Annotated in this window: 50 protein-coding genes and 1 tRNA gene (1 of these 51 running past the window's edge); 25 read left to right on the plus strand and 26 right to left on the minus strand. The window is 66.7% G+C overall.

The genetic code is table 11. The features are described 5' to 3' along the window. The first annotated feature begins 42 nt into the window (after window positions 1-42). From AB0L82_RS21695 to AB0L82_RS21715, 5 genes are read left to right on the plus strand one after another with little or no spacing between them, the layout of a single operon-like run. On the plus strand, window positions 43-444 hold the full coding sequence (locus AB0L82_RS21695) for a hypothetical protein (protein WP_364638937.1): 402 nt from the start codon (window positions 43-45) through the stop codon (window positions 442-444). Further along, a complete protein-coding gene (locus AB0L82_RS21700) occupies window positions 444-1,817 on the plus strand; it encodes a hypothetical protein (RefSeq protein WP_364638939.1) in 1,374 nt (457 codons plus the stop codon). The genes AB0L82_RS21695 and AB0L82_RS21700 overlap by 1 nt, the downstream gene beginning before the upstream one ends. Beyond that, window positions 1,814-3,196, plus strand: coding sequence for a VWA domain-containing protein (locus AB0L82_RS21705; RefSeq protein ID WP_364638942.1), 1,383 nt, complete (start codon window positions 1,814-1,816; stop codon window positions 3,194-3,196). Before AB0L82_RS21700 ends, AB0L82_RS21705 begins: the two co-directional genes overlap by 4 nt. An 8-nt stretch (window positions 3,197-3,204) precedes the next feature. Then, complete coding sequence (locus AB0L82_RS21710) at window positions 3,205-4,323, plus strand: AAA family ATPase (RefSeq protein ID WP_364638944.1); 1,119 nt, start codon at window positions 3,205-3,207, stop codon at window positions 4,321-4,323. After that, complete coding sequence (locus tag AB0L82_RS21715) at window positions 4,320-7,130, plus strand: DUF5682 family protein (RefSeq protein WP_364638947.1); 2,811 nt, start codon at window positions 4,320-4,322, stop codon at window positions 7,128-7,130. The genes AB0L82_RS21710 and AB0L82_RS21715 overlap by 4 nt, the downstream gene beginning before the upstream one ends. Here AB0L82_RS21715 and AB0L82_RS21720 read toward each other — a convergent pair. The 5 genes from AB0L82_RS21720 to AB0L82_RS21740 all read right to left on the minus strand — a co-directional run bounded on the left by AB0L82_RS21720 (window position 7,113) and on the right by AB0L82_RS21740 (window position 12,327). Continuing rightward, a complete protein-coding gene (locus tag AB0L82_RS21720; protein ID WP_364638950.1) occupies window positions 7,113-7,880 on the minus strand; it encodes an MIP/aquaporin family protein in 768 nt (255 codons plus the stop codon). The genes AB0L82_RS21715 and AB0L82_RS21720 overlap by 18 nt on opposite strands. Further along, window positions 7,858-8,520: an HAD family phosphatase gene (locus AB0L82_RS21725; protein WP_364638953.1), complete on the minus strand. Its 663-nt coding sequence runs from the start codon at window positions 8,518-8,520 to the stop codon at window positions 7,858-7,860. Before AB0L82_RS21725 ends, AB0L82_RS21720 begins: the two co-directional genes overlap by 23 nt. Continuing rightward, window positions 8,517-10,082 (minus strand): mannitol dehydrogenase family protein, encoded by a 1,566-nt coding sequence (locus AB0L82_RS21730; RefSeq protein WP_364638956.1) that lies wholly within the window; start codon window positions 10,080-10,082, stop codon window positions 8,517-8,519. The genes AB0L82_RS21725 and AB0L82_RS21730 overlap by 4 nt, the downstream gene beginning before the upstream one ends. A 488-nt stretch (window positions 10,083-10,570) precedes the next feature. After that, window positions 10,571-11,374, minus strand: coding sequence for an ABC transporter permease (locus AB0L82_RS21735; protein WP_364638959.1), 804 nt, complete (start codon window positions 11,372-11,374; stop codon window positions 10,571-10,573). Continuing rightward, window positions 11,371-12,327 (minus strand): ATP-binding cassette domain-containing protein, encoded by a 957-nt coding sequence (locus AB0L82_RS21740; RefSeq protein WP_364638962.1) that lies wholly within the window; start codon window positions 12,325-12,327, stop codon window positions 11,371-11,373. The genes AB0L82_RS21735 and AB0L82_RS21740 overlap by 4 nt, the downstream gene beginning before the upstream one ends. 81 nt (window positions 12,328-12,408) lie before the next feature. Here AB0L82_RS21740 and AB0L82_RS21745 point away from each other — a divergent pair, with 81 nt between their 5' ends. Beyond that, the gene (locus AB0L82_RS21745) at window positions 12,409-13,125 is read left to right on the plus strand and encodes a TetR/AcrR family transcriptional regulator (RefSeq protein WP_364638965.1); all 717 of its coding nucleotides are present in this window, start codon (window positions 12,409-12,411) and stop codon (window positions 13,123-13,125) included. A gap of 55 nt (window positions 13,126-13,180) precedes the next feature. Here the strand turns inward: AB0L82_RS21745 and AB0L82_RS21750 are convergent. Next, window positions 13,181-13,253, minus strand: a tRNA-Ala gene (locus AB0L82_RS21750). A gap of 126 nt (window positions 13,254-13,379) precedes the next feature. Between AB0L82_RS21750 and AB0L82_RS21755 the strand changes: the two genes are divergently transcribed. After that, the gene (locus AB0L82_RS21755; protein WP_364638968.1) at window positions 13,380-15,533 is read left to right on the plus strand and encodes a DUF222 domain-containing protein; all 2,154 of its coding nucleotides are present in this window, start codon (window positions 13,380-13,382) and stop codon (window positions 15,531-15,533) included. A 238-nt stretch (window positions 15,534-15,771) separates the two neighbouring features. On the opposite strand, the gene AB0L82_RS21760 is transcribed toward AB0L82_RS21755, so the two are convergent. The 3 genes from AB0L82_RS21760 to pgm form a co-directional block, all read right to left on the minus strand. Continuing rightward, window positions 15,772-16,512, minus strand: coding sequence for a thioredoxin domain-containing protein (locus tag AB0L82_RS21760; RefSeq protein WP_364638971.1), 741 nt, complete (start codon window positions 16,510-16,512; stop codon window positions 15,772-15,774). 81 nt (window positions 16,513-16,593) lie between these two features. After that, the gene (locus AB0L82_RS21765) at window positions 16,594-17,802 is read right to left on the minus strand and encodes an MFS transporter (RefSeq protein ID WP_364640408.1); all 1,209 of its coding nucleotides are present in this window, start codon (window positions 17,800-17,802) and stop codon (window positions 16,594-16,596) included. Beyond that, a complete protein-coding gene (gene pgm, locus AB0L82_RS21770; RefSeq protein ID WP_364638974.1) occupies window positions 17,792-19,432 on the minus strand; it encodes a phosphoglucomutase (alpha-D-glucose-1,6-bisphosphate-dependent) in 1,641 nt (546 codons plus the stop codon). The genes AB0L82_RS21765 and pgm overlap by 11 nt, the downstream gene beginning before the upstream one ends. A gap of 545 nt (window positions 19,433-19,977) precedes the next feature. Here pgm and AB0L82_RS21775 point away from each other — a divergent pair. Beyond that, complete coding sequence (locus tag AB0L82_RS21775) at window positions 19,978-21,150, plus strand: lipase family protein (protein ID WP_364638977.1); 1,173 nt, start codon at window positions 19,978-19,980, stop codon at window positions 21,148-21,150. A gap of 129 nt (window positions 21,151-21,279) precedes the next feature. Here the strand turns inward: AB0L82_RS21775 and AB0L82_RS21780 are convergent, their stop codons facing one another. Next, window positions 21,280-22,785 (minus strand): MFS transporter, encoded by a 1,506-nt coding sequence (locus AB0L82_RS21780; protein ID WP_364638980.1) that lies wholly within the window; start codon window positions 22,783-22,785, stop codon window positions 21,280-21,282. A 117-nt stretch (window positions 22,786-22,902) separates the two neighbouring features. On the opposite strand from AB0L82_RS21780, the gene AB0L82_RS21785 reads away from it, so the two are divergent. The 7 genes from AB0L82_RS21785 (at window position 22,903) to AB0L82_RS21815 (ending at window position 29,397) form a co-directional block, all read left to right on the plus strand. After that, window positions 22,903-23,577: a helix-turn-helix domain-containing protein gene (locus AB0L82_RS21785; protein WP_364638982.1), complete on the plus strand. Its 675-nt coding sequence runs from the start codon at window positions 22,903-22,905 to the stop codon at window positions 23,575-23,577. Between the two features lie 33 nt (window positions 23,578-23,610). Next, the gene (locus AB0L82_RS21790) at window positions 23,611-24,909 is read left to right on the plus strand and encodes a D-arabinono-1,4-lactone oxidase (protein ID WP_364638985.1); all 1,299 of its coding nucleotides are present in this window, start codon (window positions 23,611-23,613) and stop codon (window positions 24,907-24,909) included. A 108-nt stretch (window positions 24,910-25,017) separates the two neighbouring features. Next, complete coding sequence (locus AB0L82_RS21795) at window positions 25,018-25,212, plus strand: hypothetical protein (protein WP_364638988.1); 195 nt, start codon at window positions 25,018-25,020, stop codon at window positions 25,210-25,212. An 11-nt stretch (window positions 25,213-25,223) separates the two neighbouring features. Next, complete coding sequence (locus AB0L82_RS21800) at window positions 25,224-25,553, plus strand: hypothetical protein (RefSeq protein WP_364638991.1); 330 nt, start codon at window positions 25,224-25,226, stop codon at window positions 25,551-25,553. A gap of 97 nt (window positions 25,554-25,650) precedes the next feature. Then, window positions 25,651-27,210, plus strand: coding sequence for a BCCT family transporter (locus AB0L82_RS21805; protein WP_364638993.1), 1,560 nt, complete (start codon window positions 25,651-25,653; stop codon window positions 27,208-27,210). Between the two features lie 132 nt (window positions 27,211-27,342). Further along, window positions 27,343-27,756: a large conductance mechanosensitive channel protein MscL gene (gene mscL / locus AB0L82_RS21810; RefSeq protein WP_364638996.1), complete on the plus strand. Its 414-nt coding sequence runs from the start codon at window positions 27,343-27,345 to the stop codon at window positions 27,754-27,756. Window positions 27,757-27,846: 90 nt separating this feature from the next. Further along, window positions 27,847-29,397 (plus strand): MFS transporter, encoded by a 1,551-nt coding sequence (locus tag AB0L82_RS21815; protein ID WP_364638999.1) that lies wholly within the window; start codon window positions 27,847-27,849, stop codon window positions 29,395-29,397. 88 nt (window positions 29,398-29,485) lie between these two features. On the opposite strand, the gene AB0L82_RS21820 is transcribed toward AB0L82_RS21815, so the two are convergent. The 3 genes from AB0L82_RS21820 to AB0L82_RS21830 form a co-directional block, all read right to left on the minus strand. Next, window positions 29,486-30,169, minus strand: coding sequence for a GAF domain-containing protein (locus AB0L82_RS21820; RefSeq protein ID WP_364639002.1), 684 nt, complete (start codon window positions 30,167-30,169; stop codon window positions 29,486-29,488). Between the two features lie 161 nt (window positions 30,170-30,330). Next, entirely contained in the window at window positions 30,331-31,023 is a 693-nt protein-coding gene (locus AB0L82_RS21825; protein ID WP_364639005.1) for a CDGSH iron-sulfur domain-containing protein, read from the minus strand. Window positions 31,024-31,028: 5 nt separating this feature from the next. After that, entirely contained in the window at window positions 31,029-32,369 is a 1,341-nt protein-coding gene (locus AB0L82_RS21830) for a DUF3533 domain-containing protein (protein ID WP_364639008.1), read from the minus strand. Window positions 32,370-32,483: 114 nt separating this feature from the next. On the opposite strand from AB0L82_RS21830, the gene AB0L82_RS21835 reads away from it, so the two are divergent. Then, window positions 32,484-33,077 carry a TetR/AcrR family transcriptional regulator gene (locus tag AB0L82_RS21835; RefSeq protein WP_364639010.1) on the plus strand — a complete coding sequence of 198 codons (594 nt, stop codon included), beginning with the start codon at window positions 32,484-32,486 and terminating at the stop codon, window positions 33,075-33,077. Between the two features lie 107 nt (window positions 33,078-33,184). Next, window positions 33,185-33,820 (plus strand): TetR/AcrR family transcriptional regulator, encoded by a 636-nt coding sequence (locus AB0L82_RS21840; protein ID WP_364639013.1) that lies wholly within the window; start codon window positions 33,185-33,187, stop codon window positions 33,818-33,820. A gap of 16 nt (window positions 33,821-33,836) precedes the next feature. Here the strand turns inward: AB0L82_RS21840 and AB0L82_RS21845 are convergent, their stop codons facing one another. Next, window positions 33,837-35,978 (minus strand): prolyl oligopeptidase family serine peptidase, encoded by a 2,142-nt coding sequence (locus AB0L82_RS21845; RefSeq protein WP_364639016.1) that lies wholly within the window; start codon window positions 35,976-35,978, stop codon window positions 33,837-33,839. Window positions 35,979-36,176: 198 nt separating this feature from the next. Here AB0L82_RS21845 and AB0L82_RS21850 point away from each other — a divergent pair, with 198 nt between their 5' ends. After that, a complete protein-coding gene (locus AB0L82_RS21850) occupies window positions 36,177-38,774 on the plus strand; it encodes a DUF4132 domain-containing protein (RefSeq protein ID WP_364639019.1) in 2,598 nt (865 codons plus the stop codon). Here AB0L82_RS21850 and AB0L82_RS21855 read toward each other — a convergent pair. The 4 genes from AB0L82_RS21855 to AB0L82_RS21870 all read right to left on the minus strand — a co-directional run bounded on the left by AB0L82_RS21855 (window position 38,750) and on the right by AB0L82_RS21870 (window position 42,045). Beyond that, the gene (locus AB0L82_RS21855; RefSeq protein WP_364639022.1) at window positions 38,750-40,207 is read right to left on the minus strand and encodes an FAD-binding protein; all 1,458 of its coding nucleotides are present in this window, start codon (window positions 40,205-40,207) and stop codon (window positions 38,750-38,752) included. The genes AB0L82_RS21850 and AB0L82_RS21855 overlap by 25 nt on opposite strands. After that, window positions 40,204-40,692 (minus strand): VOC family protein, encoded by a 489-nt coding sequence (locus AB0L82_RS21860; RefSeq protein WP_364639025.1) that lies wholly within the window; start codon window positions 40,690-40,692, stop codon window positions 40,204-40,206. The genes AB0L82_RS21855 and AB0L82_RS21860 overlap by 4 nt, the downstream gene beginning before the upstream one ends. A gap of 115 nt (window positions 40,693-40,807) precedes the next feature. Then, window positions 40,808-41,476 (minus strand): VC0807 family protein, encoded by a 669-nt coding sequence (locus AB0L82_RS21865; protein ID WP_364639027.1) that lies wholly within the window; start codon window positions 41,474-41,476, stop codon window positions 40,808-40,810. A 128-nt stretch (window positions 41,477-41,604) separates the two neighbouring features. After that, entirely contained in the window at window positions 41,605-42,045 is a 441-nt protein-coding gene (locus tag AB0L82_RS21870) for a MarR family winged helix-turn-helix transcriptional regulator (RefSeq protein WP_364639030.1), read from the minus strand. Window positions 42,046-42,096: 51 nt separating this feature from the next. Between AB0L82_RS21870 and AB0L82_RS21875 the strand changes: the two genes are divergently transcribed. Further along, on the plus strand, window positions 42,097-43,188 hold the full coding sequence (locus AB0L82_RS21875; RefSeq protein ID WP_364639033.1) for a substrate-binding domain-containing protein: 1,092 nt from the start codon (window positions 42,097-42,099) through the stop codon (window positions 43,186-43,188). 12 nt (window positions 43,189-43,200) lie between these two features. Here AB0L82_RS21875 and AB0L82_RS21880 read toward each other — a convergent pair whose 3' ends face one another. Next, entirely contained in the window at window positions 43,201-44,916 is a 1,716-nt protein-coding gene (locus AB0L82_RS21880) for a cytosine permease (RefSeq protein WP_364639036.1), read from the minus strand. A 232-nt stretch (window positions 44,917-45,148) separates the two neighbouring features. Here AB0L82_RS21880 and AB0L82_RS21885 point away from each other — a divergent pair, with 232 nt between their 5' ends. Together AB0L82_RS21885 and fmdA are read left to right on the plus strand one after the other, a co-directional pair. After that, on the plus strand, window positions 45,149-45,427 hold the full coding sequence (locus tag AB0L82_RS21885) for a zinc ribbon domain-containing protein (protein ID WP_364639039.1): 279 nt from the start codon (window positions 45,149-45,151) through the stop codon (window positions 45,425-45,427). An 18-nt stretch (window positions 45,428-45,445) separates the two neighbouring features. Continuing rightward, window positions 45,446-46,699, plus strand: coding sequence for a formamidase (gene fmdA, locus AB0L82_RS21890; RefSeq protein ID WP_364639042.1), 1,254 nt, complete (start codon window positions 45,446-45,448; stop codon window positions 46,697-46,699). Here fmdA and AB0L82_RS21895 read toward each other — a convergent pair. Then, the gene (locus AB0L82_RS21895; protein WP_364639045.1) at window positions 46,684-48,036 is read right to left on the minus strand and encodes an MFS transporter; all 1,353 of its coding nucleotides are present in this window, start codon (window positions 48,034-48,036) and stop codon (window positions 46,684-46,686) included. The genes fmdA and AB0L82_RS21895 overlap by 16 nt on opposite strands. 201 nt (window positions 48,037-48,237) lie before the next feature. On the opposite strand from AB0L82_RS21895, the gene AB0L82_RS21900 reads away from it, so the two are divergent. Further along, window positions 48,238-48,651 (plus strand): nuclear transport factor 2 family protein, encoded by a 414-nt coding sequence (locus AB0L82_RS21900; protein WP_364639048.1) that lies wholly within the window; start codon window positions 48,238-48,240, stop codon window positions 48,649-48,651. A gap of 13 nt (window positions 48,652-48,664) precedes the next feature. Here the strand turns inward: AB0L82_RS21900 and AB0L82_RS21905 are convergent, their stop codons facing one another. Next, window positions 48,665-49,189, minus strand: a complete 525-nt coding sequence (locus tag AB0L82_RS21905; RefSeq protein ID WP_364639051.1) for a PadR family transcriptional regulator — start codon at window positions 49,187-49,189, stop codon at window positions 48,665-48,667. 96 nt (window positions 49,190-49,285) lie between these two features. Here AB0L82_RS21905 and AB0L82_RS21910 point away from each other — a divergent pair, with 96 nt between their 5' ends. Both AB0L82_RS21910 and AB0L82_RS21915 read left to right on the plus strand, forming a co-directional pair. Beyond that, on the plus strand, window positions 49,286-49,840 hold the full coding sequence (locus AB0L82_RS21910) for a hypothetical protein (RefSeq protein WP_364639054.1): 555 nt from the start codon (window positions 49,286-49,288) through the stop codon (window positions 49,838-49,840). Further along, on the plus strand, window positions 49,837-51,162 hold the full coding sequence (locus AB0L82_RS21915) for a carotenoid oxygenase family protein (protein WP_364639057.1): 1,326 nt from the start codon (window positions 49,837-49,839) through the stop codon (window positions 51,160-51,162). The genes AB0L82_RS21910 and AB0L82_RS21915 overlap by 4 nt, the downstream gene beginning before the upstream one ends. On the opposite strand, the gene AB0L82_RS21920 is transcribed toward AB0L82_RS21915, so the two are convergent. Continuing rightward, window positions 51,159-51,419: a hypothetical protein gene (locus AB0L82_RS21920; RefSeq protein ID WP_364639060.1), complete on the minus strand. Its 261-nt coding sequence runs from the start codon at window positions 51,417-51,419 to the stop codon at window positions 51,159-51,161. The two genes, AB0L82_RS21915 and AB0L82_RS21920, sit on opposite strands and share 4 nt — an antisense overlap. Before the next feature lie 225 nt (window positions 51,420-51,644). Between AB0L82_RS21920 and AB0L82_RS21925 the strand changes: the two genes are divergently transcribed. Then, on the plus strand, window positions 51,645-52,448 hold the full coding sequence (locus AB0L82_RS21925; protein WP_364639063.1) for an SDR family NAD(P)-dependent oxidoreductase: 804 nt from the start codon (window positions 51,645-51,647) through the stop codon (window positions 52,446-52,448). Between the two features lie 7 nt (window positions 52,449-52,455). Here AB0L82_RS21925 and AB0L82_RS21930 read toward each other — a convergent pair whose 3' ends face one another. The 4 genes in view from AB0L82_RS21930 to AB0L82_RS21945 are tightly spaced (at most 57 nt apart) and all read right to left on the minus strand, a layout consistent with a single transcriptional unit that may run on beyond the window. Further along, window positions 52,456-53,415, minus strand: a complete 960-nt coding sequence (locus tag AB0L82_RS21930) for an ATP-dependent DNA ligase (RefSeq protein WP_364639066.1) — start codon at window positions 53,413-53,415, stop codon at window positions 52,456-52,458. A gap of 57 nt (window positions 53,416-53,472) precedes the next feature. Continuing rightward, window positions 53,473-54,294, minus strand: a complete 822-nt coding sequence (locus AB0L82_RS21935) for a YceI family protein (protein ID WP_364639069.1) — start codon at window positions 54,292-54,294, stop codon at window positions 53,473-53,475. Then, window positions 54,291-56,870, minus strand: a complete 2,580-nt coding sequence (locus AB0L82_RS21940; RefSeq protein ID WP_364639072.1) for an MFS transporter — start codon at window positions 56,868-56,870, stop codon at window positions 54,291-54,293. Before AB0L82_RS21940 ends, AB0L82_RS21935 begins: the two co-directional genes overlap by 4 nt. 11 nt (window positions 56,871-56,881) lie before the next feature. Then, window positions 56,882-57,282, minus strand: the 3' portion of a protein-coding gene (locus tag AB0L82_RS21945; protein ID WP_364639075.1) for a MarR family winged helix-turn-helix transcriptional regulator. It continues 91 nt past the right edge of the window; 401 of the gene's 492 nt are visible here — the last part of the coding sequence; its start codon lies beyond the right edge, outside the window — the gene reads right to left on this strand; it ends in the stop codon at window positions 56,882-56,884.

The raw sequence follows: 57,282 nt of genomic DNA on the forward strand, positions 1-57,282 counted from the left end.
TTGCCCGCTGTGGCGGCGCGGAAACTGAATAAGGTGCCGTTCGTGGAATTGGCCGACGGACGGCTGCAGGGAGTGGTGTCGAGCGGGTCCGACATCTCCCGGGTGTATGTGGCTTCGGTGACGGCGGGAACGCATGGGCTCAGTTGCAGCACCAATAACAACCGGCCGTGTGGCGGGTTGAATCAGGGGTGGGCCTGCAAGCATCTGGACTCGCTCATCGATGAGGCCGTATTGCAGTACGGACAGGAGCGGGTGGCCCGATTCCTTCGGGTCGACGTACCCGAGGGGGCGCGGATCTCGTCCTGCCTCAATGGATCTCGTGACCCGGCCCCGGCCGCCGCGGTGTTCAGCCGGTTCCTGCGGCATCTGACCTATCTGGAATTGCCGGGTAGCGCGACGCCGATTCCGGAGTTGCAGTGGTTTCCGGCGGGGGTGGGTCGCTGATGCAGGCCGTACAACTGGACGCGCTGGCGTCCGAGCCCGCCGGGGTCACCGCCGCGCTGGAGGTGGTGGGCGGTTTCGATACCGCACTGGTCAATGGACTCGCACGGGTTTCCGAACCGCAGAGCGCCGCATTGGGGGCGCTGGCCGGGGCCGTCGCGGGATCGCCACTGGCCGAGGCCGTCGCGGCGGCGGTGGCCAAGGTGAGCACCGGAGCGATCGGAACCGATGAACTGTCGGCGCTGGCGGGCGCTCGTGCCGCACTGCTGGGCGCGGTGCATGACGCACTTGTCGCGCAGGCGGATACGGCGCTGGGCCGCAGTCGATTCGAGTGGGTCAGCGCGGCGGAAGCCGTCGCCCCGAGCCAGCTCGCCATCGGATCACGCGCCTGGCTGGGCGAACTGGCCATCTCCGGATGGCGCGGTGTCGACCACGATTTGGTGGCGGCCGCGGATCAAACCGTGGAAGCGCTGCTCGGTGAACCCGCGCTGCGACGGCTGGCGGTACTGCTCGACGGATTCACCGCCGAGCTGAGCGCCTCCGCGCCCATCGCGAGCATGGATCGGGTGCCCGCGCGACGCTGGGCCGACCTGTGGGCGCGGGCCCTGCTGCTGTCCTGGCGCGGCACGGAATCCACTGCCGTCGAATCGATTTCGGGACGGCTACTGCCCCTGGGCGCGGATGTGCACGAGCACGGGACCGCGGTGCAGGCACAGGTGTACGGCGTGCTGGAGACGGAGGGGACAGCACGGCAGGTGCGGGTATCGGTGGCGGCCGCCAAGGTGGACACCATTGTGGGACCGGCGATTTGGCAGCTGCTCGGCGGGCATCGACAGCTGTTGACGGCACTGGCCGAACATCGGGCGCTGGAGCTCACCGCTATGCCGCTGGCGGCGACCGGCGATCTGCTGTGGGATGACGATCGGGCGCGGGCTGGGGAGGCCGCCGATCCGTTCGTCACCGCCACCGTGCAATTGCCGCAGGCGCAGGCTCCGGCCGTCGCGCCATTGGATCGCGATCCGGTCCACATCGCGGTACCGGTTCTGTTCGAGGGGTACCGGTTCCGCGATGGCGCACTGGAAGTGGGCGAGGCGCGGATACGGGTGGAGCTGGACGCATTGCCGTCCGCCGGTCCGCTCACATCGGCGGGAGTCGGCGGCTCCAGCTCGATGATCGGCTTGCTGCGCTGGGATGCGAGCGGGTGGTCGGTGCGACCGCTGGCCATCCAGCGCAAGGTGAAGACCGCGCTCACCGCGTTCCACAACGGTGATTGGGCGCTCGGCCCCACCGATCCGAAAGTCGCCAAGGCACAGGCGAAGTCGGGCGATGCCGTCGCCGTATTGCGCGAACGCGCGGGACGGTTGCTGCGGAAATGACCAATCATGAAACGCGCAGGCAGATCCTGTACTGGCGGCTGCTGGCCGGTGTCTTCAGTGGCGATCAACAGCCGACCCTCGAGCAGGCGAGCGCCGGGATCGTCGACGATCTCGGATTGCCGCTCGCGGTGCTGGATCCGGGTATCTCCATAGACAATGTGGTGCAACGGTATCCGGCGATGCGGGCGGAGTTCGAGGGACTCGATTTCACCGAGGCGGAGCAAGTCCCGCCGGTGGAAGCAGCCTCGGGCGATACGACCGAAGACTCCGCGCCCGAGGCAGCACTGGACGAGGCGATCCAGCCCGAGGATTCCGCACCGGAGGCGCTCCAGACCATCGGCGCGGCCGATGTCCGCACTGCCGCACTGGTTTCCAAACTGCTGCTCAATGTCTTCGCCACCGGTTCCGGCCAGGTCAGCGCGACTCAGCTCGCGGGCTGGCAATCCGACGCCAACTGGCTGCGCCGCTGCCTGGGCGAGGAGGCGAGCAGCGTGCAGGGCGTGCTCACCGGCCTGGAAGGCGAACTTGTATCTCGCATGCGGCTGCGCGAGGTGCTGGCCGATCCGCACCTGGCCGCCCAGCTCACCCCGAGCATGTCGCTCATCGAACAGCTGTTGCGGGATAAGCACAATCTGTCCGGTGTGGCGCTGGCCAATGCCAAACGCCTCATCCGCCGCTATATCGACGAGGTCGCCGAGGTTCTGCGCACTCAGGTGCAACAGACCAGCGTCGGCACCGTCGACCGCTCGGTGCCGCCCAAGCGCATTCTGCGCAATCTCGATGTGGACCGCACCATTTGGAAGAATCTGCCCAACTGGAATCCGCAGGACGAGCGCCTGTACGTCGACCGGCTGTACTACCGGCAGACCGCCAAACGCACCGTCCCCGCCCGCATGATCGTGGTGGTGGATCAGTCCGGATCCATGGTCGATTCGATGGTGAACTGCACCATCCTGGCGTCCATCTTCGCGGGCCTGCCCAAGGTTGATGTGCACCTCATCGCCTATGACACCCGGGCCCTGGATCTCACCCCGTGGGTGCACGATCCGTTCGAGGTGCTGCTGCGCACCAATCTCGGCGGCGGCAATGACGGCCCGATCGCCATGGCCATGGCGCAACCCAAGATCAGCGATCCGAAAAATACCGTGCTGGTGTGGATTTCGGACTTCTATGAGTTCGATCGCTCACAGCCGCTGTTCGAGGCCATGGAGGCCGTGCACCGGTCCGGGGTCAAACTCATTCCGGTCGGCTCGGTGAACAGCTCCGGACATCAGAGCGTCAATCCGTGGTTCCGGGAGCGCTTCAAAGCCCTTGGCACCCCGGTGATTTCGGGACGCATCCAGAAACTCGTGCACGAACTCAAGAACTTTCTCGACTAGGAGACACCATGAACGACGTTTTGCGCGCCCCCGCCGAGATCAAGTACGCCGAGGAACTCGATTGGCTGGAGTCCATCGACGACAATCCCAAGCCCTTCTCGTGGCGGCTGAGCCCGAAGATGGTGCGGCTGTTCATCTTCGGCTCCGAACGGGCCGATGGACTGGACCGCGAAGTGGCGCAGAAGTGGTTCGGTGATCGCAGCTTCGTCGAGCGCAGCATCGTCACCCTGGCCTCGGACCGCGGACTGCTGCTCATCGGCGATCCGGGCACCGGTAAGAGCTGGCTGGCCGAATTGCTGGCCGCGGCCATCAGCCGCAATTCCACGCTGGTGGTGCAGGGCACGGCGGGCACCACCGAGGATCACATCAAGTACTCGTGGAATATCTCCATGGTCATCGCCAAGGGGCAATCGCGGGAATCGATGATCCCATCCCCGATCATGACCGCCATGGAGCAGGGCGTGATCGGGCGCTTCGAGGAGCTCACCCGTTCCACCAGCGATGTGCAGGACGCGCTCATCTCCATCCTGTCGGAGAAGTACGTCTCGATTCCCGAACTCGATGACGACAATGTGGTTTTCGCACAGCCCGGCTTCTCCATCATCGCCACCGCGAACAGCCGCGACCGGGGTGTGAACGATCTTTCCTCGGCGCTCAAGCGGCGTTTCAACTTCGTGCGGATTCCGGTTGTCTCCAATAAGAAGAGCGAGGCGGAGATCGTGCGCTTCCGCACGGCGGAGCTGCTGCGCCGTCATTCCCTGGAACTGGAACTGCCGCCCACGCTGCTGGACATCCTGCTGGAGAGCTTCGCCGATCTGCGCGCCGCCGCGGCCGCCGCCACCAGCGATGACGACAAACTGGAGTCGGCACTGTCCACCGCCGAGCAGATCGGCGTGCTCGAGGACGCCATCCTGCACAGCCAGTTCTTCGGCGCGAAGGAATTGAGCGCGGAGACCCTCGCCGGTTCGCTGGTCGGCTCGCTGGCCCGGCGCACGCCCGAGGATCTGGCGATTCTCAACAAGTATCTGCACGGTGTGGTCGAACCGCGCATCAAGACCAACAAGGGCAAGGCTCCCTGGGGCGAATTCCTGGAGGGCGGCCGGGCCGCGATCGCGAGGCTCTCATGACCGTCTCCGATATTCGTTCCGCACCGAATACCTTTGCCGCGCTGCGGGATCAGCTGACGGACGCGGCCGTCGCGTTCGCGGGTGCGCCCGGAGCGGCCGGGGACATCCTGGCGGGCATAGTCGACGATGTCGACCGGGCGCTGTCGGAGCGGCTGGAGATCTTCCCGGTCTGCCACCACTCCCCCGCCTCCGGGCTGGCGATGGTGCGGCGGCTGCGCGATAAGCAGCCGAGCGTCATCTACATGGAGCTGTGCGAGGATATGCGCCCGCTCCTGGATGAGCTGCGCAATTGCCGATTGCCGGTCGCATTGCAGGCGTTCGCCACCGATACCGCCGGCTTCCCAGCGGAGTGGGCTCCGCTGTCGGTGGTCGCGCCGATCACCGAATCGTCGGCCGAGTACCAGGCCATCGCGTACGCGCTCGATACGCCGGGCGTGGAACTGGTGCTGGTGGATCGGTCGACAGACCATGTCTTCCAATGGGGTTCCGACGACGAGGAAGCACCTGCCGAGCAAGCACCGGCCGATGGTGAGCGGGCCGAGGACGACGGGCTGCACGGTTCCGCCGTCGGCATCGAAATCGGTGATCTGCGACCGCGTTTCGCCGAACTGGAAGAGCATCTGCTGCATCACGGCAAGGTCCGGCACTGGTCCGAATGGTGGGACCAGTACGTCGAACAGCCGCTCGCGGATGCCGACTACGACACCTATCGACAGGTCATGGTGCTGATCGGCAGTCTGTTCCGGCGACTGCGGCGCGGCAGCACCGCGGAGGACGAGAATCGAGAACGGTACATGTGGACTCGAATGCGAGAACACTTGTCCGCCAACGATATCGATCCGGCGCGGGCGCTGTACGTCTGCGGTGCGGCGCATGCGGCCAGCCCGGTGGAGCAGTTCGGCGTGGACTCGGACGCACCGTTCGAGATCTCGCCGCGTTCGGCCACCACGTGGCATTACGGGCTGATTCCCTCCAGCCATTCCGCGATCGAAGCGCAGTTCGGGCTCGCGGGCGGTGCGGTGTCCATCGCCGCCGCCACCTGGGCGAAAGGGTTGCGGCGCGGCAAATTACAGCCCTTCGAGTTGGAGGGGCAGCCGGGGGCGAAGAAGCGCGTCAAGAAGCCGCCGCTGCCCGGCGAATCGGAAGCCGAAGTGGCGGATCAGCTTTCGGGATTCCTGTCCCGGCCGCCGGTGCTGGATCCCCTCGATGAGGCCGAACTGCTGGAATGGTCGGTGGATATCGTCCGGCTGGCCCGGCGCAATGGCTATCTGGCCAGCACCGCCGACGCCATCGCGATCTTCGAGACCTCGATCCTGCTGGCGGGCTTGCGAAATCGTGCCCGCCCGACGCCGTACGACTTCCAGGACGCGGCCGTAACCTGCATCGAGAAGGACCGGGTACCGGGCCGCCGCGATGTGCGGCGACTGTGCGAAATCCTGCTCGGCGGCGATCGCATCGGCCAGGTCGGCTATGCCGCGCTCCCGCCGCTCGCCCGCGATGTCCTCGACCGCCTCGAACCTCTCGGCCTCGACCTGTCCAAGCGCACGCTGCAACGCGCACTGCTGGACCTGAAATCGAATCCGGACCTGCGCCCGTGCTCGGATCTGCTGTGGCTGCTACGCAGACTGCTGCCGCAGGATGCGTTGCGCCCCATCATGGGTTCGCGCGGACTCGGCGAGACCTCCATCCAGGAGAGCTGGGATATCGGGCTCGGCAAACACCAGCGCTCCCTGGTCGAACTCGGCTACGAAGGCGTCTCGGTGGAACAGGTGCTGGAGCAGCGCCTGCGCCGCGCGGTCACCGCACCGGACGCGACAGCCGCCGTGGCGCTCGCCGCGGTCGAAGACGCCCTGGTCTATCTCGGCTCGGCCCGCCTCGCCGCCGAACTCGGCAACCGCGCGGTCGAACTCCTGGCCGCCGAACGCACGGTGGACGACGCTCCCATCGTGCTGCGCCGTATCCGCTTGCTGCTCAACTACTTCCGCTCCACCGAAGGCGGCCTCCCCACCTGGTGCGAACGTTTCGTAACAGCCGGTTACGCCCACTACTGCACCCTGCTCCCCACCGCCTTCACCTCGGAGGAGACGGGCCCCGCCCAGGTGGCGGCCATGCTCGGCTTCCTCTTCGGCATGGAGAACCTGGCCCTGTCCCTGGGCTGCGACCACACCCAGCTGGAACTGTCCGTCCTGCAATCCCATCCCGAATCCCCCGCCAAGATCGCCCTACTCTGGGCGGCCCGCTTCCAACTCGGCATGCTCACCATGGCCGAACTCCGCACCCGCTGCGACGCCATGCTCACCAACCCGCTGGTGCTGCCAACGGTCCCGCACTACATAAGCGGCTTCATCCAAGCCATAGACCCGGCCCCGGCCCTGAAACCCTTTGTCGTGGAACTGTTGTCGAAAGCCTTCGGCACCCTCCCCGACACGGTCCTGCTCCCGTGGCTCCCGAAACTCATCACCACGCTGAAAGACCAAACAGCCGACCTCATCCCCGGCCTCGTCCGCGAAGCGGGCCGCACCTTCCCCGGCGCACTACCCGCCGTGGACGCGTTCGTCCCGCCATGGTCAGCCGAAACGACCACGGTCGCAACAGCTTCGGTGACCGTGCCGGACGGACCGGTCACCGAACTGCTGGCGATGCACCCCGTCACCTGTGATGCTCTCGCGGAAGTCCTCGGCATCGAGGGCGACTGGCGCACGGCCGAACCGACCGGGAACAGCGAGGTAACCGATCTACTGGACCGGTTCCCCGCCACCGCCGTCGCACTGGCGGCCCAGCTCGGACAGTCACTCGCTCGACACTGATTCGAACCGTTTCCGGTCGACGGCGGGCTTCGGCACCTGATGCAGGACGGTGACGTTGTCCGCCGCGGCCGGGGTGTCCGGGTAGAACCAAACGATTATCGCGAGACCCACTGCGGCACCCAGGATTTGGGCGGTGATGTAGGCGGGGGCCGAGGTGGGGGCGATGCCCGCGAGGGTGTTGGAGAGGGTGCGGGCCAGGGTGATGGCGGGGTTGGCGAAGGCGGTGGAGCTGGTGAACCAGCAGGCCGCGCCTATGTAGGCGGTGATGGCGGTGGCGGAGAGGGTGGGGCGGGAGGCTCGGGACAGGGCCAGGATTACCGCGAGTAGGCCCGCGGTGGCGACTATTTCGCCTATCAGGTGGCCGGTGGTTACGCGGTGGTTGGTGGAGAGCTGGATCGGAGGGAGGTCGAACATGACGTTCGTGAGGATCGCGCCCGCGGTGGCTCCGAGGGTTTGGACGAGTGTGTACGCGAAGACCCGGGAGCCGGGCAATCCGCGGCCCAGACGACGACCGATGAGCCAATCCGCCACAGAGACAATCGGATTGAAGTGTGCTCCCGAGATGGGGCCGAAGACCAGGATCAGGACCCAGAGGCCGAGCATGATGGCGATGGAGCTTTCCAGGACCTGCAGGCCCAGATCGTTCGGGGACCAGCGCTGGGCGGAGATGCCGGAGCCGATGACCACCGCGACCAGGAGTGCCGTGCCGAGGAATTCGGCCGCCAAGCTACGCGTTGGCTGCCACGACATAGTCACCGACATGGTGCAGGTCGGGATAGAGGCGGTGGGCCAGGCGGCGGGATTCGTCGGTGGGGGGCACCAGATCGGGGATCAGGATGCAGCGCAGGCCGGCGGCGTGGGCGGCGCGCAGGCCGTTGGTGGAATCCTCCAGGGCCAGTGTGTCCTCGAGGTCGAACGCGAGGGTCGCGACGGCTTTCAGGTACGGCTCGGGGTGGGGTTTGCCATTGTCCACGTCCTGGCGGGTGATCACGGCGTCGAAACGGTCGATGAGACCGGTCAGCCGGAGGTGATGGTCAGCCCGCTCCCGGGACGAGGAGGTGGCGATGGCCTTCGGAATGCCTTGCTGTTCAAGGATATCCAGGAGTGCGAGGGCACCCGGTTTGGTCGTCAGCTCACCATCGTCGACGAGGCGGCGCAGGTGCGTCTCGTGCAATTCGAAGTACTCCGCCAGCGGGAAATCCGAGCCGTAGGCATCCGCGGCCAGTTCCCGGCAGCGATCCGCCGGAACCCCGATCATCGATCGGCAGAACTCCAGCGGCATGTCATAGCCGAGTTCGGCGCCCGCGCTGACCAGCGAACGCATGGCCAATCGCTCCGAATCGATGAGGAGGCCGTCCATATCGAAAACGACCGCGCGCACCGGGTTCATCGAGCACTCCCTTCGAGTACCGAGGTCAGCCTGCGCCGCACCGCGACGTCGACACCCTCGTGGGTCAGATCGGCCAGCGCGTCACCGACCTGGCGTTGCAGTCGATCCGGCTCCGGCAGCGTGCCGAAGATATCGGTGCGCTGCAGGAATCTTTGCGCGCACAGGTGCGAATCCGCGACATCGGCCAGTGGTGTCAGCGAGTTCGCGCGCGGATCGATCACCTCCATCACCGCATCGGCAGCCCGCGCGGCGGTGAACCAGCGAATCCACGCGGCGATCAACAGTGCGGCCGCGGGCGTCGGGCGGCCCGCCGCGACATTGTCCCGCAGTGCGGCAACGACTCTGGGCATCATCTTGTCCGACCCATTGCGGCCGACCCGCGTCATATCGTGGCAGATCGCCGGATTGCGGAAGCGAATCATCAACTCGTCCACGGTTCGTCGCAGTTCAGCGGGCGGCAGCGACAGCGTCGGGCCCTGCTCGCACAGCATGAATTGGCGGGCCAGCGCACCGAGTGTGGGATCCGCGGCCGCGGCCGCCACGGTGCGGTACCCCGCAAGCGCACCCAGATAGGCCAGCAGCATATGAGTTCCGTTGAGCAGGCGCAGTTTTGCCAGTTCATGGTCGGTCACATCGTTGACGAAATGCGCACCGGCCAGATCCCAGCGCGGCCGGTCACCGTCGAAATCCTCGATGGTCCAGGTCATGAACGGTTCCGCCGAGACCGGCGCCTGATCTTCGATGCCGCCCAGCCAGTTTCGCGCAGCGGCCGGATCGGCCGGGGTCGCGGGCTGCACGATCCGGTCGACGACACTGTTGGGGAACTGGACATTACGCGCGATCCAATCGGCGAGACCGCCATCACGCAGGGCCGCGAAATCGATGACGGCGGCGCGCAGCGTGCGGCCGTTCGCGCACAGGTTGTCGCAGCTGAGCACCACCGGCGGCGTACCGCCGCGGCGGCGCACCTCGGCCAGTCCGTAGACCAGCATGCCGATCGGGGTGACCGGGCGACGCGGATGGCGCAGATCGTGGCGCACCTGATCACAGTCGAGATCGAGTTGCCCGGTGACCGGGGAGACGCAGTAACCGCTCGCGGTGACGGTCAGGGTGACGATCTTGATCCCGGGATCCGCGATCCGGCTCGGCACGCCGAGGCGATCCGACGGCGCGTGCACCCCTTCCACGATGGTGCCGACCACCTCGACCCGCGCCTGCCCGTCATCGTGCAGCAGCGTCGTATAGAGATTGTCCTGAGAACGCAAGGCGTCCACCACCATCGGGCGCGCCATGGCCACCGAAACGATCCCCCAGCGCGGGTCCGATACGGCATCGATGGCATGTTGGGTCACCAGCGCCTGATGCGCGCGATGAAATGATCCACAACCCAGATGCAGGATGCCCTTCGAGAGACTGCGCGGCGCGAAACCGGGCCGCGTGACACCGCTGGGCAAACGGCCGAGCACCGCCTCGGAAAGGCGTGGAACAGGCGGGGCGGGCGGCAGATCCGTCGCGGTGAATTCGATGTACCGAGCGGGCGAGATATTGAACACGTTACGCATGCACGACTCCGTGAATCCAAAAGTAGAAGACGTTGAACAGAGGCGTCAATTCGGCGGTGAATCCGGCGCAGCGCATACGCTAACCCCGATTTCTCAATCGCTGGTTAACAACCGGCTGTTTACTGGAAGCGTCAACAATCCGCAGGTGGGAGCATCGGGCGTAAGGGATGCGTAAATTGCCAAGTCATACGCGGCGAATCCAACGAAGAAATCGGACACCGCAGCCCGCGAAATCCTCACGGTGAATCCGATCACATACCGGAATTACGCTGCCGATCAATCGATTCGGATTCTCCGGTCGATCACCACACCGCAGGGCGTCCGGATCGCCTGCGGTCGAATATTGAAAACGGAGATATACTCCGAAACACGTTCCGCGAGTGCGGAATTCACCACGGTCATCACCCCTGCACAAAGCGGCGTGACAAGCGGTGAATCCGCAACGCTGGATGTAATCGAACTCAACGATCCCTATCACTGACCGGAGGTCAGTCCTTGCGGGTGTAGCGCCGGACCCCGAGCGGCGCGAACACCGCGAGCAGGCCGATGGACCATGCCACCGTGGTGATTACGGGGTGGGCCAGTGGCCACGGGCCGGTCGGCACGGCGGCATTCCCGAACAGGTCGCGGACCGCGGTGATCGCCGCGCTGAACGGGCTCCACTCCGCGAATGTGCCCAGCCACGCGGGCATGCTGGACGTGGGGACGAAGGCATTGGAGACCATGACGAAGGCGAGAATGACCGGAGCCATCTGCTGCACCACCTCCTCGTCACCGATCGCCAGGCCGAGGAAGATGCCCACCCACGTGAGCGCGTAGCCGAAGAGTGTCAGTACCGCGAAACCCGCTAGCGTGCGCGCGATTCCGTCGTGCGCCTGCCATCCCACCAGCAGGCCGACCACGGCCATGACCGCGATCGACATGACCGACAGCAGCAGCTGGCTCAGGCTCGCGCCGAACGGTACGGCGAAACGTGCCATCGGCATCGCCCGGAACCGTTCGGTCACGCCATTGCGTGCATCGTGGGCGGCGGCGCCCGCGGCAACCACCATGCCCGTCCCTGCCACCAGAACGAAGGCCGCCGGGATGATCTGCTCCCGGTAGGAGGAGCCCGGGAGCGCGTCACGGAGCGACCCGCCGAAGACATATCCGAAGACGAGCACCAAGCCGATCGGGCCCGCGAGGTTCGCGGCGAGCAGGGCGGGATTTCGCTTGAGTGCCAAGAGATTACGGTAGAGGACATTCGTGCCGTCGACGAGAGCGTTTCTCCGTTCGGCCTGCTGCGTGCTCATGCGTACTCCTTGGTCAGGGCGAGGTATGCCTCGTCGAGCGTGGGATCGGACAGTCCGATGTCGAGGACCTCGACATCGGAGTCGGCGAGGGCGTTCAGCAGCGGGGGCAGGGTGATCGCCCCGGTTTCGACTCGACCCGTGAGCGCGGCGTCCTGCTGCTCGACCAGGCCGCTGACTCCCAGTGCCGTGAGGACGTCAATTGCGTTGCGCCGGTCCGACTCTCGGGTCAGCTGGACGGTGAGTCGCTGTCCGATTCGCGCCTTCAGGTCGCGTGGCGTGCCATCGGCGATGATCTGTCCGGCGGCGAGCACCGCCACGCGGTCGGCCAGCTGATCAGCCTCGTCGAGGTACTGGGTGGTGAGGAAAACGCTCGTACCACCTTGCGCCAGTTGACGAACCGTCGCCCAGATCTCACTGCGACTGCGCGGGTCCAGCCCGGTGGTCGGTTCGTCGAGGAACAGCAGTGCCGGTCGCCGGATCAGGCTGGACACGATGTCGAGCCGCCGGCGCATGCCGCCGGAGTAGGTGGCGACGGGGCGATCAGCGGCATCGCTCAGGCCGTACTGCTCGAGCAGTTCGTCGGCCGACGCACGGGAATCCGCGCCCGACAGTCCGTACAGCCTGCCCAGCACATTCAGGTTCTCCCTGCCGCTCAGGCGGTCGTCGAGGCTGGTGCGCTGCCCGATCACACCGATCATGGCTCGCACCCGCGCGGCCTCGGTGACGACATCGGCTCCGAACACCAGGGCCTGCCCGGCCGTGGGCGCGGCCAGCGTGGTGAGGATCCGATTCAGGGTGGTCTTGCCCGAGCCGTTGGCGCCCAGCAGCCCGAACACCGTGCCCGCCTCGATCGTCAGGTCGACGCCGTTCAAGGCGGTGACCTGACCCTCGCCCTTCCCATATGTCTTGACCAGTCCCCGCGTGTGAATCACGCCGGGCGCTTCGTGTTTCATCTCAGCTCCCCATTAGTGCGATCAATGTTCGCAGTAAACGTACATCAGATCTGCGAACAGTGCATGCAGTAAGCTGCTCACATGGATGACGACGGCGCACCGCGCCCGGTGATCTGGATGCGCGACCCATCCCCTCGCCGCGGGCCGCGGCCGACGCACACCCGCCAGGAGATCGCACAGGTGGCGATGTCCATCGCCGATGAGCAGGGGCTGGACGCGGTCTCGATCCGAGCGGTCGCCAAACAGCTCGGAGCAGGGGCGGCATCGCTCTACCGCTACATCGACTCCAAAGCGGACCTGTACGACCTAATGGTCGACGCGGCCACCGCCGAGTTCAACCTCCCGGATGCGCCCAGCGGCGACCAGCGAGCCGACCTCACCACGATCGGGACCCGCGCCAGGTCCGTCTACCAGCGCCACCCCTGGGCAATCACCCTGTCCTCCAACGCATCCTGGGGACCACACGTCCAGGCCTACATGGAGTACTTCCTAGCGGTGCTGAAACCGACAGGCCTGAACGCCCGCCAACAACTCGAACTGATCGCCCACTTCAACGCCTCCGTGGCCACCTTCGCCGCTCACGAACGTCAGCAGACCGACCAGCCCGGCAACCCCGAAGCTCTACAAGCCCGAATGATGCACCTGAAACAGATCGCCGAAAACCCGGACCTGCCCCACCTATCCACCGCCGTCGCAGCGATGCTGAACTCCACACCGGAAGACACCGACCCCGACGAGCTGTTCCGCCGATCCCTCGACCGATTGATCGACACCATCCCGGCCCAGACCGACGGCTGAGAATACGAAACGCAAAAGGCCGGATCCGATTTCGGATCCGGCCTTTTGCGATGGGTGGAGCTAAGGGGACTCGAACCCCTGACCCCCACACTGCCAGTGTGGTGCGCTACCAGCTGCGCCATAGCCCCATGTGTGGATTTGCTCGCGGGGCGTGCCCCGCTTGCTTGAACGAAGTTACACGATGCGGGTTGGGCAAACCAAATCGCCTGCACAAAGGGTGGCGGGGGCGATCTTCTGGGGGTAGGGTCGAACACATGTTCGATAGCGGAGAGGCGGAGGCTATGGGCGATGGGGAGCTGATCGAGGCACTGCGGCGGGCGCATGGGGCGGCGGCGTTCGCGCAGGCGGCGGAGATCACGGCTATTCGGGAGGTGTATCGGCGGCATCGGGCCGAGAATGCCGAACCCGGGCCGGGCGGGGTGCGGGCCGGGGAGTTCGCGGCCGCGGAGGTGGCGGTCGCGGTGCATGTGTCCGAAGGGGTGGCGGCGGCGCTCATCGATATCGGGCTGGCGCTGGATTCGCTACCGCAGACGCGGAAGGCGTTCGCGGCGGGGCGGATCGATCTATCTCGGGTGCAGGTGATCGCCGAGGCCATGCGGGGGCTCACGCGGGAAGTGCGAGAAGCGTTGGAGCCCAAGCTTATCGACGCCGCGACGCGGACCGATCCGGGGCGGCTGCGGCAGACCGCGCGGCGGTGGATCATTCGGTTGGACGGGGCGGGTGAGCAGCGGCGGCGGGAGGAACGCGAGAGCGATCGTGATGTTCGCATCCGCGCGGTGGCCGATGGGATGGCGGTGTTCGACGGGTTGCTGCCCGCCGCGGGGGCGCAGACGCTGGCCATGCGGCTGCGGGAGATGAGCTTGCAGGTCTGCGAGGACGATCCGCGCAGCATGCCGCAGCGCCGCGCCGACGCCCTGGTCGCGCTGGCCGACGGTACCGGGCGGCTGCGCTGCGGATGTACGCGCGGTAAGTATTGCCCGCAGGCGGGAGCGCCCTCGGCTCCGCGCCGGCCGCTCATTCAGGTCGGCATGTCCTCGGACACGCTGCTCGGGCTCCGCGACGATCCGGCCTACCTCTCCGGCTACGGACCCGTCGACGCCGCCCTCGCCCGCACCCTCGCCGAACACGCACGCTTCCAGGTGATTCCGGAATACTTCGCCCCGGCTGAACCGGAGAACGAACCCGAATCGCCCGCCGCGCGCAGCCGGGCAAACCACCCCGCAGGCACCAAGCGCGCCCGCACCGAACCGAAACCCAGTGCACCCCAAGCACTCCCGGATTCACCGTCCGAACCCGACACACCGACCGCCCGCCGCGCGGTCACGCCGAAAGCCCCGTGGGAACGCATCCCGGGCATGCCGGGCGGACAGTCCCATGCGCCGACACCCGATCCGCTCCGCGCGACCAGGCGGCATACCGATCCGGCCGCGCCGCAACCCGCCGCACAGCAGGACGATTTCGCGGCGATGGCATTGCGCAGAATCGCACGAGCCGACTCGGGCGTCTCCGATGAATTGCGCCGCGCCGCACAACAAGCGGTGTCGAGCCTGGCCGACGCCGCTCGCCACGATGATGGAGTGGCGGCCGCGAACTCCCCGGGAGACCTGCGGCCCGCGCTGGAGGGAGCAGTCGCACGCACAACGGAGGGCGCACGGAGCACGGTAGAACATGCGGCTTCGAGCTCGACCGAAGGGTTGCGACGCAGTGGGGCGCAGACGAATACGGCTGTCGCCGAGGTTTTGCGGTCCGCGGCGGAGCAGGCGGATACCGGATCGCCGGAAGCGCTGCGGGCGGCCGCACGCCGAGCGGCGGGTACGGGAGCGCCTGGGGCGCACCCTGCGGGTTCGAAGCGTCGGCCGACTGCCGCATCGGCGAATGCACCTGTGCTGCATCCGTTCTCGGCGGCTCCTCCGCGTGAGATCCGGGCCTTCGACGGACTGTGCCGATTCCCCGGTTGCACCATGCCCGCTGCCGAAACCCTTGTGACGCAATTCGATCCGCTGCGTCTGCGGCGCGCCCCGCAGACGAGCGCGGCTCCGCGCGCGGTGCTGTGCTCGCATCATCACCGGCTCAAAGCGCTTGCGGACAGCGGGAAACAGCCCTGGCGCGTCTACCTCGCCGATACCGACCGCATGCGCTGGATCGACCCCACCGGCGAATCCCACGAGACCATTCGCGAGGGCGCGCGATATCTCTTCCCGCACACCGATATAGACGCGCCCACCGTTGCGACCCCGCACCTGCACCTGGCTCCCGAAGGGGCCCTGGATCCCCCAATCCCCTTCCGCCCCTTCAACACCGATATCTGCTACCCCCTGGACACCCACGTCCTACTCCACCCCCAGCTAACCCGCACCACCCCCGAGAACGACATCCCCGCCACCCCGGCCCGCCCCGCACCCCGGTGAGCGCCGCCGCGCGGCACCGCCGTTCCCACCACCTACTCGCCCGCCCCTGACCACGGGACCGCGCTGCCAGCACGGTTCCCTGCCCGGGGCGCGGCTCTCCTGTGGCCCCGATGGGCCGCGCCCCACCAATTCCCTTGCACCTCAACACCCGGAGTCGCGACTGGCACCCGACTCCTCGGGGGTGCGGCCGACCCGAACGGCCGCACCCCACCCGAATGGCAGCGCCGCTTATCCGGAATTACTTGGCGGCGTTCTGGACCCAGTCGTCTGCCCTGGAGTCGATCTTCTTGCCATCGATGAAGACCGAGGGGGTGCCCGCTTTGTCGCCGGACAGGGCAGTCAGAGCCTTCATGGCGGAGTCGGCGTGGTTGCGGGCGGAATCGAGGCGGTCGCCCTTGGTGATACAGGTGAGGGCGTCGGCCGAGGCGCCCGCATCCTTGGCGATGGCTACCAGTTCCTGGTTGTTATGGTCCGAGCCGCCCTCGGAGGGCTGCTGGGTGGTGAAGAGCAGGGTATGGAATTTGGCGTAGGCGGGGCCGTCACCGGCCTGGGCGACACATTCGTTGGCCGCGATGGCGCGCGTGGAGTAATCCTTGCTGCTCGATTGGGAGTCCAGGAAATTGACCAGGCGATAGCGGACGGCGAACTTGCCCTCGTCGAGTTGCTGTGCGATTTCCTGACCGTAGATCTTTTCCATTTGCCCACAGACCGGGCACAGCGGGTCTTCATAGATGTCAATGGTTTTGGTGGCGTCCGGCTTGCCCAGCACGATCGCGCCGTCCGAATCCATGGCGACCGAGACCGCGGGATTGTGGGCCGAACCGTAGCCGTCATTGCGGATCGAATCGCTGCCGCCCTTATTCCATTGGGAGACAGCGAAGATGATCAACGCGACCACCACCACGGCCACTGCGCCGAGGGCGTAGGTGGTCTTGCTCGATACCGGCCGCGGGGTGTGTTTCGAAGACGGTGCGTTCACCCCGCACACTCTGCACCACAACCACCCGCATCGGCCAGGCGGCCCCGCGAGCGTGTCGCCGCGGCCGCGAGAACCGGGCGGTTACGCCCCGGTGGTGACGGCGGGTTCCCTGCGCCGCAGGGTTTCCGGAACCGCCAGCCACACCGCCGAAGCCGACGCCAGAATGACACCGGTGACCCCGAGCGCCACCCCGTAGGACACCTGATCGGCGAGCATGCCGATCAGATACGGTCCCAGGAACGTGCCCAGATCCGCGGACATCTGATACCCCGCCAGCACCGGCCCGCCGCGCACCCCGGGCCCGACGATATCGGCGACCGCGGCCTGCAAAGCGGGCGAGAACATTCCGGACCCGATCCCCGCGATACACGAGGCCACCAGCAGCCACGGGAAGGTCGAGGCCAGCCCCAGCCCGGCCGTGCCGAGCGCGCACACCAGCGTCCCGGCGATCAGGAACGGCTTGCGGCCCAGCTGATCCGACCATCGCCCGGACAGGAACAGCACCGCGGCATTACCGGCCGCGAACACCGTCAGCGCGACACCCGCCAGCCCCGCGTCCTTGTGCAGCACCTCCACCACGATCAACGGCACCAATGCCATTCGCACACCGAAAACCGCCGCGCCATTACCGAAATTCGCCCACAGCGCCGCCCGGTACGCGGGCCGCGCCAGCCCCTCCCGGAATGTCATGACCGCCGAACCATTGGCCGCCTCCGGCATCGCCAGCGGCGAATCCCGCAGCGCCACATACACGATCAAGCTGGCTATGAGCAGCGCGATGCAATAGATGATGAATGGCGCACGCAGCCCCAGGAACGACAGCGCACCACCCACCAGCGGCCCGCTGATCGAGCCGATCAGGAAGCTCGTCGAGTACACCCCCGACACCCGCCCGCGCTCCAGCGGCGGCGAAATCCGGATCACCAGCGCCAGCGAGGACACCGTGAACATGGTCGACCCGATACCGCCGAGCGACCGCAACACCAGCAGCTGCCAATAACTTTGGGCGAACGCGCACGCGCCGGTGGAGATCGCCACGATGATCAGGCCGGTCAGATACACCGGCCGCTCACCGAGCTTCTGCACCAGCCGCCCGCCCAGCGGCGCGAATACCAGCCGCATGAGCGCGAACGCACTGACGATGAACGACGCCGCCGCGACACCGACCCCGAAACTCCGGGCGAACTGCGGTAGCGCGGGTGCGACCAGACCGAATCCGATGGCAATGGTGAACGCGGCTCCCACCAGCACCCAGATCTCGACCGGTAGAGCCTTGGATCTATTCACCAGCTAGCGCCCGTCCCACCATCTCCTCCGCGGCCGCCTGCACCTGTGTCAGATGCTCGGGGCCTTGGAACGATTCCGCGTAGATCTTGTATTTGTCCTCGGTGCCCGAGGGCCGGGCGGCGAACCAGGCGTTCTCGGTGGTGACCTTCACCCCGCCCAGCGCCGCGCCATTGCCCCGCGCCCTGGTCTGGATGCCGGTGATCGGCTCCCCGGCTATCTCTTTCGCGGTGATCATGTCCGGCGTCAACGCCGCCAGCCGCGCCTTCTGTTCCACGGTGGCGCTCGCGTCCACCCGGTTGTAGGCCGGACTGCCGTAGCGCTTCTCGAGCTCGGTGTAGCGCGTGGACGGGCTCTGCCCGGTGACCGCGGTGATCTCCGCGGCCAGCAACGCCAGCAGAATGCCGTCCTTATCGGTGGTCCACACGGTGCCGTCCATGCGCAGGAAGGACGCGCCCGCGCTCTCCTCACCGCCGAAAGCCAGGCTGCCGCTGAACAATCCGGGCACGAACCATTTGAACCCGACCGGCACCTCGTAGACGTCGCGGCCGAGCACACCCACCACGCGATCGATCATCGACGAGGTGACCACCGTCTTACCGATCTTGGTCAGGGCGTCCCAGCCCATCCGATTGGCGATCAGATATTCGATCGCCACCGCCAGGAAGTGATTCGGATTCATCAGTCCCGCATCGGGAGTCACGATGCCGTGCCGGTCGGCGTCGGCGTCATTACCCGTGGAGATGTCGTAATCGTCGCGAATCGCCACCAGCGAGGCCATGGCATAGCGCGAGGACGGATCCATCCGGATCTTGCCGTCGCTGTCCAGGGTCATGAAGCGCCAGGTCGGATCGACGAACGGATTGACCACCTCGAGTTCGAGGTCGTACCGCTGCCCGATCTCCTCCCAGTAATCCACGCTCGCGCCGCCCATCGGATCCGCGCCGAGGCGAATCCCGGCACCCCGAATCGCGTCCAGATTCAGCACATTGGGTAGGTCCCCGATATACCGATCGAGATAGTCGTAGCGTTCGACATTGTGTGCCAGGGCATGCGCGAGACTGGTGCGCCGCACATCGGCCAGCCCGCCGCGCAGCAGCTCATTGGCGCGCGCGGCAATCGCGTCGGTGGCGACCGTATCGGCCGGTCCACCGTGCGGCGGATTGTATTTGAACCCGCCGTCACGCGGCGGATTGTGCGAGGGCGTCACCACGATGCCATCGGCCTGATGCCGGGTGCCGCCGCGATTGTGCCGCAGCACCGCATGGCTCAAAGCCGGTGTGGGCGTGTACCTGTCACGCGAATCGATAATGGCGGTGACGTCATTGGCGGCGAGCACCTCCAGCGCGGTGGTCCAGGCCGGTTCGGACAGCGCGTGCGTATCGCGCGCCAGATACACCGGCCCGGTGATGCCGCGGGTGGCGCGATATTCGACGATGGCCTGGGTGATGGCGAGAATGTGCGCCTCGTTGAACGCGTTGTCCAGACTCGACCCGCGATGACCCGAGGTGCCGAAGGCGACCAGCTGCGCCGGATCCGCCGGATCGGGAATCCGGCTGTAGTAGGCCGTCACCAAGTGCGCGATATCCTCGAGGTCCGTGGCGCGCGCCGGTCGCCCGGCCCGATCATGCGCCATGCTCGCACCTCCCTTCCGTATCGCCTGTGCCCGGCTGGTCATCAGGATCACGGGGACACCGCCACTACGTTCGCCACCGCATAGCTGTAAGCGCCCTCCTCAGTCCTTCGAACCGCTACCCATTCGAACCTACTGAACGTGGTCAGCACGGATGTGCCCAGTGGAACGACACTATCGAATCGATGTGCCACCGCGCGATCCAACGGTTTCCAGCCCGCTAGCTCCTCACTCACCACCTGCCCCCAATCGTCGCCGTGCCGCCACATCGCTCCCCCGAAGTCGCCGGGCGCGGAAGATGTCCGGCCCATTCGAGCCAGTCTACGAACTTCCGCCGCCAACGTGCGCAAGGCGGCGAAGCAGTCGAGCGCACGAGTTCCGACGATAGGGACGACTACCCTCCTGTTCAGTTTGCTAAACCGTTGCCCTTCGGCGTGTTGCTGAGCCGGAACAGCACCCGGGAACTGCGAGGATAGTGCCGCTTGCCCGGAGTTGTCCCATCGGTATCGAGGAGAGCCAAGTTGGCGGTGCGGCAGTTGATCAGAAGCATGCTGGTCCGGAGCTGCGGCATCGCCGCAGCGGCGATCGCCGTCATGGCGTCCGCACCGGCGGCGCACGCGGGAGCGATATACCCGATCGCGGATCCCGACGGGTTCTACTACGCCCCAGGAAATCTCGGCTCGACCGCGCCCGGCGATGTGCTGCGGTCGCGAAATGTGCCCTCCCCGTGGCCCGGCGCCACGGTATGGCAGTTGCTGTTCCACTCCACCGATTCATCGGGCGGGCCCATCGCCGCGATGACCACGCTGATCATGCCCGGCGGGCCGGGGCCCAAGCCGCTGGTCTCGTATCAGCCGTTCGTCAATTCGCTTGGGCTGCAGTGCGCTCCGTCGCATGCGCTGTTCGACGGTGGGCTCAAGGAGTCGGCGGCGCTGAATCTGCTGCTGGCCAGGGGCTGGGCGATCGCCGTTCCCGACCACCTGGGCCCGGACAGTGCCTATGGCGCGGCTCGAATGGGCGGTCAGATAACCCTTGACGGCATTCGCGCGGCGGAGCGGTTCGCCCCTGCGGGACTGGGGAATTCCCCGGTCGGCATGGTCGGATACTCCGGCGGGGCGATGGCGACGGGCTTCGCGGCCGCACTCGCCCCGGAGTACGCGCCGGAACTGAATATCGTCGGCATCGCACAGGGCGGCGTTCCGGTGAATCCGGGCAAGATCGCCATCCAGGTCGGCGACGTCCCGCATCCGCTCTTCGGGCTGGGGTTCGCGGTCGCCATCGGCATGGAACGCGAATACCCGAGCCAGGTCCCGCTCGACAACGCGCTGACCCCGGCGGGGTACGCGCTGCGCGACCGGATCGCGAATTCCTGTGTGGACGACATCATCTCGGCCGGGGCCGGGCACACCATCAGCGAGGTGTTCTATCGCGGTATGGAGAACGATCCGGCGCTCATCGCGGCCTTCCACGACAACGCGCTGGAGATCTACCCCGGCGTGCCCCGCGTCCCGGTCTACGAATGGCACGGCGGCAATGATCAGGTGCCGCTGGATCTCGCGCTCGGCACCGCGGGCCGCTACTGCGCCGCCGGCACCCCGGTGCAGTTCGACATCATCCCCGGCACCGATCACGCCACGGCGATTCTGCCCGGCGCGATCAACGCCTACGGCTACCTGGCGGACCGTTTCGCGGGCAGGCCCGCACCATCCAACTGCCACTGAGGTTTTCAGTAAGGAAACAGCCCCGCTCACTGACGTGAGCGGGGCTGCGGCCTTTGTGGGGGAAGCGCGGAGCGGCCCCGCTCACTTCGTTGTGAGCGGGGCCGCTGTCCGTTGATTCGGGTTCGAATCTCAGTGCGCCAGAACGGGTTCGCCCTCGGAGGGAACGGGTACGTTGTTCGGCATGATGAAACCGGTGATCACCGCGCCGACCACGAAGATCGCGGCGGCCCACCAGAAGGTGGTGGTGTAGCTGCGCACGGCGGCTTCGGCCAGTACCGCGGGAGTCGCGGGACCGTGGTCGGAGACGTAGTTGCCCAGGGCGGTGGCGGCCAGCGTGCTCAGCAGCGCGGTGCCGATGGAACCGCCGACCTGCTGGCTGGTGTTCACCATGGCCGAGGCCACGCCCGCGTCCTCATGTTCCACACCGGAGGTCGCGCCGATGAAGGCAGTCGACATCGCGGTACCCAGGCCGACGCCCATCAGGATGAGGCTGGGCAGGATGTGGCTGGCGTAGGCGGTGTCCACGCCGATCCGGGTGAGCAACGCCATACCCAGTGCGGCGATCAGGAATCCGGCGACGACCGTCACCTTCGGACCGACCTTGGGTACCAGCAGCGACGGCACCGTGGTCGAGGAGGCGACCATGCCCGCCACCATGGGCAGGAAGGCCACGCCGGTGATGATCGGCGAGTAACCCAGCTGCTGCTGCATGTAGTAGGTCAGGAACAGGAACATGGCGAACATGCCGATGCCGATGGCGAAGACGGTCATGTAGGACGCGCCGCGGGTGCGGTCCAGCACCACGCGCAGCGGCAGCAGTGGATTGGCGACCCGCTGTTCCAGCGCGAAGAACACGCCCAGCAACACTACGCCGCCGATCAGGAAGCCCAGCGTCGCCGAGTTGGTCCAGCCGTCGGATTCGGCCTTGGAGAAGCCGTACACGATGGAGAACAGCGCCGCGGTCACCGCGAGGGTGCCCGGGATATCCAGCTTGGGCCGGGTGGTGGCGGTGTGCTTGGCCAGCAGCAGGATCGCGCCGACCAGTGCGACGGCCGCGAAGACCAGGTTCACGTACATGACCCAGCGCCACGACGCCCATTCGGTGAGCGCGCCGCCGAGCAGCAGACCCAGCGCGCCGCCGGCACCGGCGATGGCGCCGAAGATGCCGAACGCCTTGGCGCGTTCCTTGGGCTCGGTGAAGGTCACGGTGAGCAGCGACAGTGCGGCGGGGGCCAGCAGTGCGCCGAAGACGCCCTGGGCCACGCGAGCGCCGACCAGTACCTCGAAGCTGGGTGCGGCGCCACCGACCGCGGAGGCGGCCGCGAAGCCGATCAGGCCGACGATGAAGGTGGTGCGGCGGCCGAACAGGTCGGAGAGTCGTCCGCCGAGCAGCAGCAGGCTGCCGAACGCGAGGGCGTATCCGGTGACGACCCACTGCCGGTCGCCGTTGGAGAAGCCGAGGTCGAGCTGCGCTTCGGGGAGTGCGATATTCACGACGGTCGCATCGAGTACGACCATCAGCTGGGCAACGCCGAGTACGGCGAGCACCCACCAGCGCATGGCATGTGAGCCACGGCGACCGTCTCCGGTCGTCGGCGCGGCTACTGCCTTCTCTTTCTCGAGAGCTGTCGTCATGGTGGTTTCCTTGTCCCCTAGGATTAGCGGAGATGCCATCTCCGTTTACTGAACGAAGCTATCATGTAAACGGAGAGATTCCCTCCGGATAATCCCGGTTCCTGTTAGGATCAGGCTGTGAATCACGTCACCACCGCGCCCCCACCGCGTCGCCTGCGGGCGGATGCGGCCCGCAATCAGCAGCGCATCATCGCCGCTGCGCGCGAACTCTTCGCCGATCGCGGCCTCGAGGTCACCCTCGACGATGTGGCCGAACGCGCGGGCGTCGGCGTCGGAACCGTCTACCGGCGCTTCGCGAACAAGCAGGAGCTCATTCTCGAGGTCTTCGACGCCATGGTTACCGAGCTGGCCGCGGCCGTCGAGCTCGCGTTGCACCATCCCGATCCCTGGCAGGGCCTGGTGGAGTTGTTCGAGTACTCCTGTCGGCACATGGCCATCAACCGTGGATTCGGCGAGGTTGTGCTGGAGCTACACGACAGTATGGACCGCTTCGCCGCCATGAAGGAACGGGTCCGCCCCGGGATGCAGGCGGTGATCCGGCGCGCCAAGGAGTCGGGCGCACTGCAGCCCGATATCGAGGCCGGCGATTTCTTCGCAATGGTGAACATGGTGGACGCGGTCGCCGGTTTCGCCCGGCCCGTGAATCCCGAAGTGTGGCAACGGTATATGGCGCTGGTGCTGAACGGCGTGCGCGGCGACGACGTTCCGCGCATCATCTCGAGCCAGCCTCCGCTCACCGATGACGAGGTGGAACTGGCCAAAGAAGCGATGTGCAGCGGCCGGAAAAGGTAGCGAGACTCACACCGGCGGTTTAAAGTTGGTCGCATGACCAACTCGTGGGCGAACTGGGCCGGGGATCAGAGCTGTACTCCGGCGGTTATCGCCGAGCCGGGCACGCCCGAAGAAGTCGCCGCCGTGCTGGCCCGCGCGGAGGCGGACGGGCATACCGTGCGCGTCGCCGGATCGGGGCATTCCTTCACCGAGACCGTGCTCACCGACGGCACCATGCTGCGCCTGAACAAGCTCGACAAGATCCTGTCGGTGGACCGCGCGAACGGGCTGGTGCGCGCCGAAGCGGGCATCACGCTCAACGCCGCCAGCAACGCCCTGCACCCCATGGGCCTGGCCTTCCCCAATCTCGGCGATATCGATGTGCAGTCCGTGGCGGGCGCGACCGCCACCGGCACCCACGGCACCGGGGCCAAATTGCAGAACCTCTCGGCCGCACTGCAATCGGTCGAGCTCATGCTGGCCGACGGCAGCCGCGTCGAACTCAATGAGCAGACCGATCCGGACGGCTGGCGCGCCGCGCGGGTGAATGTGGGCGCGCTCGGCGTGGTCACCGCCGTCACCCTGCAGATGGTGCCGTCGTTCGTGCTCGAGGGCGTGGAGCGACCGGTGCCGGTGGAGGATGTGCTCGCCGATCTGGACACCTTCGTGGACGGCAACGAGCATTTCGAGTTCTACATGTTCGCGCATTCGCCGCTGGCCATGACCAAGGCCAACAACACCGTGGACCTGCCCGAACAGCCGCGCGGTAAGGCGATGGACTGGTTCTCGGACATCCTGGTCACCAACTACACCTTCGACGCGCTGTGCAAGCTCACCCGCGCTCAGCCCCGGCTGATTCCGTACGTGCAGCGGGCCGCGGCCTACGCGGGCAGCTATCGGCGGCAGGTGGAGCGGTCGTACAAGGTCTTCGCCAGTCCGCGGCTGTTCCGCTTCACCGAGATGGAGTACGCCATCCCGCGCGCGCACTCCGCCGACGCGATCCGCGAGATCAAAGAGGTGGCAAGCCATTTCGATACGGCCATGCCGATCGAGGTGCGCTGGGTCGCGCCCGATGACGCCTTCCTGTCCCCCGCGGGCGGCCGCGAGACCTGCTATATCGCGGTGCACCAGTACACGGGCATGGAGTACGAGCCGTATTTCCGGGCCTGCGAGGCGGTGTTCGATCGCTATAACGGCCGCCCACACTGGGGTAAGCGGCACTTCCAGACCGCCGAGACGCTGAGCGAGCGCTACCCGCACTGGGAGCGATTCGCCGAGGTGCGCAAGCGTTTCGACCCGCAGGGGCGTTTCACCAACGCGTATATCGAGCGGGTACTGGGTCCAATCGGCTGAAATGGCACTATGCTCGGTTGCTGAAAGATCGCTGTAATTGCGGAACTGCTCGTCGGACTGTCCTGGATGCGCGCCCGACCCGGGTGCGACCACACGGAGGAGGTTTCGATGTCTTCTTTCAACGACAACGTCAATGACGCGACCGATAAGGCCAAGGACGCAGCCAAGGACGCCGCGGATAAGGCCGAGGGCATGGCCGAACATATGGAAGACCGCCTCAAGCACGCGACCGATGACGTCAAGGAGAAGGTCGGCGGATTCGTCGACAAAATGAAGGAACGCCTCGGCGGCGGCGCGAAGTAGGGGCACCGAATATGCCGACGAATGACAATATCGGCGATTCCGCCGAAAAGGTGGCCGGTGATATCGGCGGCGGCGCCGGGGAATTCGCCGATAAGGCACAGGCGGCCGCCGGACAGCTCGCCGAGCGCGCGAGCGGTGCGGCCGCCGAACTCGCGGACCGGGCCAGCAGCGCCGCCGCCGACCTCGCCGATATGGCGAAGGCATTCGCCGACAAGATAAACACCGACGATATGCAGGGCACCCTGGAACAGGTGCGCGCGAATCTGGAACACGCCGCCCAGGACGTGATGGCGGCGGTCAACGAGATCGTCGAAGCCGTGAAGAACAGGGTCGGCAAGTAGTATCCGCAACCCCGATGCCGAGCCGCCGCGCTCGGCATCGGGGTTGTCGCACATCGGAGTTCGGACCGTCGCACCACCTCGACAGGGAGCCACCCACGTGAGCGCACCGAGCAAACCCTCGTCCGATCCGGCTCCGATCCATCACCGAGTGGCGGTCGCGCCCAGGGTGTTCTGGCCCTCGGCCATCGTGGTGACGGCATTCACCCTGTACGCCATTATCTTTCGCGATCTGGCGGCACGGCAGGCGAAGGCGATCCAGGACAATGTGATCGGCAGTTTCGGCTGGTACTACATCGTCATCGTGACGCTGTTCGTGGTGTTCGCCATCTGGCTCGGGCTGGGGCGATTCGGCGATATCAATCTCGGCGATGACGGTGAGAAGGCCGAATACTCCATGGGCGCTTGGCTTTCCATGCTGTTCGCGGCCGGGATGGGTATCGGCCTGGTGTTCTGGGGTGTGGCCGAACCGCTGTTCCACTACGACGAGCCGCGGCCCGGGGTCGGATCGACCTCGGCGCAGCGCGCCGATGCCGCCATGGTGCAGACGTTCCTGCACTGGGGGATTCATCCGTGGGCCATCTACGTGGTGGTCGGCTTGGCGATCGCGTATTCGATCCATCGCAAGGGACGGCCGGTGTCGATTCGCTGGTCACTGGAATCGCTTGTGGGCGATCGCATTCGGGGCTGGCGCGGTGATGTCATCGATATCGTCGCGGTCATCGGCACGGTCTTCGGCGTGGCCACCTCGCTCGGACTGGGCATCCTGCAGATCTCGGCGGGCCTGAATTATGAAGGCTGGCTGCGTGAACCGGGTAAGGGCTTGCAGGTGGTGCTGATCATCGGGGTCACCGCGCTGGCCACCGTCTCGGTGGTGACCGGGGTGGACAAGGGCATCAAACTACTGTCCCAGGCGAATATGGGAGTGGCCGGATTACTGCTGCTGTATGTGCTGGTGGCGGGTCCGACGCTGTTCATCGTCAATGATCTGGTGCAGAACATCGGCACGTACATCCAGCAACTACCGAAGATCAGCCTCTACACCGGCGCCACCGAAGGGGCTGACGGCACCGCGTGGACGCAGCGGTGGACGGTCTTCTACTGGGGCTGGTGGATTTCCTGGGCCCCGTTCGTCGGCGTGTTCATCGCCCGGATCTCGCGCGGGCGCACGGTACGCGAATTCGTGGCCGGGGTACTGCTGGTGCCGACGCTGCTGACCTTCGTATGGTTCGCGGTATTCGGCGGGGCGGGCCTGCATCGCGAAATGCTCGGCGGCGGTGGACTTATCGGGCCGGACGGACCGGATCGCGATAGCGCGCTGTTCGCCATGCTCGATACCCTGCCGGGCGGCAGTCTCACCGCCGGACTGGCGATGCTGGTGATCGTGCTGTTCTTCATCACCTCGGCGGATTCCGGTGCGCTGGTGGTGAATATGTTGTCCTCGGGCGGAAATCCGGAGCCGCCCAAGTGGAGTCGGGCATTCTGGACCGCGATGCAGGGTGCGGTCGCCATCGCGCTGCTGGTTGCCAGCGGTACCGGCACCGCCGCGCTCACCACCTTGCAGACCGTGGCGATCTTGATCGCGCTGCCGTTCAGCGTGGTCATGCTCGCCATGTGCTGGGCGCTGGTGCGCACCTTCAAGGCCGAGCGCGGCGGCTGATCAGATCACATACCGCCCAGCATGTGACGACTGTCAAAAAGGTGAGCGCCATGTCCGAAACGTGCCTCGGCCTGCCCTTACACTTCGATGCAGAAGATTACGAATTCGTCTCGGATTGGATATTCCTGCATCATGCTCAAGGGTTTCAAAGACTTCCTGATGAGGGGCAACGTGCTCGACCTCGCGGTCGCGGTTGTCATGGGAACCGCGTTCACCGCCATCGTCACCTCGGTGACCAAGGGGCTGATCGAGCCGCTGCTGGCGACCGCCGGCGGTAATAGCGAATTCGGTCTGGGCTTCCAGATTCTGGCGAGCAAGCCGTCCACGTTCGTGGCGATCGGCCCGATCATCAGCGCCGCGATCAACTTCGTGACGGTGGCCGCGGTGCTGTACTTCGTGCTGATTCTGCCGATGAAGCATCTGCAGGCCCGGCTCTCCAAGCCGACCGCGGTCAAGGCCGACCCGACCGAGCTGGAGCTGCTCACCGAGATCCGCGATCTGCTCGCCAAGCAGAAGGCCGAGACGGGCGAAACACTGAACAAGTAGGTCACGACCGCCTCCCCGGACCGGGGCTAGGGTGCTAGCCAGAGCGTTGCTGGCTAGTTCTCCGGGCACTCGATACGAGGAGGCGGGACCGTGGGCCGCATTCCGCCGCGGCAGCTGTCGCAGGCTGGACCGGATCATGAGCATCCCGCCGCGCCTGGGCGCTGGGCGATGCTGGCGGTGCTGTGCTGCAGTCTGCTGCTGGTGGCCATGGACGCCACGATTCTGAATGTGGCGCTGCCGTCCCTGATCGACCATATGGATCCCAGCCCGATGGAACAGCTGTGGATCGTCGACCTCTACGGCCTGGTGCTCGGCGGTCTGCTCATCACCTGCGGTGCGATCGGCGACCGCTACGGCCGCAAGCGTTTGTTCATAACGGGATTCGTACTCTTCGGCGTGGCCTCGGTGATCGCCGCGATGGCGCATTCACCCGCGCAGCTCATCGCCGGGCGCGCACTGCTCGGCGTCGGCGGGGCCATGGTGATGCCGTCCACGCTGTCGCTGATCCGCAATATCTTCACCGATGATCATGAGCGCACCCAGGCCATCGGCATCTGGGCGTCGGTCGCGGGGGCGGGCGCGGCCATCGGCCCGCTGGTGGGCGGGCATCTGGTGGAGGCGTTCGGATGGTCGGCCGCGTTCTGGCTGAACGTGCCGGTGGTCGTGGTGACGGTAACCGCGGCGATCTGGTTGCTGCCCGAATATCGCGCACCGCAGATCGGCAGCCTGGATTGGCTCAGCGCGCTACTGTCGGTGCTGGGCATCGTGGCGCTGGCGTGGGGTATCAAGCATGTGGCCAAGGGCAATCCGGCGGCGCTCGATCTGGTGATCCTGGTGGCGTCGGTGCTGCTGCTCGGATTGTTCGCGTATCGCCAGTTGCGCTCGCCCGATCCGCTGCTGGATGTGCGGCTGTTCCGCAATCGCGCGTTCACCGCCGCCGCGCTGGCGACGCTGCTGGCCATGCTCGCTATCGGCGCGGCACTGCTCCTGATCTCGTTGTGGCTGCAATACATTCACGGCTACACACCGTCCGAGGCCGGATTGCGCACGGTGCCCGCGGCGATCGCGACACTGCTCGGCTCGCTCTCCACACCGTGGCTGCTGCGACGGGTCGGGGTGCGATTCCTGATGGGCTTCGGCCTGGGCGCGCTGGCCGCGGGTTTCATTGTGCTGGCGGCCATTCCGACCACCACCTATCCGCTGGTCGCGTTGATTCTGGTGTGCCTGGGCATCGGCGACGGGGTGGCGATCACCACGGCCGCGGCGGTGCTGGTCTCGGCGGTGCCGCCGGAGCGGGCGGGGATGGCGGGCGCGGTGGAGGAGACCAATTACGAGCTCGGCATCGGATTGGGTGTGGCGCTGCTGGGCAGTATTCACGGCCGGTTGTTCGTCTCGCATATGACGAATCTGCCGCTGTCCGGGGAGCAGCTCGACACCGCGCGCGGATCGGTGGGCGGGGCGGCGTACGTGGCCGATCAGGTGGGCGGGGCGACCGGTGCGCAGGTACTCGAAATCGCCCAGCACGCTTATGATTCCGCGCTGACCACCACCTCGTGGATTTCCGCGGGACTGGTGGGCGCGGTGGCGGTGCTGACCGTGGTGCTGGTGCCGCGCGGGTTCACCGCCACCTCGGCACACTGACCGCGGGATCTCCGCACCGCCGCGGATACGAAGTCACAGCGCCCCGGACCTCCGTTGCGGGGCGGCCACTACATCCGAGCCTGGACGCTCACACCGGTTCTATCCGGAGTTCGCGTTCCACGACGCGGTGTGCGACCTCGACCAGGGACAGGCTGTTGATGAAGGCGTAGCCGCGCAATCGGGCATAGGCGTCGGTGATATCGATGCCGAGTTCTCCGCTGGTCATGGCCGCCGCCTGGTGAATCCACTGGCTGGACAGCGGTTGTGCCCACTGCCTGGCCTCATCCCCAGAGGCGAGCACCAGGCTCGCGGTCACCAGATCCGCGATGTGCAGGGCCGCCGCGAGCAGGCGCGGCCCGGGTCTGCCGACGGTATCGCGATACAGGTCCATCGCCCCGAGCGGCAGCGGTCCCAGTCGCAGCGGCACCGCGAACAGCGACCCGGAGACCGGCACGCCCGCAAGGGCTTCGGCGAAACCGGGCCAGCGCTCATAGACGGAGGTGAAGTCGGCGATCGTCACCGGTGTGCCGTGCGCCGACGCCGATACCGCGGGTCCCTCCCCCACCGTCGCCTGCGCCCGCTCCACCTGACCGGCGAAATCGTCACTGGCGCACCAGGGTTGCATACCGGCGTCGATCTCGTGCAGCACGATGGCGGCGCGGCGCACCGGCAGCACCCGCACGCACGCGTCGCAGACCGCAGCCAGCCCGCCGCCGGCGTCGCGAACCGCCCGCAGGAAGTGCCCGGTCAGCTGATCGAACTGTGTACCCATCCCTCGAACCGCCCCACACTCATCGTTCCGCGAGGAGTAATTCGGTGCCCTGCGCCCATGGTCCCGTCACAGTCCCGCAACGAAAAGGGCCGAAAGTCCCACAGTGGCATGAGTATCCGTCTATCGAGTGGATCCGGCCCAGGTCACGCCGGGGCAACGCGTCAGTGCGATCGGTCGTCGCCGGGGGCGTCGGTGAAGCCAATGGCGGCGTGCGTGCCGTCACAGAAGGGTTTGTTGCGGGATTCACCGCAGCGGCAGAGCGTGACGCGGTTACGGATCTCATAGTCGGTGCCGTCGGCGGCGGTGACCTGGATGCCGCCGCGCACCCAATAGGGACCGCTCACCTCTTTGGCCGGATCTTCCACCAGGCCAATGGATTTGGGCAGTTCGGGCTCGTAGGCGGTGCGCTCGGCGAGATTCCAGGCGATCAGGCGGCCGGACGGGCAGTCCGCGGATTCGCGTTTGGTGGCCGCCGCGGCCTCGTCGCCGGGCTGTTCGACCAGGTTCCAGACCTGGCCGTCGGCATCGCAGAAGCGGGCGAACGCGCACAGCGACTGCGCGTCGGTGAGCGTCACCTCCGGCCCGTCCTGTTCGGTGGCCTGCGCCAGATACGGTGCGCGCGAGGCCACTTCGGTGCCGTCGAAGCCGATCTTGGCGTGCGTGCCGTCGCAGAACGGCTTCTTCGCCGAATGCCCGCAGCGGCACAGGCTGTAGTTCTCGCCGGGTGTGGCGACCGGATCGCCCTCGCGCCACTCCCGCGAATCGCCCTGGGCATCGGGAACGATGGTCTGCTTGCTCCGGGGTACGCCGCCGGTGACGCGGTACGGGCCGTTCTCGGTAACCCGGATCTGCATACGGGTTACTCCACCAGCACCGCTTCGGCGGGCCGGTGCGACACGCCGAGTCGGTACAGACCCCGCAGGTCATAGGTGTGGGTGGCGACCGCGCCGAGCAGTACGCCCAGCAGCAGTCCGAAGATCGTCATCCACAGGCCGGTGCCCAGGCCCGCCGACAGATGCCCGTCGAAGAACAGCAGCGACCGCACGGCCAGGTAGATCTGGTGCATGGGTTCGAAATTCGCCAGGAAGGCGATATAGCGCGGGGTCGCCTCGATGGGGATGCTGCCCGAGGATGACGGCAGGCCCAGCACCACGAACACGATCATATTGATGAGCAGGCCCGCGGTGCCGAACGCGGCCAGCACCGACAGCCCGGTCACCGCGACGGCGGTGATGGCGAGCGTGCCGTACAGGAACAGCGAGAACGCGTGCTCGATCGGCATATCCAGCAGTTCGGCGATGCCCAGGAACACGCCCGAGGCGATCGGCGCGGTCACCGCGGCCATGGCCCATTTCACCAGCAGTGTGCGCCAGCGCGAGATGGCCACCGGTGCGATATGCCGGTACCACGGACCGTATTCGGCGGGCACATAGCCGAGCACATTGTCGACCATGGCGTGAATGATCATGGCCCCGCTGAAGCCCACGAACAGCAGGATGAGGGTGTAGAAGAAGGCCGACAAACCCTGACCGGTGCCCTCGGGCAGCGGGTGGTACGGGCTCACCATCACATCGATGGGCTTGGCCAATTGCAGCCGGGCGGCACCGCTCAATTCGGTCGGGGCCGCGCCGGGCGCGGGTGCGAGTTTCGCCTTGACCTGCTCGGTGAGCTGGGTTCCGACGGTCGAATTGACCTGCGCCATGGCCTTATCGGTGATGCGCTGCACGATCGAGGAGGCGTAGGTGCTGGCGCGCGGATTGGTGTGCACGGTGATCACCGGGCGCTCCACATCGCCGGGCACCACCGAGGCGGTGGCCAGAATGCTCAGCCGCTTGCTGAAATCGCTGGGGATGACGATCTCGCCGTAGACCTTGCCGTCGGCCAGCAGTCGCTGTGATTCGCTGATGCCGACCACGTGCAGGTCGATCTTGTCGGCCGGGATCTGCGCGATGAGCGCCTCGGCGATCTGATCGCCGACATTGACCGGCTTACCGTCGAGGATGTCGCCGTCGTCCTGATTGACCAGCGCGATCGGGAAATCGTGCAGGTTCTTCTCCGGATCGGAGGTGTACCCGAGGTACATGGTGCCCAGCAGTGCGGCGAGCAGCGTGATCACGAAGACGGGCGCGATCCAGCCGCGCAGCGGCACACCGGGCTTGGTGGCGGCCGGAATCGCCGAGGGCGCGGGATCTTTCGGCACTGGCTCACTCCATTCGATACGGACACGCTCTGAAAGTCTTCGCCAAATGTAGGCACTGACAACAAAGTAGTCAATGCCAACATCCGTCGATGTGTCCTATATCCTGCAAGCACCATGTCCATAGCCAGTTCGCGCTCCTATCACCACGGCGACCTGCGGGCCGAACTTCTGCGCCGCGCCGAGTCGCTGCTGCGCCGTTCCGGGGTCGACGGCCTGTCGCTACGGCAGCTGGCCCGCGATACCGGGGTCAGCCATGCCGCGCCGAGCAGGCATTTCCGGGATAAGCAGGCGCTGCTCGACGCGCTCGCGGTCGCCGGATTCGAACGGCTCGGGGCCTCGTTCGAGCAGGCCGCGGACGGCGGCACACTGCTGGAGCGGATCACCGCGGTGGCGCGCGAATATCTGCGCTTCGCCATCGACAATCCGGAACTGCTGGGCGTGATGTTCGCGCGCAAGCAGCGGCAGACCCCGGCGATCCAGGCCGCGGTGGCACAGGCCCTGGCCATGCCGTTCGCCATGATCACCGACGGCCAGGAGCGCGGCGAGGTGGTGGCGGGCGATCCACGGCGAATCTGCCTGTCGGCCATGGCCGCACTGCAGGGGCTCGCCACATTCGTCGGTTCGGGTTTCGTGGCCGCCGAGGATGCCGACGGCCTATTTGAAGAGACCGTGACCCACATGTTGGACGGTTTGCGTCCCCGTCGCTGAAGAACCGGCGTGGCACCGTTACCTTTGGTGCGGACCACCGCGAACGACGACAATCGAAGGCGGGCAGTGACAACCCCAGGGCAGGCAGTGACAACCGGAGCCGGGCAGTGACCATCGCGGGCAGGCAGTACGGCGGGCGCGCCGTCACCGAGCGCAAAGCCGAACGGCGGCAGCGGTTTCTCGATGCCGCCATCCAGATCTTCGGCGAGCGCGGCTATGCCAACTGTTCCCTGGCCGACGTCTGCGCCGCCGCCGGACTCTCCAAAAGGCAGTTCTACGAGGAGTTCACCACCCGCGAGGATGTCCTCGTCGCGGCCTACGACCAGATTCAGGACGAGGCCACGGCCGCGCTCGCCGCGGCCCTGGCCACGCTCGGGCCGGATCCGGATCCGATCGACACCGTCACCCTGGTGCTGTCCGCCTTTCTCGGTTCGGTCGGCTCGGACCCGCATCGGGCCAAGGTCGCCTTCGTGGAGGTGGTCGGGGTCAGCCAGGCCATGGAGGAGCACCGCCGCGCGCGCAGGCACGCCTGGACGCTGGTCATCCGCCGCGCACTGGAACCGCTCGCCGGACCGGGGGCCCGCATTCGCGGCAATCCGGAGATGGCGGGCAGCGCCCTGATCGGCGCGGTCAACGGCCTGGCGCACGAATGGCTGCTGTCCGATCCGCGCCCGCCGGTCAGCGAACTGGTGGACATGCTTGTCCCCATTGCGGTTTCGCTGATCATCCGGGACGAGCCCTAGATCCGCATGCCCGCCCCTACATCAGCTGCCGCATGAAGTAGGTGTACTCGAGGGCGCTGGTGTGCGCCTTCTCGTCATTGTTCGCGCCCGCGCCGTGGCCGCCCTGGGTGGCCTCGTAGAAGAAATACGGGTCACCCAGCGCGGCTAGCCGGGCGGCGAACTTACGCGCGTGCTGTGGTCCCACGCGATCATCCTTGCTGGTCGTCCAGATGAACGGCTCCGGATATCTCACCCCGGACTTCAATCGCGCGTAGGGCGAAATGGATTCGAGGAAGGCACGCTCCTCGGGAACCGACATGGACCCGTACTCGCCCACCCAGGACGCGCCCGCCGCGATCTGCTCGTACCGCTCCATATCCAGCAGCGGTATCTGAATGTCCACCGCGCTCCACAGTTCCGGATGCTGGGTGAACTCCACGCCCATGAGCAGTCCGCCATTGGAGCCGCCCTGAATCCCGAGATGCCGTGGCGTGCTGATATTCCGGGCGATGAGATCGTCCGCCACCGCGGCGAAATCATCGAAAGCCCGCTGCCGCTTGGTTTTCAGTGCCGCCTCATGCCAGGCCGGACCGTATTCGCCGCCGCCGCGAATATTGGCGATGACGTACGCCCCGCCCTTCTCCAGCCAGGATTTGCCGAGCAGCCCGTTGTAGCCGGGCGTGGATGACAGCCCGAACCCGCCGTAGGCGTACACGATGGTCGGGGTGCTGCCGTCGTATTTCATATCGGCCGCGTGCACGATGAAGTACGGCACCTTGGTGCCGTCCGCCGAATCGGCCTTCAGCTGCTCCACCACGAAGCGGGACGAATCGAACCGCGCCGGTGCGGATTTCACCGGAGCCAGGCGGCCGCTCGCGGCATCAAGACTCCACAGCGTGGAGGGTGTGAGCAATGAGGTGACCGAGAGGTAGGCGGTCTCACCGCGCGAATCCGCGTCCACGCCATAGACGGTCGCGTTATCGGGCAGGGGCACCGGGGCGCTCGTCCATGAGCCGTCCGGTTGCGGGGTGTAGACGGTGGCGCGGCCCTTCACGTCGTACAGCGAGGTCACCACCGCATGCCCGCGCGTGGTCATGACCGATTGGAACGCCTCCTGCGGACCGGGGATGTACACCACTTTGGCCCGCAGATCGTCCGGATGCCGCGCCATCTCATCGGCGTCGAGGGAGATGAGCGAACCGGACTGGAAGCTCGCACCGCCCGTGGTCCAGTCATCCTTCAGCTGGACCAGCACCCGAGTGCCGACCATGCCCGCCAACTCGGATTTCGGCGGCAGCGCCAGGCGCACGGGTTTACCGTTCACGAGCAGGTTGAACTGCGCCTCGAAGAACGAGGGGCGGCGCACCACCATGCTGATCCGATGCCCGTCGCCGCCGTCCAGCACCTGCGGTGCGGTGCCGAGCCCATCGGCCCGATCACCGCGCAGCACCTCGGCGGCCTGATCCAGCGGCTGCCCGCGCTGCCAGCTCTTGACGATGTACGGATAGCTCGAGGCGGTCTTATCCCCCGGCTGCCATTCCCGCGAGATCAGCAGCGTGTCATCGTCCGCCCACGCGACGTATTGCTTACCGCGCTCGAGGCTGAACCCGTTCGGCACGAATTGCCCGGTGCCGCGGTCGAATTCGCGCACCGTGACCGCGTCCTCACCGCCTTCGGACAGACTCACCAGGCAGCGCGTACCCCGATTGGGTGCGCAGGTCATGCCCTCCCATACCCAATTGCGCCCCTCGGCGGCGGCCAGCGCGTCCAGATCGAGCACGGTCTTCCACCGCGGTTGCGGCGCTTCGTAATCGGCGAGGGTGGTCTCGCGCCAGATTCCGCGCTGATGGTCGCCGTCCTGCCAGAAATTGCCGATGGCGCCGTCCCGGAACTCGGGCGCCGGGAGCCGATCCGGGGCATTGGCGAGAGCCTTGGCCTGTGCGAGATTGTCCGCGTATCGCGGATCCTTCTCCAGCACCCCGAGTGTCTTGGCGTTCTCGGACGCGACCCAGGACTGCACCCGGGGCGAATCCAGCTCCTCCAGCCAGCGGAACTCATCCCCCGAGTTCCCGGATCCGGCGCAGCCCGCGACGACCACGGCGACCGCCGCGACTATCGCACTCCGCCAGCCGATTCGGGTCCGGCCCGCGCCCACCGTGAATCTGCCTGCACGAGCCATGAATCCCCCGTTTCATGATCATGCGCCCGCCCCGGGCGAAGCGTCGAAGGGCAGACTACCGTGCTCAGCCGACACTTTCACCGGGCCGATCGCCCCGCCATATCGAGGTTGCCGGTGGTGCGCGGCAGGAGTTGTCGGTGGTGCGCGGCAAGATCGGTGCCAGGTGCCGGGCCGGGACAGCGCGGTGGAGAGGGTGTTATGACGACAGAGGACGAATGGTCCGTTCCCGCGCAGTGGCGGGCGAAGGCGGAACCGTTCCGGGGGCGGAACACGGTGGGGGCCCGGGAGATCCCGGCCGATGCGACGGGGCGGCTGGCCGCGCTGCTGGGGCGCTACAGGCCGCGAGTCTGGGCCTGGCTGGAGGTGCCGCCGGAGGGCGAATTCGGCGCGGCGGTGGTGGCGGCCAAGGGGTACATCCAAGCGCCGGATGCCCCGATCACACCGTTGGCGGCGGCGGTGGTGTGGGCGCTGGCGGATTACGACCTGCGGCATCACGAGTCCGGGCGCATCGAGATGCGGGATCACTTCCTGGACAGCTGGATTCAGCGGCACGGACCGGTCTTCGCGGCCGAGACCGTGGTGTGGAGTCGCGGCATCGTGGTGGACCGCCGCAGATCCGCCGAAGGCTGGCTGGCCGCGGTGCTGGAGCTCGCCGCGCCCGACGATCCCAATCTGATCGGTTTCGACTATCTGGCGCAGAGTCTGCGGGCGCACCTCGCGAGCGTCCCGGACGACGAGTATCGGGCTGTGGTGCAACGCCTTTCGGAACTTCGCGAGAATCCCGGCACGGTGTGGGCGCGGCTGGCGTGCACCTATCTGGTTCCCGATCAACAGGAATGGCTGAATACCGATCTCGCGGCCGATGGCCGGAATCCGCGCAGCCGGGCGCGCACCATGCTGTCCTCCTGCCTGACCACCGAAGCCCAGCTCGACCGCTTCCTGGAGGTCACCGGCCCACCGGTGTACAGCCCGGACTCGCAGAAGTTCAGCATGCTGACCCAGGTCGGTCCCGCCGCGGTGCCGATGATCCTGCAACAGTTCGACTGGGCGGCGGGCAATAATTGGACTGCGGATATCAAAACGCTGTCCGGCATGCTGTCCCACGTGCCGACCGATGCCGCCTATCAGGCATTGCTGAATCGGATCGACAACAAGCACGTTGCCGCCGCGCTGGACAAGGCTGCTGCCCGCTATCCGCGCCGGGCCATGCGGCTGCTGTCTCGTCAGGCCGCCGAACTGGCCACCCCGCTGGTGGTCCGGACACTGCGGTTGCACGCGGCGGCGTATCCGGATCTGATCGCCGAATACGCTGTGGCCGAGGCGCTTCCGCTGCTCGAGATCACCAAGCGGCTGCCCGACGCCGATACCGCCGCGCTGCCGCCCGCGCTCACCGGCGCACCGCCCAAGAAGGCTCCGAAACCGCCGAAATGGCTGGTGCCCACTCTCCTACCGCAGCTCCGGCTGCGCGAGACCGATACCGCATTGCCGGATGTCGCTGCCACACGGTTCATTACGATGCTGATCGCGTCCGGCGCCGATGACGATCACCCGGGGCTCGCCGAGGTGATCGCGGCCGTGGAACCGGCCGCGCTCGCCGAATTCACCTGGGCCATCTTCGATGCCTGGCAGTTGGCGGCATATCCGGCCAAGAACGGCTGGGTGCTGCACGCGCTCGCGCTCACCGGCAATGACGACACCGCGCGTCGCCTGGTCCCGTATATCACTGCCTGGCCGGGTAAGTCCGGCAGTGCGCGGGCGGTGGAGGGACTGCGGGTGCTGGCCGCCATCGGCGGTGAGATCGCGCTCATGCACCTGCATTCCATCGCCGGGAAGACCAAATACGACAGCCTGCGCACCGAGGCCGAGAAGCAGGTGGCGGCCATCGCCGAACGGCTCGGACTGGGCGAGGAGGAGCTGGCCGATCGGGTCGTCCCGCATCTGGGCCTGTCCGCCGACAGCACGCTGCGCCTGAACTACGGACCGCGCGAATTCGAGGTCGGCCTGGATCATGAACTGCGGCCGAGCATTTCGGCCGGTGGCCGATCCCTGCGCAGCATGCCCAAACCCGCCGCCGCCGATGATCCCGAGCTGGCTCCGGTGGCCTATCAATCCTTCCGCGATTTCGCGAAGGAACTCAAAACGGTCACCACCGATCAGCTGCGGCGTTTCGAGGCCGCCATGGTGGACGGCCGTCGCTGGCGCGCGCCCGCGCAGCGCGCCATGATCATCGAGCATCCGGTGCTGGGTCAGCTGGCGCGGCGGCTGGTCTGGGCGACCTTCGCCGCCGACGGCACGGTGACCGGAGCCTTCCGGGTCGATCAGGACGGCACCCTCGCAGATATCGAGGACGAACGTCTCGAATTACCGGCGGACACCCTGGTCGGTATCGCGCATCCGCTGCACCTCGGCGATGATCTGGAGCGCTGGCGCGAGGTATTCACCGATTACGAACTGCTGCAACCGTTCGAACAGTTGGAGCGCCCGGTGTACCGGTTCACCCCCGAGGAAGCGGCCGCGAAGGAATTGCCGCGTTTCGTCGATCGCAAGGTGCCGACCGGCAAGCTGTACGGCTTGCGTCAGCGCGGCTGGGAGCTGGGGTATTCCACGCTGTCCCACCGGTTCGGGGTGAACCGGCAGGTCGTGGTCAACGTGAGTCCGGGCATTCACGGCGGCTACAGCTACGAGGCCGAGGAACAGCTCATCGTCTCGGTGCTGTGCGAAGGCGGTGCGTTCGGCGAGCTGGACGCGCTCACCGCCTCCGAACTACTGCGTCAGCTGGAGCGATTGGCCGCGTGAGCCCCGGCGCGGCGGCCGAAGAACGAGCCCGCGCCGAGCTGGGTGCCGCTGGAGTAGCCCTTGCCGTCCTGGGCCAGGGTCGCCGCGGTGGCACCCGCCGCGTACAGGCCGGGAATGGGTGATCCGTTCTCGTGCAGCACTTCTCCGTCCACGGAGGTGTGCAGCCCGCCCAGGGTGAAGCCCGCGTACAGGGCCTTGCCCAGGGTCAGGTCGAATGCCGCCCATGGGCCTTTGTCCTGCGGGGCGAGCCAATCCGGGTACTTGTGGAAATCCGGATCCTCGCCGCGCGCGGCATGCTCGTTGTACCGGTCGAGGGTGGCTTGCAGTGCCTCGTAAGGGATTCCGAGCGCCTCGGCCATTTCCTCGACGGTCTCCCAGCCGTCGATGAACGGGGCGAGCGGGAACATCGGGCGTTCCATATGTTCGGAGTCGACGATCAGATACGCTGCCGCGCCGGGCTGTTCGAGCACGAACGCGGAGGTGCGCGAATGGTAGGAGTCCTCGGCGACGAAGCGTTTGCCCTCCTTGTTCACCACGAGTCCGGTGAGCAGGACCGAGGGCGGGTACACCGGCGCGGTCACGAACGCCTGGTCCATATTCCGGGCGGTGCCGCCCGCCGCCAGGCCCAGGCGCAGACCGGTCCCGTCGTCATAGGTGGTGCCGAGCACGAACGGCTTCTCGGCCAGCCACGGCACGTTCTCGGCGACCATCTCCGCGTTCATGACGAAGCCGCCGGTGGCCAGGACCACCGAATTCGCTTTCACCGCACCGGTTTCGCCGGGCCGCCGCCAGCGCACGCCGACGATGCCGCCCTCGGCGTCGGCGACCAGATCGGTCACCCCGGTCTCGTACCAGACCTCCACGCCCAGCGCCGCCGCCCGCTTCACCAGCAGTTCGATCACCATGGCCGCGCCCTGGGTATCGCCGGGCACCGGCACCTTATGTCCGCGCGGTGCGGGTACGGCCTGATCGCGGTACGGCCACACCTTCTCGTTGCCGGTGTACATCAGCCCCTGGGTGCCGGGCTGGATGACCGCCTTCTCCGGGTAGTAGCTGCGCTCGAATTGGAAGCCGAGCCCCTCCAGCCAGTCGAAATGCTCGATGCTGCCGTCGCAGTAGGCGCGGATCTTCTCCGGTTCCGGTTCGCGCGCTACCGAGAGCAGGTACTTGTACATCTCCTCGGCCGAATCCTGTTGTCCCGTGGCCTTTTGCACCGCGGTGCCGCCGCCGAGGTAGAAGTGCCCACCGGCCAGCGCGGTGGTGCCGCCGGCCACGGCGGCGCGTTCCAGGATCAGCACCCGCGCACCGCGCGCGGCGGCCTCGACCGCGGCGCAGCCGCCGGCAATGCCGAATCCGGCTACCACCACGTCATATTCGGCGGTCCACTCGGTAACCGATTCCACCGCGACGACTTCCGGCGCTCTCGTGCTCACAGCGCACCCTTCTTGATCTGTTCGAAGAACTTCCGCATATTCGCCCCCACCTCGGCGAGTTCGAGATAGGGCACCCCGGCGTCCGCGCCGTCGAGGTAGGCGAAGCGCATCTCACCGCCCATGGTGCCCTGCTGCGGCACGTCGATGCCCTGTGCCGCGGCGTCTTTCAGCGCGGCGTCGAAATCGGCGGGTTCGGCGCAGACGTGATGCAGGCCCGGTCCGCCGCGCTCCAGGAATTCGGTGTAGATGGACGCGCCGCGGACGGGCTGGATCAACTCGTACTGCATATCCCCGTTGTAGGCGAGGGAGATATGCGCGGTGAAATCCGCGGGCTCACCCCGATAGGTGCAGGTGTCCGGGCCGAAGTGGATATCCGGCATGCGCGTCCACTTGCCCGCGCCGAGCGTCGCACCCAGGAACTCCTCGCTCCGCGCCACATCCGTGACGACCCAGGCGATCTGGGTTATCGGTCCTGTCGACAGCATTGTCGTATTCACTCCTCCGTGCCACTTCTTCGGAGCCTAACCCGAATCCGCCGGGGCGACCCGGACAAGAACGAAGGCCCGGTCCATGGGACCGGGCCTTCCGGAATCGGTGCGATCATGCTGTCTGCGCGATGGCCTTGCGCATCGTCTTGATGGTGCGCGCGGTGATCACCATGAGCACGGTGATGACGGAGACCATGAGCACGGTGGACAGCCACACCATGGTGCTGATCGGCAGCTGGTAGGCGAGCACGACGCGCACCGCGGCCTCACCGAAAAGTCCCGCGCCCCAGAGCAGGGCGATGTTGATGTGGGTGCGCCGGGCGGTCGGGTTGGTCTCGAAGGCGTGCTCCACCGCGGCCAGCTTCTCCGGCGCTCCGGCCAGCGCCTTGCGCACCGCGGCGTAGGTGAGCGGCTTGCCGATCAGTGCGCTGACCAGGAACGCCAGGCCGATGGCGGCGGTGCCGAAGGAGTCGCGGACGATCATGATCCGGGGGTCGCCGCTGATCAGTGAGCCGACCAGGCCGACCACGAAGCCGATGAGCACGATGACGGCGATGGGATCCAGCTTGCGCGCCTTGACGGCCGGAATGAGCACGGTCGCCGCCGAGGCCACCGCACCGCCGAGCAGTGCGGCGAAATCGGAGTACCCCAGCCAGTGCAGCAGGAAGTAGGCCGCCATCGGAATCGCGATATCCCGGGCGATGGGGGCGAGCATGCGTCGCATGGCCGGGCCCTGGGCCGAGTTCGGTGCGGTGATCGTGGTGGTGTCGATGGCGGTCATAACGTTGCTCCCCTGTGGCTTCGACTGTGCGCTACGGGAAATGACGCTACGGAGATTCGGACCCCGGCAGATCTGCCAACCATCACGACCCCGGCATGACAACTGTCATGCCCGTGACCGTGAAAAGGTCAGGCGTGCGCGGACTCGGCCTCGCGAATATGCCCGATGAGGCTGGTCAGCGCCTTGGGCAGGCGCGGGCTGCCGGAGGCGAGCAGATCCAGGCCGCTGTCCGCGATGGCGGTTGTCATGACCTGGTAGCTGACCAGACCGCGCCGGGTGGGGAAGACCAGTACGCGGCGGCGGTCGGTGTCGTCGACCCGGCGGTGCACCAGATTGTCGTTGATCATGGCGTCGATGAGCCTGGTCAGGCTGGCCCCGGTGAGCAGGGTGGCCTCGGCGAGCTGCGACATGGAACGGCCTTCACCGTCGGCGACCGCGGCCAGCACATGCCAGCGGCCGACCGAGTTCTCACCGATACAGGAAGCGATGGCGCGATCCAATTCCTGTGCGGCCAGGCGCACCAGTCGCGCCAACTCCTCCAGTGCGGCGGGCGCAGTGCTATTGTCCACTCCAGCACTATATACAACGCCGTATGGTAAAGATTCAAATGGAAATATACGGTGGAGATTTCCATGGGCCACTTCACTTCTCGCGATAACCGCTCGACGGTCGATATCGCGCTGGTTATTCCGCTCAGTGGCCCGGCGGGCATGTTCGGGCCGTCCTCGGAGGCGTGCGCCACATTGGCCGTCGACGACATCAATGCCATGGGCGGAATTCTGGATCGCCCGGTGCGCCTGCACGCGGTGGATTCCGGTGCGCCGCTGCCGCAATTGGCCGAGCGGATCGGCCGCATGGTGGACAGCGGGGCCATCGACGGTGTGGTCGGCTGGCATCTGTCCAATGCGCGCAAGGTCATCACACCGCGCACGGCGGGCCGAGTTCCCTACGTGTACACCACCTTCTACGAGGGCGGTGAGGATTCCGACGGTGTGTACATGGTCGGCGAGACGCCCGATCAGCAGCTGTTCCCGGCACTGCGCTGGCTGCGCGCGGAGTTCGGCATCCGACGCTGGTGCGTGATCGGCAACGATTACGTGTGGCCGCGTGAAACCGCGCGGGCGACAAAGGAATTCACCGCCGGGACGGATATCTCCATCGTCGGCGAAGCCTATGTTCCGCTGGGCAGCCGCCGTTTCGGCCGCGCCCTGGAACTGATTCGCCACTCCCCCGCACAGGGTGTGCTGCTGTTCATGGTCGGTTCGGACTGCGCCGCCTTCAATCGCGCGTTCGCCCGCGCCGGACTGGACGACGGGCGACTGCGACTGTCCATGATGATCGGCGAGGACGTGCTGTACGCGGGCGGACCGGACAGCACCCGCGGATTGCACACCGCCTCAGGCTATTTCGAGAGCGTCATCACCCCCGAGGGGATGGATTTCGGCAGTCGCTATGTGCGCCGCTTCGGCAGTTACGCACCGGCGCTGAACAATATCGGCGAATCCTGTTACGAGGGCATGCTGTTGTTCGCCTCGCTCGCCGAGACCGCCCGCAGTCTGGACCCGCATCTGATCGAAAGGCATGCGGCACAGGTCAGTTACGGCGGACCGCGCGGTGAGGTGCGGGTGCGCGGCGCGCACACCACCCAGCCGGTCTTCCTGGCCGACGCCGATGCCCTCGAGTTCAGCGTGCTGGCCGAACTCGAGGGCTGAACTCGACGCCGCTCAGCTCACCGCGGTGGGCTGCGCCAGGCCGAGCCGGTCCGCGTCCGTGGTGTCCTGATAGGTGGCGGATTGACACTGCTCATGGCAGTTCTTGGTCAGCGTGCAGGTGAGCGAGGAGATGGGCCCGCCGTGGAAGGGGCAGTCGTGCACCATATCCGGGAGTTCGTAGCGTTTGCCGTCGACCACGTCCAGTAGCGTCTGGCCCGCCCACAGCGGTTCCTTCTCGATCTCCTCGCGCAGCGGATTGGGCCGCGCCAGATAGTATTTGCCGCCCGTCGCCAGCGCGATCAGCGGTGTGAGCACCAGCGCGATGGTCAGTGCCAGATACGGCGACCACGCCTTCAGGAATTCACCGAACGCCCCGAAGTAGGCCACGATCGACACCGCCGAACCGGCCAGCATGGAACCGAATCCGACCGGATTGATCGGGTACAGGTAGGCCCGCTTGAACTCGATGTACGGCGGGCTGATCTTCAACAGCCCCTTGTTGATCACCAGATCCGCGACGATCGCGCCCACCCAGGCGATGGCCACATTCGAGTAGAACCCGAGGATGGTGTTCAGCACCGAGAACATATTCGACAGCATGAGCGTGAGCGCGATGGCGATGTGCAGCACCAGCCACACCACCCGGCCCGGATGGATGTGCAGCACCCGGCTGAAGAAGTTGGACCAGGACAGCGAGCCCGAATAGGCATTGGTGACATTGATCTTCACCTGCGACAGCAGCACCATGACCGTCGCGATGGTGAGCGCCGCGGCATGGCTGTGGATCATGGAACCGTAACTGCCCAGGAACATTTCGATGGGTTCGGTGGCGCGGGCGAAGCCGACCTGCCCGGCCACGTAGAACGCCAGGAACGCGCCGCACAGCTGTTTGGCCGCGCCCAGGATGACCCAGCCGGGACCGGCGGCGAGTACCGCCGCCCACCAGCGCAGCGGCGGCGTCTCGGACTTCTCCGGCATGAAGCGCAGATAGTCGACCTGTTCACCGATCTGCGCGATGAGCGAAAGCGCAACGCCCGCACCGGCTCCCACCGCGATGGCGCTGACGCGCTGACCGCCGCCGTCACCCGCCCAGGACAGGAATCCGGTGAAACCGTCCGGATCGCTGATGGCGATCATGACCAGTGGCGCGGCGAACAGGATCAGCCACAGCGGCTGGGTCCACACCTGGAATGTGGCCAGCGCCGACATGCCGTACAGCACCAGGGGAATGATGATCAGCGATCCGATCAGATACCCCAGTGGCAGGGGGATGTGGAAGGCCAGTTTCATGGCCTGCGCCATGATCGCGCCCTCCAGCGCGAAGAAGATGAAACAGAAGCTGGCGTAGATCAGGCTGGTCAGGGTGGAGCCGAAGTAGCCGAAACCCGCTCCGCGCGTGAGCAAGTCCATGTCCAGGTTGTACTTGGCGGCGTAGTAGGCGATGGGGATGCCGGTCAGGAAGGTGGTCACCGCGGCGACCAGGATGGCGGCCACGGCGCTGGCCGCGCCGTGCGTCACCGCGATGGACGCGCCGATCGAATAGTCGGCCAGATAGGCGATGCCGCCGAGTGCGGTGATGGAGCACGCCATCGGGCTCCACTTGCGAAAGGACTTGGGCGCGTAGCGCAGTGAGTAGTCCTCGATATTGTCCTTGGCCGCCCAGGCCTGGAAGCGGGACCAGCGGGTCTGGGGCGGATCTGACTGCGCGGTGGGCGCGGTGCTGCTCATCGGATCTCCTAGCTGAAACGCCGCGACAGGGGCTGGCGGGTCGCGGCGAAACAAGACGCTAGGTGCAATATTTTCAGATGGCGATAATCCGAATGAAAATTAACTCGCGCGATACGGAGGTCTTTCGTCGTAATACGAAGTTCATCGCGCGGTTTCGCCCCGGAGACATGCACTCCTTTGTATCGTCTCCGTACGGAATAGGTTCATTTGAAACTAAGCGAGGTGAGTGAGCGTGCCCCTCTACGAGTTCCGCTGCCGCGATTGCGGCAGCTTCGATCGCAGCTTCAGCATGGCCGCGGTACCCGAGGTCGCGAACTGCCCGGAGTGCGCGGGCGACAGCAGACGGCAGGTGGGCGGCGGCGCGTTCGTGCGGCCCGGCTCGGCCGCCACCCGGCTCATCGACGCCACCGCGCGCACCGCGAGCGAGCCGGCCGTGGTCGGCGCTCCGGCCGGGCGCTCGTCCGCGCCGGTCACCCGGAATCCGTTGCACCGCAAGCTTCCCCGTCCCTGACACCGAAGGAGTCCCGTCATGCCCGAGTTGTTGTTCCCCCTGGATTCCCGCAAGAAGTTCACCGAACAGCAGTTCGTCGGACACAACCGCTGGCATCCCGATATCCCGGCCCCGGTCACGGTCAAACCGGGCGATGAGTTCCGGGTGCACGTGCGCGAATGGTTCGACGGCGCGATCCACAATGACGATTCCGCCGAGGATGTGCTGAACGCGCCGCTGAGCACGGTGCACTGCCTGTCCGGGCCGTTCGCGGTGGAGGGTGCGCAGCCCGGCGATCTGCTGATCGTCGACATCCTCGACATCGGCCCCATCCCGCAGGAGGATTCGGGCCCGCTGGCCGGTCAGGGCTGGGGGTACACCGGCATCTTCCCGACCGATAACGGCGGTGGTTTCCTCACCGAGCATTTCCCGGACGCGTACAAGGCCATCTGGGATTTCAGCGGTCACACCGCCACCTCCCGGCATGTGCCCGGGGTGAAGTTCACCGGCATCATGCATCCGGGGCTGATGGGCACCGCGCCCTCGGCGGCGCTGCTGTCCAAGTGGAATGCCCGCGAGGGCGCGCTGATCGCCACCGATCCGCTGCGGGTGCCGCCGCTGGCGCTGCCGCCCGAACCGCGCGACGCCATCCTGGGTTCGCTCACCGGCGGTGAATTCGACCGCGCCGCGGCCGAAGCCGCGCGCACCGCACCGCCGCGCGAGAACGGCGGCAACCAGGACATCAAGAACCTCACCCGCGGCAGCCGCGTCTTCTATCCGGTCTTCGTGGACGGTGCGAAGCTCTCGGTCGGCGATCTGCACTTCTCCCAGGGCGACGGTGAGATCACCTTCTGCGGCGCGATCGAGATGGGCGGTTTCATCGATCTGCGCGTGGATCTGATCAAGAACGGTATGGAGCTCTACGGCGTCAGCGAGAACGCCATCTTCATGCCCGGCAACGAGGGCCCCAATTACACCGAATACCTTGCCTTCTCGGGCACCTCGGTCACCCTGTCCGGCGAACAGCGCTACCTGGACTCCCAGCTCTCCTTCGAACGCGCCTGCCTGCACGCCATCGACTACCTCACCAAATTCGGCTACTCCCCCGAACAGGCGTACCTGCTGCTCGGCGCGGCCCCCATCGAAGGCCGCTTCTCCGGCGTCGTCGACATCCCCAATTCCTGTGCCACCGTCTACATTCCGACCGCCATTTTCGATTTCCCCATCGCGCCCACGGCTTCCGGCCCGGTGCGCATCGACCCCGGTATGGGAGCCCCTCACGCCACCCGCTGAATCTCGCCGGAGTTGGCGGCGGATTCGAGGGAGACGCCCTTGGTCTCGGGTGCGCCCCAGACGCAGATGCCGAAGCCGACCGCGGTCAGGGCCGCGGCGGCCAGGAAGGTGGGGCCCATGCCGAGGTGGTCCAGGGACCAGGGCAGCAGATAGGTGCCCAGGGCCGCGCCGATGCGACTGACCGAGGTGGCGACGCCGACCGCGGTGGCTCGAATGTGGGTGGGGAACAGCTCATTCGGGTAGGTCCAGTCCAGCACGTTCGGGCCACCGCAGAAGAAGGCGTAGAGGCAGAGCATGAGGAAACCCAATAGCGCGGGCATGCTGGGCCAGACGCCGATGAACAGCACCGGCAGGATCATCAGGCCGAAGCACCAGACGATGACGGGGCGGCGGCCGACGGTGTCGATCAGGCGCATGGCGGGCAGACAGCCGATCAGGAAGACCAGGCTGATCAGGGCGGTGCCGAGGGTGTCCATCCAGGTGCCCTCGGGCATGCCGAAGGAGGACAGGATCTGCGGGCCGAAGGTCAGCATGGCGAACAGCACCGCCACCTGACACAGGAAGAAACCGCAGCAGAACACGATTCGCTTGCGATAGCGCGGGGAGAACAGCTCCCGCAGTGAGCCGTGCGATTTATCGGTGCTGTCGGCCTCGATGAGCTCGGCGGGATTCACCCGCACGTGCAGGTACTTCTCGACCATATCCGCGGCCTTCTCGGATTTGCCGTGCTGTGCCAGCCAGCGCGGCGATTCCGGCGCGGTGGTCTGCCGGACGATGAGGAAGAACGCGCACAGCACCGCACCGCTGGCCAATTGCCAACGCCAGCTGCCGTTCCCGGCGAAGGTCAGCAGCAGATAGCCGGTCACGTATGCCAGCACCGACCCCAGATACCAGGCCACGATCTGGAAGCCGAGCAGTTTTCCGCGCTGTTTGACCGGTAGCCACTCCCCCAGCAATGAGGTGGCGATCGGATAGTCCGCCGCCACCGCCATGCCCAGGATGAACCGCAGAAGCACGATGAGCCAGGTGGATTCGGCCCAGAACGACAGGATCGAACACGCCGCCATCACCACCAGGTCGGCGGTGTACATGACCTCGCGGCCGATCTTGTCGGTCAGCACCCCGAAAAGCGCGCCGCCGACGAACATCCCGACCAGCGCGGCAGCACCGATCAATTGGATATCCCCGGTGCTCAGATCCAATTCGGCGGTCATGCCGATGAGCGCGGTGCCGACGATGCTGAGGATGTACCCGTCCAGCAGTGGCCCGCCCGAGCAGGCGATGGCCAGCCGTTTATGGAAGCCGGTGAAGGGCGCCTCGTCGATGACCGTGCTCATCCGACCTCCTCGGCAGTGCATCGACAGGCATTCGGCGAATATTTAGCAATCTTCGCGAAGGTACCCGCCCGCCGCTGCCGCAAACCCGGCTGACACGCCATCCCGGCATGTCGATCAACCTCCGCGCCCGGCCATCGCCACCGCCGCGGAAGTCGGGTACCGTCCGAGGTACCTATTCAACGAGTTGCATAAGAGGTGGCGATGAACTCCTTCCGCAAGGCCGTGGAAGCCCGCGATGAGCAGGCGATCGAGGCGCTGCTGGCCGATGATGTGGTGTTCACCAGCCCGGTGGCCTTCAAGCCCTATCCGGGCAAGCCCGTGACCGCGGCGATCCTGCGCGGCGTGCTGCGCGTCTTCGAGGACTTCGAATACGTGCGCGAGATCGCCGATGCCAATGGCCGCGATCACGCCCTGCTGTTCGAGGCCACCGTGGACGGTAAGAAGATCAACGGCTGCGATTTCCTGAAGTACGACGAGAACGGCAAGATCGTCGACTTCACCGTGATGGTGCGCCCGCTCTCGGCGGCACAGGCCCTGGCCGCGGCGATGGCCGGGCAGTTCGAGCAGATTCAGCAGGAGGCGGCCGCGCAGATCGCCCGCGAGGCGACCGCGTAATACGTTGCGGCGCTCAGGTTGTGCGCTCGGGAATCTGCTCGAGCGCCCACCGCGCCCACTCCTGATTCATGGCGGCGAAACGCTCGCCCCATTCCATCGCGATGCGGCCGTAGACCGACAGATCGCTGTCATCCCAATCGACGTTCGCGCCCAGCTCGTGTAGTTCCGACTCGGCGTTCATGTACAGCTCTTCGACATCGGTCAGGTACGCGCGCGCCTGCGCCCGGCCGATCTGGCCGAGGAAGAACACCCGCATCAGCATCTCGTTGCGCGGCTGCCGTTTCGGCCGGGTGTCGGTGAGCCATTCCCGCAGCTGTTCCAGCCCCGCCTCGGTGACGCTGTACTCCTTGCGCCCGCGCGCGCCCTCGTCCGAGACCTTGATCAGTTCGGCATCGGCGAGCTTGGTGAGCTCGGTGTAGATCTGGCTCTGGGTGGCGGGCCACACCTGACCCAGCGAGATCTTGAACCGTCGCACCAGGTCATATCCGCTCGAAGGCTCTTCGGCCAGCACGCCGAGGAGGGCAAATCGAAGGCTCATGGCACTCATCCTACATTCCACTATTGACATGTCGACTTAGGAGGTTCTAACTTCGACATGTCAGTTTAGGAATGTCATGCCGAGGAGCTATCGACGATGTCCTACTTGCGCACCTTCGCCCCGTGGATCGTCTACGCGGTGATCCCCTCCGAATACTGGAAGTGGGCCGCCCTCATCGCCTTCGGCATCTCCGCCGCCACCGTCGCCCGCCAGACCCGCGCGGGCCAGGCCCTGGACGCCCAGCTCATGGATATCGGCTCCGCGGTGTTCTTCGCCGCCCTGACCGTGCTGGCGTTCGTGAATCCGGATACCGCGCTGCACCCGTACTCGCCCGCACTGTCCTCGGGCGTACTGGCGCTGATCGCGGGAATCTCACTGGCACTGCGCAATCCGTTCACGCTGCCGATCGCCAAGCAGAGCACACCGCGCGAGCTGTGGGACAACCCGGTCTTCATTCGCACCAGCTACATCATCACCTCGGTATGGGCGGCCAGCTTCGCCATCGGCTGCGTGGCGCTCGCCCTGCTGGCGCACACCGACGGACCGCGCACCATCGTGCAGATCGCGGCCTTCGTCATCCCGGTCGTATTCACCCTGCGCTATGTCGCTTACATTCAGGGCAAGGCCCGCAAGATGGCGGATCCGGCATGACCACGACGCCCCCGCACCTGGCCGGGAACTACGCGCCGGTCACCGAAGAGCTGACCGCACAGGAACTTTCGGTCACCGGCCGCATTCCGCCCGAACTCACCGGCTGGTACCTGCGCAACGGCCCCAACCCGCACGACGCCGCCTCCGGACACTGGTTCACCGGTGACGGCATGGTGCACGGGGTCCGCCTCGAAGGCGGCCGGGCCGTGGCCTACCGCAATCGCTGGGTGCGCACCAGCACCTTCACCGACGGCGCGAGCCCCTATGGCGCGGACGGTTTCCGCGATCTGACGGCGGGCGTGGCCAATACCCATGTCATCCGCCACGCCGGGCACACCCTCGCGCTGGTCGAATCGTCACTGCCCTACGAATTGACCGCCGAACTCGATACCGTCGGCCCGTACGATTTCGACGGCGCGCTGCGCACCGCCATGACCGCGCATCCGAAAACCTGCCCGCGCACAGGCGAATTGCACTTCTTCGGCTACGAGGTGACCGGCGAGCCGTACCTCACCTATCACCGGGCCGACGCGAATGGCGAACTGCTGCTGAGCCGTCCGATCGACGTGCCCGCCGCGACCATGCAGCACGATTTCGCGCTGACCGCCGAACACGTCGTATTCCTCGATCTCCCGGTGGTTTTCGACAGGGAGGCCGCGGCCTCCGGCGGTATGGCCTTCCGGTGGAGCGACGACTACCGGGCACGACTGGGCGTACTGCGCCGCGATGATCCGCACGGCGCGATCGCCTGGTTCGAAATCGCGCCCTGCTATGTCTTCCACACCCTCAACGCCTTCGACGAGGACGGCCGGGTGATCCTGTACGCCATGCGCTATCCCGAACTGTGGCGCGCCGGTTCGGACACGTTCGACGAGGCGACACTGTGGCGCTGGACCATGGACCTGGCCACCGGCACGGTGCGCGAGGAGCAGATCGACGATCGCGCGGCCGAATTCCCGCGCGTGGACGACCGGCTGCTCACCATGGACTCGCGCTTCGGCCACGCGACCGTATCGGCAAAGTCCCGGCTGACCGGCGAAGGCGGCGCGCTGGTGCGCTACGACCTGCACACCGGCGCGCACACCGCGCACGAGTTCGCCGCCGGACTGGTTCCCGCAGAAGCGGTTTTCGCCCCGGCCGACGAAACACTCACCGGCGGCGGCTATCTCATGACATACGTCTACAACCACGCCACCGACCGCAGCGATCTGACCATTCTTGACGCGAGCGATCTGACGGCCCCGCCGGTAGCCACCATCGGTCTACCGCAACGGGTTCCGTACGGCTTCCACGGCAGCTGGCTGCCGGATCTCCAGCGTTAGGCGCTGCCGCTGAAAATACCCTTGCAGGTCACGCCCGACTCACCGCTCAGGCTCATGGCCGAGCCGACGGTGGCGCAATCGCGCGGCCCGCCATTGACCGAACCCAGGGCCAGCCCGGTCGGCGACAGCGCAGAACCGGCATCGAGCCCCTCGGCCAGCGGCACCGCGCGGCTCGCACCGCCTCCCGCGATCACGAAGCAGAGGCTCACCGCCGCAACACCTTCGGCGAGCAATAGCCCGGCACGGGACACCGACATGGGTTTTCTCCTGTTCACGTACGCGGACCGACAGGTCGGCGTGCGCGGAACTGTACCCGAGCGATCCGCCGCGCAACCTCGGTCCGGGCTGTGAATTCGCTTTGCAGGCCCGCCGCGCACCGAAGGCGGCGACCGGGTACGGTTCGCGAAACCCGTTCCGGCACTGCGGCTCTGTTCGAGGTCGAGATCGTGACCGCGAACGACGAGTGACTGGAGTGCAGGAAAATGGCTGATCTGCGGGGCCGCACGGTGGTCGTGACGGGGGCGAGTTCCGGAATCGGCGCCGCCGCCGTACGCCGCTTCGCCGAACTCGGGGCGCGCGTCACGGTGGTCGGGCGGTCACCGGAGCAGACGCGCGCGGTGGCCGAATCCATCGACGCCGAACACCATATCGCCGACTTCACCCGGCTCGACGATGTGCGCGAACTCGCCGATAAGCTCAGCGAACGGCCGATCGACATCCTGGCCAATAACGCGGGCGGCGTCTTCGCCGGTCGTCGCCTGACCGCCGACGGTCACGAAATGTCCTTCCAGGTCAATCATCTCGCGCCGTTCCTGCTCACCAATCTGCTGCTGCCCAACCTCGACGGCGCGCGTGTGATCAACACCGGCAGCGTCGCCTATCGCACGGGCAAGCTCGACCTCAACGATCCGGACGCCCAGGGCGGTCATCGCGCCTACGGTGCGGCCAAACTCGCGCTGCTGCTGTTCACCCGCGAATTGGCGCAGCGCGCACCGCGACTCACCACGAACATCTTCCATCCCGGCGGCATCGGCACCGGGGTCATGCGCGAGACCCCGATCCTGGGCCGTCTCATGGTCATCGGACGCCACGTGCTGCCCACCCCGGACACCGGAGCCGGCCCGATGATCCATCTGGCGACGGTCGAGGACCCCGCGTCGATCAACGGGGCGTACTTCAACAAGCTGCGCCGCCAGGAACCCACCCATAAGCAGGTCACCGATCCCGCCGTCGGCCGCGAGCTCTGGGATCTCTCCGCCCGGCTCACCGGCCTGACCACCGACTAGACGCGGGTCAGGTATCGCGCCGCGCACGGGCGCGGCGCTTGCCCTCGTGCATGGCCTGTACGCGGGCGACCGGGATGGTGTGGCCGTGTTCGATCAGGTCCGCGGGCAGGACCTGCGGGTCCGGCATCTGCTCGGCCCAGGGATCGCGGTCACCGAGTTCCTTCAGAGCGGTGCGGATGGTGAAATCCCGCGGGTGGATCTGCCCGAGATCGGCCCAGCCGATCGGGAACGATACCGTGGCCCCCGGCCGGATGCGGGGACTGTATGCCGCCACCACCGTCGCGCCGCCCGCGCGGGTGGAGTCCAGGAAAACCTTGCCGCCCCGGTCTTCTCGAATGAACGCGGTGGTGGCCAGCGCCGGATCGAGTCGCTCGGCGCGGACCGCGATGGCGCGGGTGGCGGCCGCCGCGTCCTCGATATTCACATCTTTGACGGGAACGAAGATGTGCACACCCTTGGCCCCACTGGTTTTCACCGCGCCCGCGAGCCCATCGGCGGCCAGGGCCTGGCGAATCAATTCGGCCGCGCCGACCACCTGATCGAACGGCTGATCCGGGGCCGGATCGATATCGAGTACGAGATGCGTTGGGCCACCGGCATAGTCGACGAGCTCCTCGGCCAGTAGCAGCGTCACGTGGTACTCCACCGCGCGCTGGTTGCCGAACCACAGCAGCGTGCGCAGATCGTCGCAGAGCGCGTAGGAGATCTCGCGCTTGGAACTGTCCGCCCACATCGTCTTACGCGGCACCCACTCCGGGGTGTACTTGGGCAGATTCTTCTGCATGAACGGCTCCTGCCCGGGCCGCACCCGCACCACCGACAGCGGCCGGCCGCGCAGATTGCGCACCAGCCGCTCCCCCACCGCCTCCAGATAGTCGATCAGCTCACCCTTGGTGGCGTCCGCGCCATCGAACAGCGGACTGTCCAGACTGCTGAACTTCAGACCGTCGCGAACCCCGTCACCCATGGCCCCACCCTGCGCCCGCACCCGCCTCCCGTCAAGCATCCGGGCGGATCGGACCCGCTACATGGCCGGGAGTCGCTCCCCCTGCACCAGTTCCATATCGAGTTCCACGCGCAGCGTCGCGCCCACCGCGGCGATGCCCGCGCGCACCATGGCGTTGTAGTCGATGGCGAAATCGTCTCGGTGCAAGAGGGTTTCGGCGTGGAAGGCCACGCGCACGCCGCCCCAGGGGTCCGGGCCGTAGCCGCCGTAGGTGACGGTGAGTTCGACCGGGCGGGAGCGGCCGTGCAGGGTGAGTTCGCCCGGCATCACCCAGGTGTCGCCGCCGGTGCGGCGAAAACCGTTGCCCGCGAACGTGATCAGCGGGAAGCGTTCGGCGTCCAGGAAATCCGCGGAGCGCAGGTGCGCATCGCGCATGCCGACCCCGGTGTCCACGGCCGCCGCCTTGATCTCGGCGTATCCGGTGGACCGCTCGAAGTTCGCGGCGATCTCCAATCGCCCGCTCACCTCGGCGAAACGCGCCTTGATACCGGCGATTCCGAGATGCCGGGCGGTGACCAGCACGGTGGAATGCGCCGGATCGATGGTCCACGGGCCCGGCGGCGGCAACGCCACCGTATTCGCCTCGGGCTCGAGGCGGACCTCGCCGAGCGCACCACCACCGGTGGCGGCGATGCGCGCGAGCTGGGCCACCGGCTGATGGCCGGGCGCGGTGACCACCGCGGTATGGGTGCCGGGCGGCAGCGGTTCGGTCATCGCGACCCCGCTCGCATCCGATGTTGCCCGGGCCAATTGCCGTCCGGTCAGGTCGGTGACGATCAGCACCGCACCCGGCATGGGCCAGCCCGCCGAACTCCGGATCCGGGCGGTGAGACCGGTCATGATCCCTCCGTTGACCATTCGACGTCATCCTGCTCGGCCGCAACCGTACCCAGGTCGTAGCCCAGATGCATATCGTGCACGATCTCCCCGCCGGTGAGCCGAATTCGACTGTGTACCGCAGGATATCCGCGCGCGATGACCGTGTACCCGCCTTCGACGAGATCCGGCACCGTATAGCGGCCGTGCGCATCGGTGCGGGTGGCCCCGACCTCGGTGCCCGCCGCGTCCAGAATGGTGACCGAGGCGTCCGGCAGCGCCCGGCCCTCGGCCCACACCGTGCCGGTCAGCATGGCCATCGCGGTCAGCTCCAGATCGAAATGCAGCAGACCGCTGTCCGGCACCACCACCGAGGTGGCCTGTGGCCACATATGCGCGGCCGCCGCCACCAGCGTGTACGCCCCCGCGACCACACCATTGCAGAGATAGCCGCCGTCTGCCCCGGACACCGCCGCGCCGACCACCTCACCGCGCGCATCGGTCAGCGTGATGCTCGCGCCCGCGAGCGGTCCGCCGCGACCGGCGATGCGGATGGTGCCGGACAGCTCGCCCGCACTCTGCAGCGTGATATCGCGCTGCTGCGGATGGGTGTCGATGGCGACATTGACCGCGGTCGGCAGATGTCCGGCCGCCGAGACGATCAGCACATAGCTGCCCGCGGCGGGCGGCTCGATGCGATAGCCGCCGCCGCTGTCACCGGTGGCGCGCGAAACCTGGTGCCCGCGTTGATCGATGAGGGTGACGGCGGCATCGGGGATCGGGCGGCCGTCATCACGCCGCACCTGTCCCACGATCGCGCGCACCCGCCCGGCGGCCGGTGCCGCGCCATTGGTCGACGAGGCCGCCACGGGGGCCACGGGTTTCGCCTCGAGACCATCGTTCTCGGCGTTATGCGCTTCCGCCAGTACGGGTTCCGGCTGCGAGATGGCGCGCACGGCCCCGTCCCACACCTGCTCCTCGGCCCACTCGGCCTCGGAAACCGCTGCGGGATCGACGGTTTGCGGCGCGGCGGGCGCGATGTCCTGGAGCGGGATCTCCTTCATGAACAGCAGCACGACGCATGCGACCAGCGCCACCCCGGCGGCCGCCCAGAAGACACCGTGCATGGCGTCGGTGAAGCCGATCAGGATGGGATCGCGCACCATCGCCGGAAGTGCCGCGATACCGGCGGTATTGGACTGCACGCTGTCGAGCTTGGAGGCGTCGAACCCGGGCGGCAGGTGACCGCCGAACGCGTCGATGATCTTGTTCGGCAGCAGGTTGAACAGAATCGTCAGGAAGACCGCGACACCGAGCGTGCCGCCGACCTGACGGAAGAACGTCGCCGACGCGGTGGACACACCCATATCCGAACGCGGACCGGCATTCTGGACCGCGATGATCAGCGTCTGCATACAGCCACCGAGCCCGAGGCCGATGATGCCGCTGTAGAGCAGCGGCTGCCACAGCGCGCTGTCGTAGTGCACCGTCGCGTACAGCGCACCGCCGCAGGCGATGATGAACGTGCCCGCCACCGGCAGAATCTTGTAGCGCCCCGTGCGTTTGGTGACCTGGCCCGAAATGAGCGAGCCGATCATGATGCCCGCCACCAGCGGCAGCATCAGCAATCCGGCCTTGGTCGGTGAGAACCCGCGCACCACTTGCAGATACAGCGGCACCATCGAGATCGCGCCGAACATGGCGATACCGACGATGAAACCGCCGATGATGCAGACGGTGAAGGTCGAATTCTTGAACAGCCGCAATGGAATCAGCGCGGCGTCCTTCATCAGGTATTCGATACCCAGGAACAACGCCAGGCCGATCACGCCGATCACGTAGCACAGGATCGAGCGGCCCGAACCCCAGCCCCAGCCGCGCCCCTGTTCGGCGACGATCAGCAGCGGCACCACGCAAATGCTCAGTGCCACAGCGCCACCCCAGTCGACCCGGAGTTGACGGCGCTCCTGCGGCAGGTTCAGCACCTTGGCCACCACCACCAGCGCGATCACGCCGATCGGCACATTGACCAGGAACACCCAGCGCCAGCCCTCCAGGCCCCAGAGGTGATCGAAACCGGAGAACCAGCCGCCCAGCACCGGCCCGAGCACCGTCGCGATACCGAAGACCATCATGAAATAGCCCTGGTATCTGGATCTTTCGCGCGGCGGGACGATATCGCCGATGATCGTCATGGCCAGCGACATCAGGCCGCCCGCGCCCAGCCCCTGGAAAGCGCGGAACCCGGCCAGCTCGTACATCGAGGTGGCGAAGGTGCAGGCCGCCGAACCGATGACGAACAGCCCGATCGCGGTGAGGAAGAAGGCTTTTCGCCCGTAGATATCCGCGAGCTTGCCGTACAGCGGGGTGCTGATGGTGGCGGTGATCAGGTATGCCGTTGTCGCCCAAGCCTGCTGATCGAACCCGTGCAGGCTGTTGGCGATCTTGACGATGGCCACGCTGACGATGTTCTGGTCGAGCGCGGCCAGGAACATGCCCAGCAGCAGACCGGACAGAATGGTGAGGATCTGCCGGTGCGAGAGCTGCGGCGGACCGCCCGCCTGCTTTTCCGGTGACGCCTCGATCGTCGCACTTGTCATAGTTCGGGGACCTATTTCGATTCGATTGGCACAGTGGTTGTCTCGATGTCGTGCACGAGCCGGTCGAGCAGGTCGATCAGGGTGTCGCGATCGGCCGCGGGCCAGTCGGTCAGCAGTCCGGCCAGCCAGAGATTGCGCCGCCGCCGGTTCTCGGCGAATACCCGCTCCCCCTCCGCGGTGGCGGTCAGCACGCAGGCGCGGCCGTCGATGGGATCCGCGCCGCGCGCCACCAGGCCGTGTGCGACAAGGGTTCTGGTCTGGCGGCTGATGGTCGAGATCTCCGCGTGCAGCAGTTCGGCGAGTTTGCCGGTGCGCTGCGGACCGTCGTGGACCAGACAGAAGAGCACGGCGTAGGCGAGTTGTTCCAACCCGTCCGGGCCATGCTTGATCACCCGATGTTTGGACCTGCCGA

This window comes from Nocardia sp. NPDC052001 (assembly GCF_040680615.1).
Lineage (GTDB): Bacteria > Actinomycetota > Actinomycetes > Mycobacteriales > Mycobacteriaceae > Nocardia.

Excerpts from the sequence above, each read along its gene's own strand:
- AB0L82_RS21700 (WP_364638939.1), top strand. The coding sequence starts at position 444 with ATGCAGGCCGTACAACTGGACGCGCTGGCGTCCGAGCCCGCCGGGGTC.
- AB0L82_RS21705 (WP_364638942.1), top strand. The coding sequence starts at position 1,814 with ATGACCAATCATGAAACGCGCAGGCAGATCCTGTACTGGCGGCTGCTG.
- AB0L82_RS21710 (WP_364638944.1), top strand. The coding sequence starts at position 3,205 with ATGAACGACGTTTTGCGCGCCCCCGCCGAGATCAAGTACGCCGAGGAA.
- AB0L82_RS21715 (WP_364638947.1), top strand. The coding sequence starts at position 4,320 with ATGACCGTCTCCGATATTCGTTCCGCACCGAATACCTTTGCCGCGCTG.
- AB0L82_RS21720 (WP_364638950.1), bottom strand. The coding sequence starts at position 7,880 with ATGTCGTGGCAGCCAACGCGTAGCTTGGCGGCCGAATTCCTCGGCACG.
- AB0L82_RS21725 (WP_364638953.1), bottom strand. The coding sequence starts at position 8,520 with ATGAACCCGGTGCGCGCGGTCGTTTTCGATATGGACGGCCTCCTCATC.
- AB0L82_RS21730 (WP_364638956.1), bottom strand. The coding sequence starts at position 10,082 with ATGCGTAACGTGTTCAATATCTCGCCCGCTCGGTACATCGAATTCACC.
- AB0L82_RS21735 (WP_364638959.1), bottom strand. The coding sequence starts at position 11,374 with ATGAGCACGCAGCAGGCCGAACGGAGAAACGCTCTCGTCGACGGCACG.
- AB0L82_RS21740 (WP_364638962.1), bottom strand. The coding sequence starts at position 12,327 with ATGAAACACGAAGCGCCCGGCGTGATTCACACGCGGGGACTGGTCAAG.
- AB0L82_RS21745 (WP_364638965.1), top strand. The coding sequence starts at position 12,409 with ATGGATGACGACGGCGCACCGCGCCCGGTGATCTGGATGCGCGACCCA.
- AB0L82_RS21755 (WP_364638968.1), top strand. The coding sequence starts at position 13,380 with ATGTTCGATAGCGGAGAGGCGGAGGCTATGGGCGATGGGGAGCTGATC.
- pgm (WP_364638974.1), bottom strand. The coding sequence starts at position 19,432 with ATGGCGCATGATCGGGCCGGGCGACCGGCGCGCGCCACGGACCTCGAG.
- AB0L82_RS21775 (WP_364638977.1), top strand. The coding sequence starts at position 19,978 with ATGCTGGTCCGGAGCTGCGGCATCGCCGCAGCGGCGATCGCCGTCATG.
- AB0L82_RS21780 (WP_364638980.1), bottom strand. The coding sequence starts at position 22,785 with ATGACGACAGCTCTCGAGAAAGAGAAGGCAGTAGCCGCGCCGACGACC.
- AB0L82_RS21790 (WP_364638985.1), top strand. The coding sequence starts at position 23,611 with ATGACCAACTCGTGGGCGAACTGGGCCGGGGATCAGAGCTGTACTCCG.
- AB0L82_RS21795 (WP_364638988.1), top strand. The coding sequence starts at position 25,018 with ATGTCTTCTTTCAACGACAACGTCAATGACGCGACCGATAAGGCCAAG.
- AB0L82_RS21800 (WP_364638991.1), top strand. The coding sequence starts at position 25,224 with ATGCCGACGAATGACAATATCGGCGATTCCGCCGAAAAGGTGGCCGGT.
- mscL (WP_364638996.1), top strand. The coding sequence starts at position 27,343 with ATGCTCAAGGGTTTCAAAGACTTCCTGATGAGGGGCAACGTGCTCGAC.
- AB0L82_RS21820 (WP_364639002.1), bottom strand. The coding sequence starts at position 30,169 with ATGGGTACACAGTTCGATCAGCTGACCGGGCACTTCCTGCGGGCGGTT.
- AB0L82_RS21825 (WP_364639005.1), bottom strand. The coding sequence starts at position 31,023 with ATGCAGATCCGGGTTACCGAGAACGGCCCGTACCGCGTCACCGGCGGC.
- AB0L82_RS21835 (WP_364639010.1), top strand. The coding sequence starts at position 32,484 with ATGTCCATAGCCAGTTCGCGCTCCTATCACCACGGCGACCTGCGGGCC.
- AB0L82_RS21845 (WP_364639016.1), bottom strand. The coding sequence starts at position 35,978 with ATGGCTCGTGCAGGCAGATTCACGGTGGGCGCGGGCCGGACCCGAATC.
- AB0L82_RS21850 (WP_364639019.1), top strand. The coding sequence starts at position 36,177 with ATGACGACAGAGGACGAATGGTCCGTTCCCGCGCAGTGGCGGGCGAAG.
- AB0L82_RS21860 (WP_364639025.1), bottom strand. The coding sequence starts at position 40,692 with ATGCTGTCGACAGGACCGATAACCCAGATCGCCTGGGTCGTCACGGAT.
- AB0L82_RS21865 (WP_364639027.1), bottom strand. The coding sequence starts at position 41,476 with ATGACCGCCATCGACACCACCACGATCACCGCACCGAACTCGGCCCAG.
- AB0L82_RS21880 (WP_364639036.1), bottom strand. The coding sequence starts at position 44,916 with ATGAGCAGCACCGCGCCCACCGCGCAGTCAGATCCGCCCCAGACCCGC.
- fmdA (WP_364639042.1), top strand. The coding sequence starts at position 45,446 with ATGCCCGAGTTGTTGTTCCCCCTGGATTCCCGCAAGAAGTTCACCGAA.
- AB0L82_RS21895 (WP_364639045.1), bottom strand. The coding sequence starts at position 48,036 with ATGAGCACGGTCATCGACGAGGCGCCCTTCACCGGCTTCCATAAACGG.
- AB0L82_RS21900 (WP_364639048.1), top strand. The coding sequence starts at position 48,238 with ATGAACTCCTTCCGCAAGGCCGTGGAAGCCCGCGATGAGCAGGCGATC.
- AB0L82_RS21905 (WP_364639051.1), bottom strand. The coding sequence starts at position 49,189 with ATGAGCCTTCGATTTGCCCTCCTCGGCGTGCTGGCCGAAGAGCCTTCG.
- AB0L82_RS21910 (WP_364639054.1), top strand. The coding sequence starts at position 49,286 with ATGTCCTACTTGCGCACCTTCGCCCCGTGGATCGTCTACGCGGTGATC.
- AB0L82_RS21915 (WP_364639057.1), top strand. The coding sequence starts at position 49,837 with ATGACCACGACGCCCCCGCACCTGGCCGGGAACTACGCGCCGGTCACC.
- AB0L82_RS21920 (WP_364639060.1), bottom strand. The coding sequence starts at position 51,419 with ATGTCGGTGTCCCGTGCCGGGCTATTGCTCGCCGAAGGTGTTGCGGCG.
- AB0L82_RS21925 (WP_364639063.1), top strand. The coding sequence starts at position 51,645 with ATGGCTGATCTGCGGGGCCGCACGGTGGTCGTGACGGGGGCGAGTTCC.
- AB0L82_RS21930 (WP_364639066.1), bottom strand. The coding sequence starts at position 53,415 with ATGGGTGACGGGGTTCGCGACGGTCTGAAGTTCAGCAGTCTGGACAGT.
- AB0L82_RS21935 (WP_364639069.1), bottom strand. The coding sequence starts at position 54,294 with ATGACCGGTCTCACCGCCCGGATCCGGAGTTCGGCGGGCTGGCCCATG.
- AB0L82_RS21940 (WP_364639072.1), bottom strand. The coding sequence starts at position 56,870 with ATGACAAGTGCGACGATCGAGGCGTCACCGGAAAAGCAGGCGGGCGGT.